Here is a 57,534-nt window from a genome sequence, read left to right as displayed (position 1 = left end):
CCCCAACCCCCCCCCCGCCGCCCCGCCCCCCCCCCGGGCCCCCCCCCCCCCACCGGGGCCCGCCCCCCCCCCCCCCCCGGGGGGGCCCCGGCCCCTGTTTCGGGCCGGTTCGGGATCAGGTCCGGGCCCGGTGGGGACGAGGAGAAAGGCGGTTGCCGGGCTCCGGGTTCGGTGGGCTTCGTCTTCGCGCCGAGGGACGCGTGCGATCAACCCAACATATGGACCGCCGCAGGCGGGTGGGACGCGGCAGGCGGGTGGCGGGCTAGGATTCCGGGTCCCGCAGCATCGTCAGGAAAGGGCCCGTCGTGGCATTGGACATCGAACCGGAGCGCCTGTCGGCGATCGTGGCCGAACAACCCGATCCGCTCGTGTTCGCCACCGTGTCCGGCGCGCACCTGTACGGCTTCCCCTCCCGGGATTCCGACGTCGACCTGCGCGGCGCGCATCTGCTGCCGCTGACCGCGTTGGTCGGCCTGCGCGAGGGCGAGCACACGCGCGGGCGCATGTGGGAAGCCGACGGCGTGGAGAACGACCTCGTCACCCACGACCTCGGAAAGTTCGTACGGCTCCTGCTGCGCCGCAACGGCTACGTCCTGGAGCAGTTGCTCTCTCCACTCGTCGTACACACCACGCCGGCGCACGCCGAGTTGGTGGCGCTCGCCCCCGGACTGGTGACCCGGCACCACGCGCACCACTACGCCGGGTTCGCGCGCACGCAGCTACGGCTGTTCGAGCGGACCGGCGAGCTCAAGCCGCTGCTGTACACATTCCGGGTCCTGCTGACCGGGATCCACCTGATGCGCTCGGGACAGGTCGTGGCCGATCTCCCCACCTTGGCCGACCTGTGCCGGGACATCGCTCCGGCCTATCTCGGCGACCTGGTGGCCGCGAAACGCGAAGCCGAGCACGGCGCACTGGACGAGTCGGTGGCCGTCGACGCGGCACGGGCGGACATCGATCGGCTGCGGGCCGCCCTCGACGACGCGCACGAGGCGTCCACACTCGCGGAACGCCCCGAGGGCCACGACGCGCTGCACGACCTCCTGGTACGGGTACGCCTGACCGGCATCCGAACCGGCCCACCCTGTCCCCATTGATCGTTCCGGAGCCGGAACCTGCCGGCAACGGGTAGTCATCCCGGACGCCGCGCCTCCCGAGGCGTCACGGGAACCGGTGGCCGTACGCCGTGCAGGACGTACGCGAGGATCTCGACACCGCGGACCACGCGCGGTCCGGGCCGGTTGAAGTACGCCGGGCCGTCCAGCACCCACACGTTGTCGTTGCGAACCGCGGGCAGATCCGACCAGCCCGGCAGGCGCGTCAGCAAGTCCCGTTCCGCCTCGATGCGTTCGGGTGGGAATCCGCATGGCACGACCAACACCACCTCCGGCTCGGCGAGACGATGCGCATGCGGGGGTCACAGGAGCACGGAAGTCCCGGACCTGGTGGACACACCCTCGGATCCGAATCGTGGACATGCGCCGACGATGGTGCCGATTTCTCGGCGTCGTTCGGTTACGGTGAATGACCATGACCTCCTACGTCACCGACCCGCGCGTCGACGACTACATCGAAGCCCTGCCCGATTGGCAGCAGGCCATCTGTCGCGAGGTCCGCGACCTGGTCCATGGTGCCGACCCGGAGGTGGCCGAGACCATCAAGCGCACCGTTCGACCGTACTTCGTCCTTCAGGGCAACATCTGCGCGCTCCTGGCGGCGAAGGACCACGTCAACGTGTTCCTGTACGACGGGGCAATCGTCCCCGACCCCGAGGGGATCATCACCGGCGGCCACGACAACAAGACCGCCCGCACCGTGGCCGTACGCCGGGGCGAGACGATCAACGCACCCGCCCTGACCGCCATGTTCGAGCAGATCATCGCCAACAATCGTGCGGGCGGTTGGCGCAAGCTCAAGCGCTGACATCGCTCGCCCCGTCGGCGATCGGCGATCCGAACCATCGAGGTCGAGGAGGCCCGGCGCCTTACGCGAGCAACTGCTCGCGATCGCGCCAAGCCCGTTCCCATTGACGGGTCAGCGCCGGGTAGACGATCAGGTAGCGGAACGGTGCGATGAGGGACATGTACACCCTGCCGTACCGCCCGTTGGCCTTGACCAGAACCGCCATCCGCAATTCGTAGTCGCCGACGTCTCCGTTCCCATCACCGTCACCGCCGCCGGTGTCCCCGCTTCGCACCCACCCCAGATGCATGATCCCGTGCACCGTCCGGTTGGCCAGTTCGCGCGCGGACTCGTTGTCGAGGTCGTACACGGGCGTGAACGGACTGCCGGCGGGGAGGGAGAGGTCCACGGTCTCCGCGAGCTCGCGCGGCACGCGGTCGCGCAGCGGCCGGACCCGCGTACCCAGACCCGTCTTCGGCTTGTCCCAACCGAGCAGGGCGCCGAGCTTCCAACGCACCGCGAACAGGAACCGGGCCGGGAGCGCCTGCTTGCCGAGCCCGCCGCCGGCGCGCATCGCGGCGAGCATGACGGGGAAGTCGTCCGGACCGGAGCCGGGAGCACGGTAGGACCATACGTCCTCCACCCGGAAGTCACGGGCGAGCTCGTGGATCCGCCACGGCTGATCGGTATGGGCTGTGCGGGGAAGTCTCACGGCGCGCCGCCGCCTTTCCTGCCTCGGGCCATTGCTGCCACCTCTGTTATACGCTTGCGTATAACGCCAGGCAAGATCGAATATGCGGTTACGCATAATCGGACGGGCGGTTGCATACGTCCGGTGCACGGGCACGAGGGGCACGACCGGCACGACGGGCACGAAGGGACACACCGTGGGCGCTGCTCGCACACCGCGCGACAGGTGGGTCGAGGAGGGCCTGCGCGCGCTGGCCGACGGCGGCCCGGACGCCGTGCGCGTCGAGGCGCTGGCGAAGCGGCTCGGCGTCACCAAGGGCGGGTTCTACGGGTACTTCGCCGACCGCGACGCGCTGCTGCGGGCGATGCTGGACGCCTGGGAACGGGAGAGTACCGATGAGGTGATCGACCAGGTCGAGCGCGAGGGCGGCGACCCGAAAACCATGATCCAGCGTGCGGGCATGCTCACCTTCTCCGACGACCGACTGCTCCCCCTCGACCTCGCCGTCCGCGACTGGGCCCGGCGCGACGAGGCGGTCGCCGAACGCCTGCGCCGGGTGGACAACCGGCGTATGGCCCTGCTGCGCGAGATGATCGGCACCTTCTGCTCCGATCCCGACGAGGTCGAGGCGCGCAGTCTGCTGGCCTTCTGCGTGGCGATCGCACACCGCTCCCTTGCCACCGATCACGAGGGCCGCACCCGCGCCGAGGTCATCGCCCACGCGGCCGACCTGATCCTCGACCGCCCACGCCCCGACTCCCGATAGGGCACTCCGCGACGCCCGTGCGGTACGGATCGCTCTACGCCGACCGCCCATGCTCCTGCCCGGTGATGCGTTCGGCGGGCCCGAACCCCACCGGGAGTCCAACTTCACATGCCCTGCGGGCGATTCGTCGCCGATGCCCGTGGCGGCGTGATCCGCACCCGGGTACGCTGCGGCGCCTGCCGCAGGTGCCGGTTCCGGTCGGCCGGACGACGTCGAGTCCGCGAGCTTCACCGCTTTCGTCTCGTTTGTGTATCGGACCGTACGGGGACTCCCGACGTGCGGTGGACTCGAACAAGCGGAACCGCCCGCCCGGAGCGGCGTGTTCTTCGGCGCGTGATGGGGGAGACAGTGACCGACACCTGGGGCTGTGAGTGTCTGGTGGAGCACGGCCGCGCACGGGTGGTGGTGCCGAAGGTCGTGGACGCGTCCGTCGCCCACCGGCTGCGCAAGGACCTCGTGGCGCGGATCAACGCCCTGCCCGACGACGTCGTCGAGGTGACGTTCGACCTCGTGGCGACCGAGGTGCTGGACGAGGCGGGTGCGGCGACGATCGGATCCGCGTACCGGCACGCCTTCCTCCTCGGCCTGCGCCCCACCTGGCGGACCGCGACACCGGAGATGCGCGCCGCGCTGCTCCACGAGGGCGGCGAACTCGTTGCCCGAGAGCACGAACTGAACGCGTCTCCCGCGTAGCGCACGCCGGCCGGCGCGCGTTCGGGCCTGCCCGTCGAGTCACGGAGCCGGTCGGCGCGCCGGAGGCGGGATCTTCCTCGGTGTCGGCAGTACCTCTGCGGGGTCGTACGGATCGGGCACGCGGGCATGCGCACCCGCACCCGATCCGCCGCACCGAACCACCCGGCGTGTCGATCCGCCGGACCCTCGGCTCCCCCGGCTCCCCCGGCTCCCTCTGCTCCCCGGACCCGAGGAGGCGTCCCCATCCGCAAGGGCTACGAGGACGGCGCCGGGAACACCTTCGAGAAGATCAGCTTGGTCAGTTCGTCGGCCGGCGCCTTGCCGTCGGGAGACTGGTTGAGGTTGACGAGGACGACAACGGTCGCGCGCGACTGCGGGTTGTAGCCCACGAAACTGTTATAACCCGGCAACTGGCCGTCGTGGCCGAGGAAACCACCGAAGTCGGCGATGGCGAGACCGTAGGTCGGCGCGCCGGGCTGATCGGAGGCCGGGACGAAGGTCAACCGCTCGCGCTGGACCTCGGGGCTCAGCAAGGCGCCCGTGGCCAGTGCCGGGGCCCAGCGGAGCAGGTCGTCGACGGTGGAGACGGCGGCGCCGGCCGCCCAGGCCCACGAGGGATCGGAGTTCGTGACGTCCTTGGGATTGCCGGCCGACCAGTCGGCCCAGGCCGCTTCCTTGCCCTCGAGTACCGGCGCGGTCAGGCTGTCGACGTTGGAAATGAACTCGTAGCCGTGCGCGTGCGGGCGGGGAAAGCGGGAGTCCGTGGCCAGACTGCTCTCGGACATGCCCAGCGGCCGGAAGATGCGTTGCCGGAACAACTCGGCCAGTGGCTGTCCGGTGAGTTCCTCGGCGATCAGTCCGAGCAGGATGGTATTGGTGTTGGAGTAGTGGAACCCACCTCCGGGTGGGAAGTACGACGGGTGCGCGAAGGCGATCGCCAGTAGTTCGTCGGGGGTCCACGGGGCCTGTGGATGTTCGTCGAGCGCCCGGTTGAACGCGGGATCCTCGCTGTAGTTGTACAGCCCGCTGGTCATCTGGAGGAGCTGACGGATGGTGATGTGCTGCCCGTCGGGTACGTCGGGCCGGTAGGCGGCGACCGGGTCGTCGAGGGACAGCCGCCCGGCCTCGACGAGTTGCAGGATGATCGTCCCGGTGAAGGTCTTGGTGACACTGCCGACCCGCATGTGGTCCGTGGACCGGATCGGCGCCCCGTCGGCCAGGTCTCCGGTGCCGAGTGTGGTGGTCCACGTACCCGACTCGGGGGTGCGGATGGAGACGATGGCGCCGGGCACGCGCATTCGCTGCATCAGGGCGATCAGCTCGGGCGTCAGCGTCTCGGCGAAGGACGGAACCCGCTCCGCGGACCCGGCGGGCGCGTCGGATCGAATCGCGGTGGCCGGCGCCGGCGCGGCGGCCGTCAGGCTCAGCAGCGCCGCCGCCAGCACGGCCGCGGCTCTGGGGCGGCGCCGGCGCGGCCGGGTTCGACGCGAACCTCGTTCGGCGGGCGGGAGCGGGCTCGACAGTCGGGTTCGCACGAGGTGGTCCGTTTCGTTGGGGAGCGGTGGACCCCACAGATACCGGCCACGTCCCACGCGTGCCCGGTGTTGCGCCACCGGTGGGCGTGTTCGCCCCACCGTCCCGCCCGACACCGGGAATCCGGAGCCGGTTCTCGCACGGCCCCGAGCACGACCGGTTCGATCGTGTACACCCTGCCGGCGGCTCCGCTCGAGAAGCCGGGCCGACCCGTTCGGCCTCCCTGTCGGCCGAACGGGCGGGCGGCCCGACGGAAACGGCGGATGCGGGCGTTACACCGCCGCCTCGTCCCACAGTTCGCTCACGTGGGCGTCCACGAGGGCGCCCACGCGTGCGAGGACATCCTCGGCGGGTTGCGGGGTGATGCGGCGGCCGTCCCGCAGGCGTAGGGCGATGTGGTCGTTCGCGGCCTCCTTGGCGCCGATGACGGCCTGGTAGGGAACGAGACGGGACTCGCGGATACGCGCACCCAGGGTGCCGCGTTCGGGCTCGGCGATCTCGACCCGCAGTCCCAACTCCAGGCAACGCCGCGCGAACGCCTGCGCGTTCGGGAGCTCGGTCGCCGCGATCGGGAGCACCACCAGTTGCACTGGCGCGAGCCACGCGGGGAAGGCGCCGCCGTGCTCTTCGATGAGGTGCGCGACGGCCCGCTCCACGCTGCCGATGATGCTGCGATGGATCATCACCGGTCGGTGCTTGGCGCCGTCCGCGCCCATGTAGTGCAGGTCGAACCGCTCGGGCTGGTGGAAGTCGATCTGGACGGTGGAAAGGGTGGACTCGCGCCCGGCCGGGTCGACCACCTGGACGTCGATCTTGGGGCCATAGAAGGCGGCCTCGCCCTCGACCGCCTCGTACGCGAGCCCCGAGCCGTCGAGCACGTCGGTCAGCAGCGCGACGGACCGCCGCCACATCTCGGGCGCGGCCACGTACTTGCCTCCCGCACCCGGCAGCGAGAGTCGATATCGCGCCGCACCGATGCCGAGCGCCCGGTACGCGCGAGCGATCATCTCCAGGGCCGCCCGCGCCTCCTCGGCGACCTGGTCCAGGGTGCAGAAGATGTGCGCGTCGTTGAGCTGAATGGCCCGGACCCGGGTCAGCCCACCGAGCACGCCGGACGGCTCGGATCGGTACATGCCGCCCAACTCGGCCATACGCAGCGGCAGTTCACGGTAGCTGCGGCCCCGGGAGCGGTAGATCACCGCGTGATGGGGACACAGGCTCGGCCGCAGCACCACCTGCTCGCCGCCCACGTCCATCGGCGGGAACATGTCGTCGCTGTAGTGCGACCAGTGACCCGAGATCTCGTACAGTTCCCGCTTGCCCAGCACCGGCGAGTACACGTGCCGGTAGCCCGCCCGCCGTTCGGCGTCGCGGATGTACTCCTCCAGGGCGTGCCGTACGGCGGCGCCGTCGGGCAGCCAGTACGGCAGTCCCGCCCCGATCAGCGGGTCGGTGTCGAACAGTTCCAGCTCACGGCCGAGTCTGCGGTGGTCGTGCATCGGGTCTCCTCGCGTACATCGGGCGAGTGACCGCAAGACGAAGCCCCGGGGCACTCGCCCCGGGGCTTTGACCAAGAAATCCGTCAGCGCGCCGGGACACTCTCCGGCGTCGTCGTCATCATGTGGGCGCGCTTCATGCCATCGACGCTAGCAAACTCGCCGTGCCGTCGCGATCGTATTTCGCCGGAGCCGCGCCGGAGCCCCTGCCCGCGGAGCGACCCTCACCGCGCCGGCGCGACGCTCACCTCGGACGAGGATCCGGAATCCGTACGGACGCCATGCCCGCCGCCGTCGCCGCCCGGATGCCCATCTCCGTGTCCTCGAAGACCAGACAGTGCTCCGGCGGCACGCCGAGGTGCTCGGCCGCCCGGAGATACCCCTCGGGGTCGGGCTTGGCCCTCGTGTAGTCGCCGGCGCACACCAGTACGTCGAACCTGTCGAGCAGACCCAGTGCGGTCAGCGACGCCGTGACGGAGTCGCGGGTGCTGCCGGAGACAACGGCCGTCGGTATACGCCCGGCGGCGTGTTCGATGTGCGCCAGGACGCCCGGTACGACGGTCACTTGCGGGAGGTATTCGCGGAAGAGGAGTTCCCGGCGATGCGCGACGGCCTCCACCGGCATGGCCAACCCCTGGTCCTCGTTGAGCGACGTGATGATGTCCGCCACCGTTCGCCCGCCCCAGGCGTAGAACAGATCCTCGGGGAACACGCAGCCCCACTCGTCCAGAGCCTGCTTCCAGGCCCGGTAGTGCAGCGGCATCGAGTCGGCGATGGTGCCGTCGCAGTCGAACAGGTAGGCGCGGAAATCGCCGGGCGGCAGGGAAAGGATCATCGCGTCACCGTATAGCCCCGCGCCCGAGCACTCGTGTCCCCGTACGGCCCCGCACCCGGGCACCGGCCCGCCGGCGGTGTGTGGACGACTTCGGCTGATCCGTGTGGCCCCGCCCGGGATGCTCGGAACACGGGTCTCGGGCACGATCGGGACATGCGCCATCACCCGCCGACCGGTGAACGAACCCCTCGACACTCCCCTGGGCCCGCGATCCCGGTGGGCTCGGACAACGAGTGGGATCCGCTGGAGGAATGTGTGGTCGGCACCGCCCGACGATCGATGTTCCCGGCCGAGGACGACGACATGTGCGCACTGGTCGAAGAGTTGGGCCGCCGGCCGCTCCGCTGTCCCTTCCGGCACGTGCAGAGCCTGGGCGGTTCGTTCCACTGTGCCACGCTCGACATCCGTCGCCGGGGCGACCGGCCCGGGTGACGGGCGCGCCCACTGCCTCGACGCACCGAGCGTCTGCCTCCGCATCCGCGTCCGCGTTCGTCGCCGCGCCGACCGCCGGCGCCGGCCGTTCGCCCGACCGCCTCGATGTCAACCCCGAGGGTCAAGGCGTGGCCGCTCCCCGGGCCCGTCGCAACGGTGTGCGCACGGCGACGGCCTTGGCGTTGAAGGCTCGGATGCGGGCGGTCTCGTGCGACGCGCGCCACACGAAACCCCATTCGATGGGCGGGGCGTCGGAGATGGGCACGTAGGTCACGTCGGGGCGGGTGTAGAAGCGGATCACCTGGCCGCCGACGGTGAACGCGCCCTCGTCGGCCGCGATCAGGGCCAGGGCCTCCTGGAACGAGGCCACCCGCGGCCCGTGTGCGATCGGCCGACCCTGTGGCGTCGCGGCCGGGACCCGGTCGTCGGCGATGGCGGCGGGTGCGTTGGCGGGCATGCGCAGCAGGGTGACGCGGGCCAGGTCCTCCAGGCAGACCTCCGGCCGGGCGGCCAGTCGATGCCGCGAGGAGACGGCCAGGTATCGAGGCTCGCTCCACAGCGCGGGCCCGGCGACCATGTCCGGCTCCGTGACGGGCCGGGTGTTGAGCACCATCTCCGTGCGATGCTCGCGCAGTTCCGTGAAGGAGTTGTCCATCTGGAGCTCGTGGACGATGACGTCGCCGGTCGGGTGCTCGGCGCGATAGGCACGGGCCGTCTCCAGAACGAGCGCACCGGCCGCGGCGCCGAGAAAGCCGACCCGCAGCGGGCCCTCGAAGCCGCGAGCGGCCATGATCGCGCGTTCCAATGCCCTTTGCACCTGCTCGTGGCCGGGGCGCAGGTCGTCGTGGAACAGGGTGCCGATCGTGGTGAGCGCCACCAACCGACTCGTTCGGTCGAACAGGGACGCCCCGACCCGGCGTTCGAGCTTGCGGATGATCTGACTGACCCGCCCCGTGGACACGCCCAATCGCTCCGCAGAACGACCGAAGTGCAGTTCCTCGGCGACCGCCAGGAATGCCTCGATCTCGTACGTCTCCACGCAGGCCCCCGCCCGATCGTTGAATCCTGCTCAACGATAGTTGATCATGGCGGCGTTGTTCCCGTCCGGCGGCTGAACGATCTTTGAGGAACACATTCACGATGCCGAACGGACACGACATGACGGTGAGTTCGAACAAGATCCTGGTACTGGGCGGGACCGGCAAGACCGGCCGCCGGATCGTGGATCTGCTCCGCGCGCGCGAGGCCGACGTACGGGTGGGCTCGCGCGGGGCCGACCCGGGGTTCGACTGGGAGGACCCGGCGACGTGGGCACCCGCGTTGCGGGACGTGGACAAGGTCTACGTGTCGTTCTTCCCGGACCTGGCGGTACCCGGGGCTCCCGCGGCGATCCGGGCCTTCACCGAGGCGGCGGCGAGCGCGGGCGTGCGGCACCTGGTGCTGTTGTCCGGGCGCGGCGAGGAGGAGGCCCAGGTGTGTGAACGCGTCGTGGCCGATTCGGGAATCGCCTGGACCGTGGTGCGCGCGAGCTGGTTCAGCCAGAACTTCAGCGAGGGTTACCTGGTCGGGCCGGTCCTGGAAGGACAGGTCGTGCTGCCCGTCGGCGACGTGGGTGAACCCTTCGTCGACGCGGACGACATCGCCGAGGTCGCCGTCGCCGCGCTCACCGAGGACGGGCACCACGGGCAGACGTACGAGGTGACCGGGCCGCGCCTGCTCACCTTCGCCGACGCCGTCGCGGAGATCGCCGCCGCCACCGGACGCCGCGTCGACTTCGCGACCGTGGGCGCGGACGAGTACGCCAAGGCACTCGAGGAGGCCGGCCTGCCCGCCGGCGACATCGACTTCCTCATCTACCTCTTCACCACCGTGCTCGACGGCCGCAACGCACGCGTCGAGGACGGCGTCCGCAGGGTCCTCGGCCGCGCACCGCGCGACTTCGCGGACTACGCACGCGCCACGGCCGCCACCGGAGCCTGGAACCGGGAAACCTCGTGACCGGCCGGCCGACCTCGGAGTCGGCGACCACACGGCGAGGCTGAACCCCCGGCCCGTTCGCCGGGTCGCCGATACTCGGTGACGCTCGGGACCCGGCGCACGACCGCCACGACAACCGCGCCCGGTGCCGACACGCAAGGACGCCGGCACCGGGCACAAAATAGGCAACCTCGACGACCGCGGACCCGGGTCGGCGGCAGGGACGGGCACGAAGCCCGGCCCGGCCGCCGGCCCGGGTCGTACGCATGCCCGTGCGCGCCCTGCCCGGCCCCGACCCCTGCGGGACATCGCCGTCCCGCCGGTCGCGACCCCGCGTCGGCGGATGTGGGTCGCCGGTCGAAGCCGGGCCCGTCGATGCGGTGCCGGAGACGGCAATTCGAGGGGGCATGGTCGGAGCGCGCGGCCGCAAAATCGGAGGTTCCGCTTCCTTGAGATTGTCAACGATATGCGGCGGGGTCATGACCCGAAAACTCATGGGCCGATCCGGTCGGGCGGCGAGGATCGATCTCGTCCACGATCTCGTCCATGTGCGGTTCGCCTCGCGTGCCGGTCGGCCGATATCCAAGGTAAAGCGCCTGATCAATGGCATCCCGGCAGTTGTCAAAGATTGGGGAACCGGAATACGATCTTCGCGTTTTCCGTCCATCGGCGGGTAATCGATCTTCCCGGGAGGGTCGCCGCGACGCACTAGCCAAGCCGCCGGCCCTGCTATAGAGTCTATCTCGGTCATCAGCCCGCGCGAACTCGCGCGAAAAGATTTGATGACGCGACTCTCCGGTCAAACCAAAGTGAATAGCTGAGTAATAGCCGTTCCGAAGCTTCTCCGCGGAGTCGGTACCCCTTCCGCCAGTCGTCACCGACTAAACGGACGGACCGGGACCGAAGCTCCGCGACCTGCCTGCCGTGCTCGAAATCGAGATTAAGCGGGCAGGGAATCTCGTGTGCCTGAAATCCGACCACCTGTCGCCGCCCGGCGTGCGCCGCGGACAACCGTTCGACTTCCGCAGCGCGTGGCGGCCAACCTCCGAGAAGCATCTGTCGTGAAGCTCCGCGTGAGCCGGTTCCCGGCGCACCGGGGCTGTTCCCCGGCCATGTCGCGAGTTACGCGCGTTGCGCTGGGGAATTTCGCCGGATGACCAGTCCTGCGCGAGTGCTGGGAGTGTCGTCGAGCCGTGGGGAAATCAGTCGAAAACCGTATTCCGGGAAAAAACGAACCCCAGTCGGCGCAGTACCGCTGTGTCGGCATCGGAGTCGGTCCTGCCAACCTGAGCCTGGCGTCGCTGCTGCACGGACGCTCGGAGACGCCGAATCTCTTTCTCGACCAGAAGGAGCAGTTCGGCTGGCACGACAATCAGCAGATACCCGGCGCGTCGTTACAGGTGTCGTTACTCAAGGATCTCGTCATCCTCTCCGACCCGACGAACGGGTTTTCCTTCCTCTCGTACCTGCACGAACAGGGGAAGATCTACCACTTCATCAACGCCCAATACGAAGCGGTTCCCCGTCGGGAATTCCGGAATTATCTGGAGTGGGCGAGCCGGCGCAACGAGAACATCGTGTTCGGCGAAAAAGTGGTCTCCGTCGAATTCGACGACGCGGAAGATTCATTCGTCGTGCACACCAGTCGCCGCACCGTGACCGCGGACAACATCTGCGTCGGCGTCGGCACCAGACCCTGGGTTCCGGAACAGGCTCGGGACAAGCTCGGCGACACCCAGTTCCACGTCTCCGACTTCATCGACGGAACGCGCGCGGGACTCGTCGGCAAGAGGGTGGCCGTGGTCGGTGGCGGCCAGTCCGGAGCGGAAGCTTTCCTGGATCTGATATCACGGACGCCGAAGGAATTGCCTCGGCGCGTGACCTGGATATCGCGGCGCGGGAACTACTTTCCCATCGACGACTCGCCGTTCACGAACGAGTACTACATGCCGAGCTACTCCGAGTACTTCTCCGGCCTCGACAAAGCGGTCCGCGAGTCGCTCAACAATCGCAACGTGCTGAGCAGCGACGGCATCTCGGAGTCGACGCTGCGCGAGATCTACCAGCGCTGCTACGAGCACCGCTTCATCGACGGGGCGCAGGATCTGCTGGCGCTGCTTCCCAATCGTGGCGTCACCGATGTGAGCGCGAACGAGTCCGGCGGGTGGACCATCAAGATGGGCCACAACGACCGACCGGGTGTGGTCGAGCACGTGGATGTGGACACCATCGTGTGGGCCACCGGATTTCGTCCGGCGTCGACGGATTTCCTCGCGCCGATCGAAAGCCGCCTGGAGCGCGAGGGCGACGAGTACCGCATCGACCGGGACTTCGCCGTGCAATGGGACGGCCCCCGCGATCGCCTGATCTTCATGCAGAACGCGGCACGTGGCCAGCGCGGACTGGCGGATCCCAATCTGAGCCTGACCGCCTGGCGCAGCCGGCGCATCCTCGACCGGCTTCTGGGCGTGGGCTCCGACGAACAACTGCCGTCGTTCGTGGAGTGGTCCGCCAAGCCGCCCGTCGACGAACTGGACGCTCTGTGAGCCCCGAACACGCCGATGTCGCCGTCGTCGGCGCGGGAATCGTCGGGTGCCTGGTCGCCCGGGAAATCACCGCACGCGCGCCGGAGGCATCCGTCGTACTCCTGGACCGGGACACCGTCGGTGCGGGCGCGAGCCGACGGTCGGCGGGACTGCACTGTCCGCGCGGCGCGACGGAGCGGGTTCGGCGCATGACGGCGTACAGCCAGGACTACTACGCCCGGCTCAAGCAGCGCGCCCCGGAGTTGCCCATCCACGCGGTACCGATGTCGGTGGTCGCCTCGCCCGCGAACGCGGCGCGAGTGCGCGAGATCTACCTCGACAGCGCCGAGTTGACCCGCATCGACACCGTGACCGACAGTCCCGCGCCGGCCGATCCCTCCGGCGCACCACCCGGGCAGGATCCGTCCGGCCCTCCCGACCTCCGCCTGCCCGAGCACGCGCGGATCTGGAACTGTCGAGGCGCCCAGTACGCCGACGTGTACGCCCTGGTCCACGACCTCGCCCGGGAGCTCCGTCCCCGGGTGACCCTGCGCGAGGGCGTCCATGTGGACGCGGTCCGCGCCCTGGCCCACGCGAGCCCGGGCCGCGACACGAGCGTGAGCGGTGTCGAACTCACCCTCGGCACCGGCGAGACGCTGACCGCGGAGCGGGTCGTCCTGGCACCGGGCCCGTGGCTCGCCGAGCCCGCGTGGCGGGAGCTGCTGGCCCCGCTGGGCGCCCGGGTCAAGAAGATCGTCGCCCTGCACATCGAGCGGGTCCCGACCCGCACCGACCGAGCCGTCGTCTTCCAGGACGAGGACGCCTTCCTGTTGCCCCTGCACGCCTCGGGGCACTGGTTGTTCAGCTACACCTGCACGACCTGGGACGTCGATCCCGACGACCTGGTCGACGGGCTGTCCGCGGACGACGTCGACCAGGCGCGCGCGAGCCTGCGCCGCTACGCCCCCGAACTGGCCGAACGCTGCGTCTCGGGCCGGGTGTTCTGTGACGCGTACAGCCCCACCGGAGAACCGCAGGTGCGGGCGCTGGGCGAGGGGCGCGTGGTCTTCGCCGGCACCGCCAACGGTTCCGGGTATCGGCTCGCCCCGGCGATCGCGGCGGAGGCCGCGGACCTGCTGGACCTGTCCTCGATTCCTCCGCACGCGTGGGAGAAGCAAAGGAGTCTGTCGTGAAGATCAGCACCTATCGCCCCGACGCCCCCCGCGCCGCCGACGGCGTCGCCGTGGCCGCCGTCGAGACGGGCTCCGCGACGCGGCTGGGGGTCGGCGCGACCTGGGTCGGCATCGCCCCCGGCACGCGTTCGCAGGCGCACCAGCACGACGAGACCGAGACCTGGGTGTTCGTCTCCGGAACCGGGGAACTGACCGTGGACGCCGAGCGCCATCCGGTATCCGCCTCCACCGTCGTGCAGTTCGAACCGTTCGAGACGCACTCGGTGGAGAACACGGGCGACACCGACCTGCTGTTCGTCAGCTTCTACTGGCGCGACGGCGAACGAGCGGTACACGCGGCCAACGACACCGGACACCGCGGGTTCGGCAAGCGTCCCGTGTTCGTCTTCTCCTCCGCGCCCACCCCCAACGGCGACCTGCACCTGGGGCACCTGTCCGGGCCGTTCTTCGGCGCCGACGTGTTCGTCCGGCACCAGCGCATGCTCGGCGCCGACGCGTGGCACATCACCGGCAGCGACGACTACCAGAACTACGTCGTGGCCGCCGCCCGCCGGGAGGGCCGCACGCCGGCACAGACCGCCGCGCACTACAGCGCCGAGATCCTGGCCACGCTGAAGCTGATGGACATCGACGTCCACCAGTACACCGCGACCAGCCGTGACGACGCCTACCCGGCCGCGCTGCGCACCTTCTTCTCCCGGCTGACCGCCTCGGGGACGGTGGCACCGAGGGAGGGTGCCGCGCTGTTCGCCGCCGACACCGGCGAATACCTGTACGAGTCGGGGGTCACCGGACGCTGCCCCGCGTGCGACGCCGACAGCGGCGGGAACATCTGCGAGACGTGCCTGGAACCCAACGTGTGCACCGACCTGGTCGAGCCGCGTTCCGCCGCGTGCGACGCGCCTCCGCGCGAGAGTCCGCTGGTGCGATACACCTTCCCGTTGCACGAGTTCGGGAAGGTGGTCACCGACCACCACCGGCTCGGCCGCGTCCCGGCGGGGGTCAAGGAACTGGCCGAACGGCTTTCCCGCCGCGAGCGGTTGCACATCCCGGTCACGCATCCGGCCGAATGGGGCATCACACCCGCCGAATCCGACGTGCCGGGTCAGGTCATCTGGTCGTGGCTGGACTACGCCTTCAGCATCCTCTACGGCATCGGGGCACTCGGCCGCGACCTGGGCCGTGACTGGGACGCGGACGACCCCGGGGCCGACTGGAAGATCGTGCACTTCCTGGGTTCGGACGGCAGCTTCTTCCACCCGATGTTCATCCCGGCGCTGTACCGCGTCGCGCATCCACGATGGCAGCCGGACATCGACTACAACATCAACGAGTTCTACCTCCTCGAGGACAGCAAGTTCTCCACCAGCCGCGGCCACGCGATCTGGGGCAAGGACGTGCTGAACCCGCGCACGGTCGACGCGATCCGCTTCTACCTGGCGCTGACCCGTCCCGAGGGCCGACGCACCAGCTTCTCCCCCGACGCGTACGAGGGCTTCGTCCGCGACACCCTGGTCGGCACGTGGCAGGCCTGGCTGAACGACCTGGGCGAGCGCGTCGCGAAGCGGTACGGCGGGGTGGCGCCCGACGCCGGCACCTGGCGGCCCGAGCACGCGGCCTTCCTGGCCCGGCTGGAGGCGCGCCGATCGGCGCTGACCGGAGCCCTCGGGCAGGACGGATTCTCGCTCAACCGCGCGGCCGAACTGTTGGACGGCATCGTCACGGACGTCACCACCTTCGCCCGCCTCCAGGCCCCGGCCGCGGACGTGGCGGACTTCAAGGACGAGGCGCGCACGGTGGTCGCCCTCGAACTGGCCGCCGCCCGCCTCCTGGCCACGTGCGGCGCGCCGGTGATGCCGAGGTTCGCGAACCGCCTGTCGACCGCGCTCGGCGCGCCCGCGCCGACCCGGTGGCCCACCGGGATCGACCTGGTGCCCGCCGGAACCGCCGTCGACCTGGCCGGCCAGGTGTTCTTCGCCGACCCGGGAACAACCGACCCGGCGCCCTCGAACCCGACTTCCTCGACCCCGGCGTCCGAACACCCGTCTTTCGACCACCCGGCCCCGCCGCTGCTCCCCTGGTTCAGCGGTCTGGTGCGCGACCTCCTGCGCCTGCCCGCGGACGAGCCGGTGCGGGACCGGTCCCTGGTCCAGCTCGGCATGGAATCGTTGCAGGCCATCGCCCTGCAGTACCAACTCACCGAGCAGGTCGACGCCGACGTGCCCATCGAGGAGTTGCTCGGTGCCCGCACCGTCGCCGAACTGAGCGCGCTGATCGCCGAGGGCCTGGATCCGGACGAGGTCGCCGCGCACACGGAGGTGCCGGCATGAGTCACATACAGGTTCTCCGCGAGATCGAGGCCAGGGGTCTGACCATCACGGCCGTTGGGGCCGACCTGCGCCTGCAAGGCCCCAGGGAGCGCATGGATCCCGACCTGCTGCGCCTGATCAAGGAGCACAAGGCAGAGATCGTCGCCCATCTGGACGCGCCGGACGGCTTCGCGATGACCGATCTGCAACGCAGCTATCTGGTCGGACGGGGCGAGCACGTCGAGATGGGCAACGTGGCCAGCCACGTCTACCACGAGATCGAGGGCGTCTGGGACATCGACCGCCTGGAGGCGGCGCTGCGCGCGGTCGTGGCGCGCCACGGCGCGTTACGCACCCGCTTCACCCCCGATGGTCGACAGGTCCGAGAGCACGACGTCGATGTGCGCGTGGCACGCGTGGACTTGCGCGGCGCGTCCGAGGCGGCGCAGCACGAACATCTGCTCGCCGAGCGCGAGTCGCGCTCGCATCGCATCCTGCCCGCCGATCGTGCGCCGCTGCTGGTGGTCGACGTCACCGTGCTGGCGGACGACCGGATGGTGCTGCACGTCGACCACGACGGCCTGGTCATGGACGCCATCAGCATGTTCCTGTTCTTCCGCGACTGGCGCCACGCCTATGACGTGATGGCGGACGCGACGGACGAGACGACCGGGAAGGCGACCGGGGAGGCGGGCGCCGAGCACGCGGATCCGCCGGAGGAGGCGTCCTTCGAGGCGTACGTGGCCGCGCTGGAGGCCGCGCGCACCCGTGCCCCGGCCAAGCGCGCGCGCAAGTACTGGCTGGACCGGCTCGAGGATCTCGCGCCCGCTCCGGACCTGCCGCTGCGCACGAGTCCCTCCTCGATCGTGGCCCCGCGCTTCTCGGCGCACTTCGCGCGGCTGACCCGGTCGCAGTGGATCGCGCTCAAGGCCCGGGCGGCGACGGCCGGACTCACCCCCTCCGCACTGCTGTTCGCGATCTACGCGGACACCCTCGCGGCGTGGGGCGCCGGTTCGCGCTTCACGATCAACACCACGGTGGCGAATCGTCCGCCGATCCACCCGCGCATGTTCGAGGCCGTTGGCAACTTCTGCGAGACGATGCTCGTCGAGATCGAGGTGGACCGGCGAATTCCCTTCGTGGAGCGAGCGCGTGCGCTGCAGGCCGGGCTGCGCCGGGGGTTGGACAACCGACACTTCACCGGCATCGAGGTGCTGCGCGAGGCGGGTCGGCGCGGCGGTGCGGCGCGCGGGCCTATGCCGTACACGTTCAACAGCGCGCTGGGTTACGCGCACGCCGACGTCGACGGCTCGGCCCTGGAGTTGTTCGGGGCGGAGGTGTACACCTCCAGCCAGACTCCGCAGGTGTGGCTGGATGTGTCCACGTTCGAGCAACACGGCGGCGTGGTGGTCCAGTTCGACAGCGTGGACGGCTTGTTCCCGGACGGTCTGGTGGCGGACCTGGTGTCCGGCTACCAGCATCTGCTGGAGGCGCTCCTGGCCGAGGAGGCGTGGTCGGCGACCACGTTCGACCTGCTGCCCGAGGCGCAGCGCGAGCGCCGCCGGGCGGCCAACACGACGACGGTGACGCTGCCTTCGCCGGGGATGCTCACGGACGCGTTCCTGGCCCACGTGGAGCGCGCGCCGAACGCGCCCGCGGTGCTGACCGGCGCGGCGTCGTACAGCTACGCGCAGGTGTACGGGCACGCCGCGCACGCCGCCGCGTGGCTGCGCGCCCGCGACGTGTGCCCGGACGAGTTGGTCGGGCTGGTGATGCGCCGCGGGCCCGAGCAGATCGTCGGCATCCTCGCCACGATGCTCGCCGGGGCCGCGTACCTGCCCGTCGACGCCGCACTCCCGCGGGCGAGGCGCGCGTACATGCTGGGCAACGGCCGGGCGCGGGTGGTTCTGACCAACGACGCGGAAGCCGCCGGCGACGACACCGGGCGCGAGGTCCTGGTGCTCGACGCGAGCCGCCCGCTGCCGCCCGGTCCGGTGCCCGATCCGCGCCCGGTGCCCGGCGCCCAGGACGACGACCACCTGGCGTACGTGCTGTACACGTCGGGGACCACCGGCGAGCCCAAGGGCGTGATGGTCAGCCGCAGGAGCGTGGCCAACGTGGTCGCCGACTGCAACGCGCGGTTCGGCGTCGGGCCGGCGGACCGGTTCTTCGGGATCAGCGCCTTCAACTTCGACCTGTCCGTCTACGACGTCTTCGGCGCCCTGTGTTCGGGCGCGGCCGTGGTGTTGCCGGACGCGGACAAGGCGGCCGATCCCGCGCACTGGTTGCGGTTGTGCGGCGAGCGGGGCGTGAGCGTGTGGAACTCGGTCCCGGCTATCGTGTCGCTGCTGCGCGACCAGGCGGCGGAGGGCACGGACGCGCTGGACACGCTGCGGCTGGTGATGATGAGCGGCGACCGCATCCCGCCGACGTTGCCCCTGGACCTGCGCAAGCTCGGGTTGGACCCGCGGATCGTCTCGCTGGGCGGGCCGACGGAGACCACGATCTGGAACGTGTCGCACCCGATCGGCGAGGACGACGACGGCTCGCGCAGCATCCCGTACGGCCGGCCGAACGCGAACAACCGGGCGTACGTGCTGGACGAGTACGGGTGCGACGTGCCCGACGGGGTCACCGGCGAGATCTGGGCCGCCGGGGTGGGCCTGGCACGCGGCTACTGGGGCGACCCGGAGTTGACCGCCGAGCGCTTCGTGATCGACCCGGAGCGGGGCGAGCGCCTGTACCGGACCGGGGACCTGGGCCGCTATCTGCCGGACGGCGAGATCGACATCCTCGGCCGCGGCGACTTCCAGATCAAGGTGAACGGCTATCGCATCGAGGCCGGCGAGGTGGAGACCCGCCTGGTCGCGTTGCCCGCCGTGGAGCGTGCGGTGGTCTCCCGACAGGGCGGCGCGCAAGGCGATCGGCTGGTCGCCCATCTCGTGCCCGCCGGCGACGAGCGTCCGGACGTGGAGGCGGTGCGCGCGGCGCTGCGCGAGCATCTGCCGCAGTACATGATCCCGGCCGGGGTGTACTGGCACACCGCGCTGCCGCTGACCCGCAACGGCAAGGTCGACCGGGTCAGGCTCGCGGAAGCCGCCGAATCCGCCGCGCCGTCCGCGTCCGCGCCCACCGCCGCCGACTCGGAACTGGAGCTCGTGGTCGCCGGGTTGTGGGCCAAGCCGCTGCGCGTCGCGGACGTGGACCTGGACGTCACCCGCCCGCTGTACGACCTGGGCGGCGACTCGCTGGTGGCCGCCCGCATCCTGGCCGGGGTGCGCAAGCGGTTCGGCTTGACGATCACGCTGGACCGGCTGCCGGAGGTGGACACGGTGCGCACGATGGCCGCGCACATCGAGCGCGGCCTGGCCGAGCGCGGTGGGGCGGGGTCGAGCGCGACATGAGCGACTCGGTGATCAACCACATCGTCTCCCGGGCCCCCACCCCCGGCCCGCACATCTCCTTCTTCCGGCTCGGCGGGATCCGGACGATGGAGCTGACCGAATTGCACGCGCGCGCCGGGCGCCTCGCCGTGTGGTTGCGCGACCTGGGCATCGATCGGGGCGACCGGGTCGGCATCCTGGCCGCGAACTGTCTCGAGTGGGCGCTGCTGGATCTCGCGGCGATCCGCCTGGGCGCGGTGACCGTGGGCTTCGATCCGACCAAGTTCGACACGGACACCGGTCTGCGCGAGCGCTACCGCCTGGGCGTGCTGTTCACCGACGGCCCGCCGCGGGCCCCCGGCAGCAGGGCCCTCGCGGAGGTCGACGCGGCGGCGAGCGCACCGGACGACGGTCGCGTCCCGGAGCCGATCGTCTACTCGCCCGACGACGTGTTGTCGCTGAAGCTCACCTCGGGCAGTACCGGCGAGCCCAAGACGCTCACCGCGTCCGTCGGCAGCATCGACGACGATCTGCGCGCGGTCCAGGAGATGTTCGGGCACGGCGGCGCGGACAATCTGCTCGTGTTCCTGCCGCTGTCGGTGCTCCAGCAGCGCTACTGGACGTATTCCGCGCTGCGTTGGGGCCACGACGTCACGATCAGCACGTACGAGGCGGCGTTCCCGGCATTGCGCCGGATCCGGCCGACGGTGGTGATGGGCGTGCCGGGATTCTTCGAGACGGCCAGGAAACACATCGAGGCCCGGATGCGTGGTGCCGGCGTCGACGGCGACGAGGCGACGGCGCGCCGCGGCGCCGCGCGGCAGTTGTTCGGCGACCGCATCCGCTATCTGTGGACCGGTTCGGCGCCGGCTTCGACCGGCACGCTGGCCTTCTTCGAGGACGCCGGATTGCCGATCTTCGAGGGGTATGGGCTCAACGAGACGTGCATCGTCACCAAGAACCACCCGGGCGCGCACCGGCGGGGCAGCGTCGGGCGCGTACTGCCGGGCAAACGGGTGTTGTTGGACGCCGAGGGGGTGATCCACGTGCAAGCCGAGCACCCGGTGTGCCGGGGCTACGAGCAGGCGCCGCTCGGGGTGTCCGAGCGGGTGTTCGCCGCGGACGGGACGGTGCGCACCAACGACATCGGTCATCTCGACGAGGACGGGTTCCTGTTCGTGCACGGTCGTGCCGACGACGTGATCGTGCTGGACAACGGCCGCAAGATCGTCGTCCGACCGCTGGAGGAGCACATGAAGTCCAGCCCGGTGATCGAGGAATGTGTGGTGTTCTGCCCGACGCAGACCCATCTGGTCGCGGTGGTCTCGCCCGCCGCGGATCCGGTGGGGCCTGCCGAGGAGCGCGCCATCGCCGAGCAACTCGCGCGCACCAACGCGGCGTTCGGCCAGGACGAGCAGATCCGCACGGTGGTGGTGGCCAGTCCTCGGTTCAGTGTCGAGAACGGGCTGCTCACCTCTCAGCTCAAGGCCAGGCGCGGGCGCATCCTCGACGCCTACCGTTCCCGGATCCACGACAACCAGGGAAGCATCCATGCAGTGCGAGATTGAGACGGTGGCCAGGCGGAACCTGGCCCAGGTGCTGGAATCCGGCGTCGCGCCCCAGGACATCGACCTGGACCAGGACATGGTCGGCACGTACGGGTTGACCTCGCTGAACAAGGTCCTGTTCCTGATGTCCGCCTGCGACGATGCCGGGGTGGACCTGGCCTGCTTCACCGAACCCGACGTGGCGGCCATGAGCACGCTGCGCGATGTGACCGAGGCGCTGTCGCGCCACGCCGGAAAGGTGGCTTGAGATGACCTGGGTGCAGACCGCGTCGACGACGCTGGAGAACGAGCACGTCCTGCTGCGGCCGATCGTCCCCGAGGATCGCGAGGCGGTGCGCAAACAGGCGATGGACCCCGAGATCTGGCGCTATTTCGTGCTCGTGATCGCCACCGACGCCGAGTTCGACGCGTTCTTCGACGCGGCCCTGGCCGATCAGGCCGCCGGTCGCCGCGTCGTCTACAACGTGATCGACAAGTCCGTGGATCGCACGGCGGGCAGCATGAGCTTCTGCAGCATCGCCGAGCCGGACGGGCGGCTGGAGATCGGCTGGTCGTGGCTGGGCGCCGAGTTCCGGGGCAAGGGCATCAACCGCTGGGCGAAGTTCCTCATGCTGGAGCACGCCTTCGAACAACTGAACGCCGAGCGCGTGGAGTTCAAGACCGACGTGCTCAACCTCCAGGCGCGCGCCGGACTGCGCAACATCGGAGCCACCGAGGAGGGCGTGCTGCGCAGCTTCAATCCGATGCCCGGCGGCAGGCGCCGGGACGCGATCTACTACAGCGTGCTGCGCGCCGAATGGCCGTCGGTTCGCGCGCAGTTGCTCGCCGGGCCCAAGGTGACGCGACCGACGGGGAAGGCGTGACCGCGGCCGGCCCGCGGGTGCCGGTGGTGCGGGCTCGGGGCGACGCCTTCGAGTGCGGCCGACGGCACGGCGTCGAGCGCGCCGAGAGCCTGCGCGCCTTCCTCGACGACGGGCTGGCCCGGCTGAACCGGATCATGCCGGCCCCGGTGTCGTGGGCGACGCTGAAGCCGACGCTGGATGCGTACCGGGTCGAGATAGAGACCCAGACGCCTTTGCTGGCACAGGAGTTGCACGGGCTGGCCGAGGGAGCGGGGCTCGGTGCCGACGAGGCGCTGCTGTTGCAGGTCCGGCGCGAGATCATGGGATACCAGCGCATACCGACCATGGGTGACTGTACGACGTACGCCGTCGGCGGCGCGGCCGGCCCGGTGCTGGCGCAGACCGTCGACCTCAATGGCGACCTGGACGACCAGATCTGCGTCCTGGACATCACGCGGACCGGCTCGCCCCGCCGGGTCCTGGTGCTCGGCTTCGGTGGGCTCCTGGGCTACCTCGGGGTCAACAGCGACGGTCTCGCGGTCGGGCTCAACCTCGTGCTCGGCGGCCGGTGGCGACCGGGCCTGCCGCCCTACCTGGCCATCCGCCACCTGCTGGACAGCGCCCGCGACGTGGACGACGCGGTACGGATCCTGCGTACCCTCAAGCTGGCGAGCTCGCGCAACCTGGTGTTGTGCGACGCCCGCAAGTCGGCGTGGGTGGAGATCCTCGGCGACGAGCTGCGGGTGAGCGAGTCCTCGACGAGCACGCACACCAACCACTTCCTGCACCCGGACTTCGTCGCGCACGACGAACTCAACGTCTTCGCCCGTAACTTCTCCCGGCAGCGGCTGGACGCCTGCCGTGCCCGTCTGACCGAGCTGGCGCCCCGAGCGGGCGTCGAGGAGCACTTCGCGCTGCTGTCGCGGGCGCCGATCCGGGTCGAGGGCAACGGCGACGTCCGCCGCGAGCGCACGGTGGCGGCCGTGGTGCTGCGGCCGGACCTGGGCGAACTGCACGTGCGGCCGGGCGATCCGGCGCTCCATCGCACCCACTCGTTCTCGCTGCGCGCCGCCGTGGCCCGGGGCGCCGCACCGGCGGAGGTGATCTCGTGAGTGTGTCCGTGGCCGGCGGCGGCTGGTTCGTCACGCGCGACGGCGCCGCCGCGCACACCCCGCGCGTGTACTGCTTCGCCCACGCGGGCGGCGACGCGCGTTCGTTCCTGTCCTGGCAGGAGGAGCTGGGCGACGAGGCGGAACTGGTCGCGGTGTGCCCGCCCGGCCGCGCGCACCGGGCACGCGAGGCCCGACCGACGCTGGCGGAGTTCGCGCACGGCGCGGCCTCGGCGATCCGGGCCCGGGCCCGGGAGTCGGGCGCCGACGGCACGCGGCCCGTCTACCTGTTCGGACACAGTCTGGGCAGCCTCGTCGCGTTCGAGACCGCGCGTCGGCTGCGCGATCTGTCCACGCTGCGACGGTTGTTCGTCTCCGGCGTGTCGGCCCCCTCGCTGGCGCCCTCGCAGCGCGTTCGCCATCTCGCGGCCCTGGAGGGCCGGGAGTTCGCCGAGGCGCTCCAGTTCTTCGAGGGTCTGCCCCCGGAGGTGATGGCCCAGGAGGAGGTGCTGGACCTGCTGCTGCCCGGCGTGATCGCGGACTTCCGGATGGCCGCCGGTTACGAGTACACCTCGGCCGCCCCGCTGGCGGTGGGCGTCACGCTCATCGCCGGCCGCGACGACCCCTACCTGTCCCCCGACAAGCTGGCGCTGTGGGACCGCGAGTGTGTGAGCCCGCCCGAGTGCCACTGGGTCGACGGCGGCCACTTCCACTTCCGCGACAAGGGCCCCTCGGCGGTGATCGACCTGCTGCTGACCGCCGTTCGGGCCGATCAGCACATCGAAGTGATCTGACCCCGCAAGGGCACGCTGAACGCATCCAAAGCGCATCGGAAGGAACGGCAATGCTGCTCGACCCGGCAGACCGGTACCGAAGGGGCCTCGCCTTCAAGGAGGCGCACGAGAGCGAGCGGGCGTTCGTGGTGGCGAACGCGTGGGACGCGGGCAGCGCCCGCCTGCTGACGCAGCTCGGCTTCACCGCGCTGGCGACCACCAGCGCGGGCCTGGCCTTCGCGCTGGGCCACTCCGACGGCGTGAACCTGTTGGATCGCGAGCAGGCGCTGGACAACGCCCGCGCGATCGTGGCCGCGACGCCGCTGCCGGTCGGCGCCGACCTGGAGAGCTGCTACGGCACGTCCGGCGAGGAGATCGCCCACACGATCCGGCTGGCCGCCGACGCGGGCCTGGTGGGCGCCTCCATCGAGGACGCCACCGGGGACCCGGACGACCCGATCCTGCCGATCGAGGCGGCCGTGGAGCGGGTGGCCGCGGCCGTCGAGGCGGCCCGGGCGCTGCCGTTCCCGTTCACCCTGACCGCGCGGGCGGAGAACTTCCTGTACGGCCGGGGTGATCTCAAGGACACCGTCGTGCGGCTCCAGGCCTACGAGGCGGCGGGCGCCGACGTGTTGTACGCGCCGTGTCTGCCGGACGTCGAGGCGATCCGCACCGTGTGCTCGGTGCTCGATCGGCCGGTCAACGTGCTCGCGGGGGTCGGTCCGGCGTTGTCGGTCGAGGAGTTGCGCGAGTGCGGCGCTCGGCGGATCAGCCTGGGCTCGGCGTTCGCCCGGGCCGCGCTGGGCGGCTTCCTGCGCGCGGCGCGCGAGGTGCGCGAGCACGGGACGTTCGCCTTCGTCGGGCAGGCCGTGCCCTACGCCGAGGTGAACGCGCTGATGTCCGAGCCGGCCGCCGAACCGGAGGAGGACTCGTGACCGGACCGTCCGCCCACCTGCACGGGCCGCGGTACGTCCTGGGCGAGTTCGAGGTCCCGCACACGAGCATCGCCAACCTGGCCGCGCGCGCCGCCGAGTTCAAGATGGCGCCGACGCCCGGCCTGTGGGGCTGGGGCACCGTGCGACGAACCGAGCGAAGCCTGGAGGCGATCGCGGCGCAGAGCGCCGCAGCGACCCTGCGGGCCACGGCGAGCGGCGCCGACGCGGTCGTGCTGTGCTCGACCCGGGTACCCGGCCCCTCGGAGGGTCACGGCGCGTTCATGGAGTCCTTCCTGGCCGAGTCGGGCCTGGGCGACGTCCCCTTCTACGGGCAGAACATGAATCGCTGCGTGAACCTGCTGGCCGCGATCGACACCGCGACCGCGTTCGTCCGCGCCGGTCGCCACCGGCGGGTGCTGGTGGTCACCACCGACAGCGCCGCGCACGAGGACGACCGGATGGCGAGTTACGCGCTGTTCAGCGACGGGGCGGCGAGTTGCCTGGTGGCGGCCGAGGGCGAGGTCGAGGGCGGCTACGAGATCCTCGCCTGCGCGAGCGCCCAGGACCCGGGCAGGCTGGCGCACGCCAACGAGATCAGCGCGGACCTGGCCCGCACGGTGAACGAGCGCCTGCTCACCCCCCTCGGGATGAAGCCGGGCGACATCGCGGGGCTGATGCACGCGAACATCTTCAAGCCGGTGATCGTGATGAAGGAGCGGCAGGCCGGTTTCACCCCGGCCCAGCTCCATCTGGACAACATCACCCGGGTGGGCCACTGCTTCGCCGCCGATCCGTTGATCAACCTGGTCGACCGGGCCGAGGCGGGGCACGTCGAACCGGGCCGGCACTACCTGTTGGCCGCCGGCGTTCCCGGTCAACGGATCGGAGTGCTGCTGCGCAGGGCCGCCGGATGACCGTGGACGACACCCCCAGGAGGAGGCCCAGGATGACCACCGCACCGCGTACGCCGGGCCGCGACCGTGGCTTCGTGCCCTTCGTCCTTCCCGACACCATCGACGCGCTGCCGCACCGGCCCTTCGCGTTCAGCCGCGCCGGCTGGGAGGAAGCCCGGGCTGCCACGCTCGCGGAGCCGAACGAGTTGTTCCGGCTTCTGCTGCGCGACCAGGAGTCGGAGTCGACGCTCCTGGTCGCCCGGCGCGTGATCGACGCCTTCCTGCCCGCGGCCGAGGACCGGGCCCCGGACGCGGCGGCCGGCACCTTCGCCGACGCCGATGCGATCGCCGCCGAAGTACAGGCCGTCCGCGCCGAGTTGGCCGCGGTCCTGGCGGCCCTGACCCGATCGGGTCCGCAGGCGCGCGCGAGGGCCCTGCGGGGGCGGGCGCCGCTGGCCCTGTCGGCCGGCTGCCGGCTGGACACGCTTTCCCAGCCCGCGACCCAGCCCTCCGTCGTCGTCAACCGGCTCTTCGCCCACCACCTGACCCTGCGCGGCGGCGGCAATCCCGAGCGCGGCCAGGCCCGGTTGCGCCGGCGCGCGCTGGAGAGCGCGGGTGTACTCCTGCCGGAGATCGCCGCCGCCGACTTCCTGGACAAGGCCCGGGCCCGCCCGCTCACCGCCCTGCACGGCAGCTTCCACCTGGCCCTGTCCCGGCTGCCCGCCAATTTCCTGCCCGAGGTCTCGGGCGTGCACTACGCCTTCCACGCGCTCGGCGTGGACGACCTGCTCACCGACACCGCGCCGCTGTTGTCCGAGCCGGATCTGCGCGAAGTGCTGGCCGAACATCTGGCACTGGCCGGTCCGGCCACGCGGCGCCGGCTGTACGCGGCCGTGCGGCTGACCCTGGACCTGGAGCGGGAACACGTCGCGATGCTCGCCGAGCTCGGCGCCTGGCACGACAACCTCACCCTGGAGTCGAAGGTCGCCGACATCATCGCGCGCCACGCCCCGCTCGCCGGCCGCCAGCACGGCGACGTGCGGATCGGCGGCAAGGCGCTGACGGACGTCTTCGGCGCCGCCCGGATCGACCTCGCCGGCTTCCTGGCCGACCTACGCGAGTCCGGCCACCTGCGCGGGCCCGGCAACGGCGACTGCCGGCTCCTGGACGCGATGCGCTTCGGCGGGCCGATGTTCGGGATCTTCGACGAACACGAGGCGGCGACCTTCCGGGCCTGGGCGGCGAGCGTCCAGGCCGGCGAGCGTCCCGTCATCGAGATCTCACCCGAGACCGCCGGGGACGAGGCGGCCGAGCGCCGGCGGGCCGCGATCGCCCGCAGCGCGCCCGCCGACGTCGTGATCGCCGAGGCCGAACCACGCGAACACCGCGAGTTGTTCCACCGCCTGGTCAACATCGAGAACTTCCCCAACACCCTGCCGATCGCCGCCGAGCGGGCCGAGCGCTGTTTCCGGGACGCGGAGATCCTGTTCGTGCACGGCGCCGGCGGCCGGTACACCGACGCGAGCTGGTTCGACTACAGCCCACAGGCGCTGTACGAGCGGGCCGAGCGGGTCTATTGGGAGAAGCTGGTCGACCCGTACGAGCCGCTGCGCGAGATCCCGGACCGCGACGAGGTGCTCTTTCGGCAGTCCACCTACTACCTCACCTACCTCATCGACGGCGCGTGGCTGCACCGCCTCGGCAATCTCGGGCACGACGAGCGCGAGACCGACGCCATGTTGTTCGCCATCTACGCCGACGAGATGGGCAACGGCGACCTGCGCAAGAACCACATCACGCTGACCCACCGGGTGTTGGCCAGCGCGGGCATCCGGCTTCCGCACATTCGCGACGAGGCCTTCATCGAGCAGGATGAACTCCCGGACGATCTTTACGGGTTCGCGATCCAGCAGTTGTGCATGTGCCTGTTCCCGGACCGTTTCCACAACGAGATCCTGGGCTACAACCTGGCGATCGAGATGTTCGGCTCCGGCGAGATGCGGCTGCACGAGTTGCAGAAGTTGCGCCATCACGGCATCGACGACTGCTACGAGCAGGCACATCTGACCATCGACAACTTCTCCGCCGGGCACGCCAAGCAGGCCGCCGACATCATCGTCGGCTATCTCGACCGGGTGCGGCGCACCGTGGGAGAGGCGGCGGTGGCCGAACAGTGGCGTCGCGTGTGGCGCGGGTACGCCTCCTTCGCGTACTTCCTCGAACAGCCGATGCTCAAGCGCATATCCGCCGGCGACCCGCCCGCCGGCCCGGACACCCCGTCCCCCGGCGAGACCGACGACCTGGCCGACCTGGTCATCTGAGTCGGCCCCGACCCCGCGAGATCACGAACCGGCAACCGGAGGGCACCACATGGCCGAACCCCACCCGCGCACGACCGACGTCGGGATCACGATGCGACACGAGGCGCGCGAGAGCGAGCGGCGGGCACCGATCGTGCCGGCCGACGCCGCGCGGTTGGTCGCGCACGGCATCACGCTCACGGTCGAGCACTCGCCGCAGCGCGCCTTTCCGATCTCGGACTATCTCGACGCCGGCTGCGTGGCCGCCGAGGCCGGTTCCTGGCTCGACGCCCCGGCCACGGAGTTCATCGTCGGGCTCAAGGAACTGCCCGCCGAGCCGGCTGCGTTGGCGCACCGGCACGTGTATTTCGGCCATGCGTACAAGGGCCAGCGCGACGCCGCGGCGCTGCTGCGGCGCTTCGCGGCGGGTGGCGGCGCGCTGCTGGACATGGAGTACCTCACGGACGCGGACGGTCGACGGCTGGCCGCGTTCGGCTATTGGGCCGGTTACATGGGCGCCGCGCTCGCGGTGCTCCGGCATCGGGGACGGCTGGACCTGCCGCTGCGACCGCTGACGAAAAAGGCCCTGGATCGGGTGTTGCGCGAGACGTCCGGCGGCACGCGGCCGAGCGTGCTGGTCGTCGGGGCACTGGGTCGGTGCGGGCGCGGCGCGCGGGACGCGCTGGCGGTCGCGGGGATCGAGCCGACCTGCTGGGACGTCGCCGAGACCCGATCGCTGGACCGCGCGGCCCTGATGGATCACGACATTCTCGTCAACGCCGTGCTGGTGACCGCGCCGACCCCGCCGTTCGTGACCGTCGAATCCCTGCGGGCCGGGCCCCGGCGACTGTCCCTGATCGCGGACGTCACGTGCGACGTCACCTCGCGCGACAACGTGTTGCCCATCTACGACGACACCACCGATTGGCGCGAGCCGGTCCGCCCGTTGCGCGACGTCGGCGACCCGCTGGGCGTGATCGCCATCGACAACCTGCCGTCGCTGCTGCCTCGCGAGGCCGGCGTCGCCTTCTCCGCCGAACTGACGCCCCATCTGCTGACCCTGGGAGAACCCGGCCAACCCTGGCAGCGCTGCCTGCGGGTCTTCCGCGACGCATGCGAAGCGAACGGCCTGGAAACGGAGAACGTCCATGTCTGACGCGATTCCCGCCGACGGAACCGTGCACTGGATCGGCACCGGCCTGTCCACCGGCAGCGGCTTGCGCGTGGTGGCCGACCGGGCCCGGCGGCTGCTGGTGTGGGGCCGCACCGACGCCAAGGCCGAGCGCTGCCTGGCCCGGCTGGGCCTGACCGACCGCGCAGGCGCCCGCGCGTACGATCTGGGCCGGCTCGCACAGGAGTTGCGCACCGGCGACATCGTGGTGTCGATGTTGCCCGCGAGCGAGCACCCCGCGCTGCTGCGGCTGTGCGTCGAGCACAACGCCCATTTCGCCTGCAGCAGTTACGTCTCCGAGGGCATCCTGGCCGAGGCGCCGGCCACGGCGAAGGCCGGCCTGGTCGTGCTGACCGAGGCCGGCCTCGACCCGGGTATCGACCACCTGTTCGCCGACCTGCTGGTGGCCAGGGGCCGTGAGGTCGTCGGCGACGGCCCGGCCACCGTCGAGTTCACCTCGTACTGCGGCGGAGTCCCGGCCGAGCCCAACGAGTTCCGCTACCGCTTCAGTTGGGCGCCGCGCGGAGTGTTGAGCGCGCTGCGCGCACCGGCCCGCTACCTCGACGAGGGTGTCGAGCGGGTCGTCGACCTCCCGTGGACGGCGACCCGCGCGCACGTGCTCGACGGCGAGACGTTCGAGGCCTACCCCAACCGTGACAGCGTCCCCTACCTCGCCCAGTACGCCTTCCCACCCGCCTGGCAGGCGCGCGTGTTCGTCCGCGGCACGCTGCGCCTGGAGGGCTGGCTGCGGGCCTGGGAGGACGTGTTCGCCACGGTGCGCACCGGCGACGGAGACCGCATCGCCGCCCTCGCCGACGAACTCGCCGCCCGCCATCCGACCACCGACGCCGACCGCGACCGGGTCGTGCTCGCCGTCGCGCTCGACATCCGCGGCGCGAACGGCGCGTCCTGGCACGGCGAATACGTCCTGGACACGGTCGGCGACGCCGAGGAGAGCGCGATGGCGCGGTGTGTGTCCCTGCCGCTGGCGTACGGCGTCACCGAGATCCTCGACGGACAGGCGCCCGCCGGCCTGCGCCAGGCCGCCCAGGGCGCCGAGGACGCCCGGCGGTGGCTGGCCTTCCTGAGCGCGAACGGCGTCGACTGGCGCTTCGACGAACAACGCCGGACGGGCTGAGCACCGGCCGGCCCCACGATCCACCGATCCACCGATCCACCGATCCAGGAGGACACGGAACCATGACCCAGGCACGACTCGAGTCGCGGGATTCCGCCGACCGGCCCAAGGCATTCATCCTGACCGGCTCGTTCCCCGTGATCCGCCGCAATCCGCTGTATCTGACCGAACTCTCCGGGCGCGGCCTCGAGATCCTGGTCATCACCGCGGAGTCCTACCGCGAGCAGGCGACGGCGGCGATGGCCGACACCTCCAACCCCGCCTCGCAGATCACCGAAATCGCTTACGTCACCGGCGACTTCACGGTGCAGGGCGCGTTCGTCGCGGGCGCGATCGCCCGGACCGCGGCCTGGCGCGAGGCGTACACCATCGTCGGCGCCTACGCGGTGGGCGACTACCTCGCCGAGCCGACCGGCCTGCTCGCCGACGGACTGGGGGTGCGCTCGCCGGGCTTACGCGCCAGCCGCGCCTGCCGCAGCAAGTATCTCCAACGCTGGTACGCCGCCGACCTGGGACCGGCGTCGCTGACCATTCCCGCCGGCGAGCGCGCGAGCGTCGATCTCGGCGCGGTGCGCTTCCCGGCCGTGGTCAAACCCGCTTCGCGCGCCTCCAGTTCCGGTGTCGAGACGGTCGACGACGTGGCCGCGCTGCGCGAGCGGCTGGCCTCCTACCCCGACCACGAGGTCGTCCTGGTCGAGGAGAAGGTGCTGGGCCCGGAGTTCTCCGTGGAGAGCCTCGTCCAGGACGGCGCGGTGGTCTTCGCGTCGGTGACGGACAAGGTCACCACCGACAGCCACACGCACACCTTCGTGGAGATGGCGCACAGCGTGCCCGGCGTGCGCGAGGACCTGCGCGAGGCGCTCGTGACGGCCAATCGGCGGCTGGTGGAGGCGCTCGCGTTCGAGAACGGGATCGCGCACTCCGAGTGGCGGGTCGGCGACGACGGTCTCCCGCGCCTGATGGAGGTGGCCGCGCGCACCCCCGGCGACGGGCTGCTGACGCTGTATCAACTGGCCACCGGCCGTCCCCTGGAGCCGGAGATCCTGCGCGTCGCGCTCGGCGAACCGGCCGGCTACCCGCGGCCGCACCGCTACACCCGGCAGGTCTACCTGGAGCACCGGCCCGGCACGCTGGAGGACGTCGTCCTGGACTGGCCGGATGTACGGCCCGAGTGGATCGGCGACAGCGGTGTGTGGCCGGACATCAAACCCGGGGGGCCGGGCGAGGAACCGACGCTGCGTGCGGTGCTGGTCCTGCAGAAGCGCGGTGCCTCGCTGGTGCCGCTCGCCAATTCCGACGACCGGTCCGTCACCTTCTTCATCGACGCCCCCACGCCCGACGGACTCGACGCCCTGGAGCAGCGCGTCCGCGCCGCCATCCGCATCGTCATCGGCTGACGGGCATGACCGACGTCGTCCACGAGGAGGGCCACGACAGCGACAAGGCCGCCGTGGTGGCCACCTTCCGGCAGGCCTCGCTCCCGGCGAAGACGCTGCTCGCGGGGGCGTTCGTCAACCGCCTCGGCGCCTTCCTGAACATCTTCCTGGTGTTGTTCCTGACCTCGCAGGGCTACTCGGACGGTCAGGCGGCGTTCGCGCTGGGTGTGTATGGCGGCGGCGCCATCGTGGGCGTGCTGCTGGGCGGGGCGCTGTCGATCAGGCTCGGCGCGCGCAACGCGAGCGTGCTGAGCATGGTCGGCGCGAGCGTGCCCCTGGCGGCCATCCTCTACCTGCCCTCGTTCGGCCTGATCCTGGTCGCGGTGGCCCTGGTCAGCCTGGCCGGGCAGCTCTACCGCCCGGCGTCGGCCACCCTGCTCTCCGACCTCACCCCGGCGAACCGCCAGGTGATGATCTTCGCGATGTACCGCTTCGGGCTGAACCTGGGCGCCACCGTCGCGCCGCTGTTCGGATTCGCGCTGTACAACCTGGCGGGCCGCAGCTACGCACTGGTCTTCTGGGTCGAGGCGACGATCGCGCTCATCTACGCGACCATCGCGTGGCTGACGTTGCCGCCCCGATCAGCCGAACCGGGCGCGGCGGGCGCGCCCGCCGCCGCGGGCGCCGACGGGGAGGAAAGCGCGCGGGAGGCCGATCGGATCGGGCGGGGCGGGTATCGCGCCATGCTGCGCGATCGTCGCTACATGCTCTACCTGACCGCGATCTTCTTCTTCGGGGTCGTCTACGTGCAGTACCTGTCCACGCTGCCGCTCGACGTCAAGGACAGCGGCGTGGCGATCTTCTGGTACACGCTGGCGGTGTCACTGAACGGCTTCATCGTCATCTCGTTCGAATTGCTGGTCACCAAGTACGCGCAGGCATGGTCGCAACGCCTGACCATGGCGTGGGCCCTGGTCCTGGTGGGCGTGGGCGTGGCCGTGTACGGACTGCCGCTGGGCCCGGCCGTGATCCTGCTCGGCACGCTGATCTGGTCGGTCGGCGAGATCCTCGGCGGTCCGGCCACCACCGCCTATCCGGTGGTCGCCGGACCCGCGCATCTCAAGAGCCACTACATCGGCGGCTTCCACTTCGCCTGGAGCCTGGGCGCGGCGGTCGGACCGGTCGTGGGCGGGTGGTTGTTCATTCGCTTCGGGCATCAGGTGTGGCCGGTGCTGACGGTGGGTTCGGTGTTGTCGATCGTGCTGGTGTTGGTGTCGGTGCGGGACGAACCGGCGGCGGAACCGGTGGGTTCCGATGCCGCCGACGCGTCGAGCAGCACGGCCGGCGCGTCGGGCGGGTGACGGGGAGGATGTGGCGGGGTGACCGGGGGCGGGCGTTGGTCGCGGCCGGGATCACCGTGTTGTTGTGGGCGTCGGCGTTCGTCGTCATCCGTGACGCGGCGCCGCACTTCTCCGCCGGCGCCCTGGCGCTGGGCAGGCTGGTCCTGGGGGCGGTGGTACTGGGCCTGTTCCTGCTGGTGCGCGGCGAAGGAGTGCCGGCCCGTGCGGCGTGGCCGGGCATCCTCGGCTCGGGTGTGCTGTGGTTCGGCGTGTACTTCGTCGCGCTCAATCGCGGTGAGCAGGAGGTCGACGCGGGCACCGCGGCGCTGGTGGTCAACGTCGGCCCGATCCTGATCGCCCTGTTCGGCGGTTGGCTCCTGAAGGAGGGGTTCCCGCGGCAGTTGATGGTGGGCGTGGCACTGGCCTTCGCGGGCGCCGCGTTGGTCGGGTTCGCCGGCCTGGACGCCGGCCGCGCCCCGTTGGTGGGCGTACTGCTGTGCCTGGTCGCGGCCGTGGGCAGCGCCGCCGGCGTGATGGCGCAAAAGCCCGCGCTCGGGCATGCCTCGGCGCTCCAGGTCACCACGTTCGGCTGCGCCGTCGGCGCGGTGGCGTGCCTGCCGTTCGCCGACGGCCTGGCGCACGATCTGGCGTCCGCGCCCCCGCGCGCCGTGCTCGGCATGGTCTATCTGGGCCTGTTCCCGACCGCGCTTGCCTTCTACACGTGGGCGTACGCGCTCTCGCGCACCACCGCCGGAAGGATGGGTGCGACGACGTATCTGGTGCCGGTCGTCGTCGTGCTGATGTCCTGGGCCCTCCTCGACGAAGTGCCCGAGCCGGTGGCACTGGTGGGCGGCGCGCTGTGCCTGACGGGGGTGCTGGTCTCCCGGCGCGGACCCACGCCCGAGGCGTCGACGGCGGTGCGCGAGGGAATCAGAGGATCGAGGGCGGAACGTGTCGCTATCGTTGCGTACCGTCCGTGCCCGTCCGGGTGCGCCGAGGGAAGGCTCATGGTGTTCACAAGCGTTCTGATGGTCGAGCAGCCGCTGTCCGCGGCGGACGTCGAGCTCGTCACCACCCTCCACGACGACACGATGTCCTTCGTCGTGCTGATGCAGCCGCGCGGCAACGAGGACCGACTGCTGCGCTCGATCGACGACGTCGCGCTCGGAGAGCTGAAGCAGGCGGTCCACGAGGCGGACGAGCCGGAAGGCGAGGGAGCCGAGGGGCCCGCCGCCCTGGCACTGGAGCACTCGCTCCGAAGCCTGCGGGAGGCCGGCAGTGAGGCCGTGGGCCAACTCATCGAGGGCCACCCCTTGGACCTGCTGCGAACCGTGGTCGAACAGACGCACGCCGACGAGGTGATCGTGCTGACCGCCCCGCACCTGGTCGAGGAGTTCTTCCACCGGGACTGGGCCAGCCGGGCCCGCCACAAGGTGGGCGTTCCGGTGCTGAAGCTGTACGCCCACGACGACCAGGAGGAGTGACCCGGCACATCCGCGACGGCGGCGAGCCGAACGGACCCGCCGGTCGCCGCCGCCTGCCCCGGCACCACCGCCGCCCTCGCCGGCGCCGACGGTGAGATTGTTCAGGATCCCTGCCGGGGCGCCGATGGTCTCGGTGTGAATTTTTCGTTCCCGATTCCCGAATTCAAGGGCCTCCGGCCGCATCCGGCCGCTCCACCTCGGCCCGTGCCACCGGCACGCCGACGACGTTGGACGGGGGTCGTCGTGGCGGTCGCCGTGACGTCCGCCCTGGTGACCGGCTCGGCGAGTCCGAGCCCGAAGCGGCCGGTCGCCTCGCTCGCGTCGACGAACACCAAGCAGGCGGCGGGCATCACGCTCGACGGTGACCACCTGACCCTCGCGCAGATGAAGGCCGTGCTGCACGGGAACGCGGGTGCGGTACGCCTGGCCCCGGCCGCCGCCACGCGCATGCGCACCGCCCGCACGGGAGCGTTGGCGGCGCTCGCCCGCGGGCAGCGCGTGTACGGCTGGAACCAGGCGCTGGGCCCGCTCAAGGACCATCCCCTCACCGACGAGCAACAACGCGACTTCCAACGCCGGGTCCTGCGCTCGCACGCCGCCGGTACCGGCGAGGAACTCTCCCCCGGCGTGGCCAGGTTGGCCCTGGTGTTGCGGGCGAACGCGATGGCCCGGGCGAAAATGGGCGTGCGGCCCGAGATGGTCGAGCGCATGCTCGCGTTGGTCAACGCGGGCGTGACCCCGGTGATGCCCTCGATCGGCTCGCTGGGGACCGGAGACCTCCAGCCGATGGCCGCCGCGGGACTCGTGCTCACCGGCGACGCGGGCACCGCCCGGTACCGCGAGGGGCCCGCGCGCGGAGCCCGCGAGGTGCTCCAACAGGCGGGGCTGCCGGTCGAGTTCCCATTGGAAGCCGGTGAGACGCTGCCGCTGATCAGCGGCAGCGGTGTGCTGACGGCGCGTTACACGGCGTCGGTGGATCGCTCGGAACGGTTCCTGGACCAATTCCGGGGCGCGTTCGCGCTGTTCCTGGAGGCGACCCGGGCCGAGGCGAGTTCCCTGGACGAGCGCACCCACGCCGAGCGGCGCATCCCCGCCGAGGAGCACGAGGCGGCCCGGCTGCGCGAGTTGACCGACGACAGCGCGTGGATGACCGAGCAGGGCCGGGAGCGGTTCGGCGAGACGTCGCCGCGCGTGCAGGACGCGGTGTCCGTACGCGCCGCCCCGCACATCGTCGCGACCGCCCGGCAGACCCTGGACGAGGCGCAGACCATCATCACCCGCGAGGCCAACGCCTCGACCTCCAACCCGCTGTTGTTCGAACGTCCGGACGACACGTGGGAGTTCGTGATGGGCGGGAACTGGGACGGCGCACAGATCGGACACGCGATCGACACCCTCAACGCGCAGATCACCGACGTGTCCGTACTCTCGCACGAGTTGTCCGGACGGCTGATCGCCTCCAAGTGGAGCTACGGGCTCCCCGACAACCTCGCCGGCCCGCCGGTCGGACTCAACTCCGGCATGGTGCAGGTCCAGACCGTCGGCGCGGCGCTGATCCCGGAGATGCAGGCACGCGCGATGCCCGCCGGGGTGCTGTCCCGACCGGAGAAGTTCGGGCAGGAGGATCACAACACGATGGCCATGGCCTCGGCGCGCAACCTCGACGACAACCTGCACCGCGCCGAGATCGTGTTGGCCGTGCAGTTCCTCCTCGCCGCGCAGGGCATCGACCTGGCCCGTCCCACCATGGGCGACCTGCCCCTGGCCAAGGCCACCGACGAACTGCACCACCGCTTCCGCGAACGGGTACCCACCCTCGGTGAGGACCGCTGGATGACGCCCGACGTCGACACCGCCGTCGACATGGTCGCCCGTGGGACCCTGCGCCCCGACGGGGTCTGAGCCCCGCGCGACCCCGCCGGATCGGCGGCGTCGACGCGGGTCGACGCCGCCGACCGGGCCGGCCGTCCCGGAGCCGTCGGGCTCCGGGACCGGGGCGCGGCGTCTCCCGGGCGGCGGGGCGCATGATCGGCACCCTTCGGACCCGCGTCCGGGCCCGGGTCACTACGCTGCCGTCATGTCCTCGCACGAGCCGGTCCTGCCGCCGTGGATCGAAGGGGAGGTGTGCGGGTACTGCCCGTCGCTGCGCTTCGCTCCCGGCGAGTTCGACGTGGCCGACCGGCCGGACCCGGCGTGGCCGTGGCGCCCGGGCGAGGGACGCCGCATCGACGCCGAGTCGGGTGTGGGGGTGTGCGTGCATCCGCACAAGGTCCGCTTGCCGGTGGGCCGCTGGGGCAGCGAACGCCGAGCCCCGGACCTGTCCGCCTGGCACGCTCCCGAACCGGACGCCGCGCCCCCTCGGGACCCGGAACCCGCGCGGCCCGCCGAGCCGGTCGCGTTGTCCCCCGGCCTGCGACGCCTCCTTCGCGGCACACGTCCCACCGCGCGCAAGCCGCAGCGCGACGAGCGGCACCCTCCGGTGGTACGGCCCGCCAACTCTGTACCCGGCCTCGTGCTGCCCGAGGTTCCGACCGACGCCGACCGCCTCGTCCCATGGCTGCGCGAGGTGCTGGGCCGCGCGGAACCCGACCGGTTCGCCGACGTCCTCGACGCGGCCGAACACGCCGCCGCCGCAATCCACCCACCCGAAACGATCGTCGCCGCGCTGCGCGACGCGATGTCCTAGGCCCCTGTCCGGCGGATCTTGGTGGATCGGGCCGCGTCGTGAGCGCAGCGAGGAGCCCGAAGGGCGGATGCCGTGCATCGGCGTGCCGGAGAAGCAGCCGCATAGTGGTTTCCATTCGGCTGTTTCTCCGGTGCGGCGAGGCGCGGTGCCAGGCGGCGCGGACCCACCAGGATTCGCCGGACAGGGCCTGGCCGCGGTTCATCGCGCGGAGCGCGGCCGGGGCCTCGGACCCGAGTCGACTGCCGTCGGGACTCGCACGTCGAGCACACGCCGGTGGGCGGGACCCCGAAGGAATCCCGCCCACCGGTGGGCCTCGACCGCGCGCGGGCGCGGGCTACGGCCGGTTCTCGACCGTGACCGTCTCGTTGTCCGAGTGCACCAGGAGTCGGTGCTTCCGGTCCGGTTGGTCGGCCATCCACGCCACCTGGTTCGGTACGTCGACGACCACCCGGGCCGGGTGTTCGCCGTGCGCGCGGGCCACGTGCTCACGCATCGCGACCTCCTCCGCGTGCAGTCGGGCCGGGGCCCCGGCAGGCAGGCCGTAGACGTAGGCCAGCCCGCCGGTCGGCCAGTCGGCCTGCTCCAGTACCGCCCGGTCCAGCCGGCTGGCGCCCCCGACGACCTGGGACATGCTCATCGCCGGGGCGTAGCGGCGCTCCAGGAGGAAGGCCCGCCGATCCGCGCCGGATTGCAGTTCCAGCACACTCGGCGGCGAGACCATGCTGACGTTGCGGAACGCGGCGCACAGCCGATCCCCCGCCAACACCTGGAAGTCGACGAAGAGCAGATCGCCCTCGGCTCCGGCCGGACGGGCCTCCACGCGCAGTTGCCCCTCCGTGGGGAACGGGGCGAACAGGTCCATCCGGACCAGGCCGTGTGGATAGGGCACCACGTTCGGCCCGACCTGGGGATAGGGCAACCAGAACACCCGATCGGCGATGATGTGCGTCGCCGCGTCGAGCAGCCCGGGATGCGTGAACGTCCCGGGGACGGAACCGCGTCGCGCGTCCAGGATGCCCACCGCGCCACCGCTGCCGTAGCCGACCTCGGTGAGGTACTGGAACGCCGGGCCGTGCGGCAGCCGATTGGTCAGATACGGCAGTTCCGCGCGCTGGGCATCGGTGAGCGGCGGCAGCGGAGCCGGCGTTTCGGGCCGGTCGAAGGTGATCGTCGCCTCGGCCACGAGTTCGAACCGGGACAGCGCCTCGTTCCGGGCCGGCCGCCACATCAGCAGGCTGACGTGTACGTCCCGGTCCCGACCCGCGATCGGCTCGACCCTGGTGGCCAGACGGGTGGGGCTCACCACCGGGATCCAGCGCTGGAGGCGCAGTTCCCGCAGGCCGGTCGCCTGGAGACCGGTGTGCGTGCTCGCCGCCTGGAAGAGGTGGTCCACCGTGCACATCATCGGCAGCACCGGCAACGTCCAGGTGGGGCAGTGGTCCAGCACCCACGGATCGTCGTCGGGGCTGACCACGAACTCGCGCTCGGCCGGGCCGCGTTGCGGCGTCGGCATCGGCGCGGCGGCCTCGGCGATCGCGGCGACTTCGGCGGCCGGTTCGGCCGGCCGCACCGGGGCGATCGCGGCGACCGGAGGCACCGGCTCCGCCGATCCCACCGGATGCGGTACGGGTGCGCCCGCCTGCGGCACATGCGGTACGGGTACCACCGCCTCCGACGGATGCGGATCCCGGAACGCGCTAGCGACCTCGAGCAGCGCTCGGGCCGCCCGCTGCTGCATCTCCAGGAACAGCAGGTGGTTCTCGTGCCGAGCGTTCAGGAACTGCAGATGGGATCTGCCCACGAGCCGCTGGTGGGCGCTGAGCGCGGCCGGTACCAGGCTTTCCTCGACCGACACGTGGCTCGGCGTCGGCGGAGGCGGCGGGGCCGCGGCCATGGCCGGGGCCATTGCCGTAGCCGGGACCGGGACCGGGACCGCGGCCGAAGTCCGGGCCGGCGCCTGTGCACCGGCACCGATCTCGACCGCCGGCACCGCGCGGGCCGCCGGAAGCGCCACGAGCTCGCGCGCCGGGCGCGCCTCCTGGAGCCGGAGCACGGTCCTGAGGTCGAAGAACGCGATGCTGGACAGACGCCGGGCGGGCGTCTCCCCTTCGGCCCTCCGGCCCAGTGTCGCGAAACCGGTCTCGGCCGGCGCCGTGTCCCCCGCGTTCAGGACCAGTTCGGCCGGCGGCGCCCCGAGCGCGGCGACGCTCACCTTCGCCCGGGTCAACTCCGGCCGTGGCACTGCCACGCCACCCAGGGTGGGCACGCTGCGGTGGTACAGGGCCACGGTCGCACAGGCCACACTCAGGAGGCCGGCGGCGCAGTGCGGGCGACCGAACAGGCCGGACGGATCCAACCGGTCCGATCGGTCCGACTGCGCGGGCGCCGATTCGAGGTCGCCGACCACCAGATCGACGGCGTCCGACGCCGCCGCTCCCTCGGCCGAGTCCCGGTCCCGGTCCCGGTCCCGGTCCTGCGGTTCGATCACGGCGAGGACGGGGTCGCCGTCCCGGCGCGCGTGATCGAGTCGCTTCAGGGCCAGCACCACGGCCGCGTTTCCCTCGGCTCCGGGGAGTCCGAGGTCACGGACGACCGCGCGGTGGACCACCGTGGAGGCGAGGTCGACCGCGCCCACGAGTGCCGCGTCGCTCGCCCCACTGCCGATCGCGTCGACCGCCATGTCGAGCGCCCGGATCCCGGATGCCTCCTCGGCGCAGACCGCGACGCTGTGGTCGGTCAGCCGAAGCTGCGCGCTGATCCGGTTGGCGGCGATGTTGCCCAGGCCCCCGAGCGACCACGGCGGGCAGTTCAACGGGTCGGCGACGCGGTCCTCGGAGGACGCCTCGGCCGCCGCCGACCGGCGGGCCTCCAGGGTGGTGCGGTTGTGCCAGACCGAGAACTCGGCGTGCACGGTCGCCGCGCCCACGCCGACGAGCACCATGGTGCGCTCCTCGGGCAGTTCCAGCGCGCGGGCGGCGTCACGGGCGGCCTCCAGCACCAACAGGTGTTCGCCGGAGGTCTGGAGCATGTCGTTGGGCGGCATGCGCAGGCCGTCCACGCGCAGTTCGACCGTACGCGGCGGTCGCAGCCTGGGCTCGCCCGCCAGCAGGGCGTCGACGAAGTCGCCCGTGGTGTCGCCGTCACCGACGCGGGCGCCGAGGCCGACGACCGCCACCTGGTGCCGGCGGCGCGCGGCGGGGCCGGGCACGGCCACGCCGGGGAAGGAGACCGACGCCCGGTCGGCGGTGTTCCAGGCGTCCACGACCAGGTGGGCGTTGACACCGCCGAAGCCGAATCCGCTCACCGCGGCGCGCCGAAGACCCCGCCACTCCTCCGGCCGGGCCAACGGGCGCAACGGTGTGCCACGCATGGCGTCGATGGCCTCGTCGGCACCGACGGTGGGCGGCAGCGTGCCGTGTTCCATCGCGCCCAGCACCTTGAGCAGCGCGGCGCCCGACGCGGCGGTGAGTGGATGGCCGAGGTTGCCCTTGACCGAACCGACCGGCAGGTCCGTGCGTTCGGCGAAGATCCGGGCCGCGCAGCCCGCCTCCACGGTGTCGCCGACCGCGGTGCCGGTGGCGTGGCACTCCAGCAGGGACACCGTCTTGGGATCGATGCCCGCGGCCTGGTAGGCCAGGCTCATCGCGCGTTGTTGCCGGCCGCCGTCCGGGACGAGCATGCCGCCCCGGCCGCCGTCGTTGGTCGCCCCGATGCCGCGGATCACGCCCAGGACGGGCACGTCCGCGGCCAGGGCGTCCTCCAACCGCATGAGGGCGACCATGGCGGTCCCCTCCGCGGGGACCAGACCGTCGGCGTCCCGGTGGAAGGGCCGGGAGCGTCCGCTGGGGCTCAGTGCCCCCAGCCGACCCATGCCGTGGCTGATGATCTCGGGCGCGCCGCCGTTGAGCGCCCCGGCGACCATCAGGTCCGCCTGCCGGAAGGAGAGCTTCCGGCAGGCGAGTTCGATCGCGTACAGCACCGACGCGCAGGCCGCTTCCAGGACCACCGCGCCCGCGCGCAGCTCGAACGCCCGGGCCACCAGTTGCGCCGGAAGCCCGAAGCAGAATCGGCTCGCCGGGATCGGCGCGTGCCGGTCGTGCCGGGGCCACCCGGCCCGGACCTCGGCCGGCTGCGAGCGCAGCCAGACGTCCTCGGCGTAGGCGGTCATCGACGTGGTCGGGCACGAGATGTTGCCCAGGACCAGGCCGGCGCGTGGCTGCAGGCCGAGTCGGCCGACCTCGGCGAGTGCCTGCCGGGTCGCGTGCATGACCCAGCGGACGGTCGGATCCAGGCCCATGACCTGTTCGGCGTCGATGGCCAGGCCGTTCGGGTCGAAGCGTTCCTCGAACCCGGTGACATGGCCGAACACGGTGCTCGCGGGGTCGGCCCCGCTCCAATCGGGTCCGGCCTTCGAGCGCCCGATGGAGAACGGGGTCAGTCGTACCGCGCCGGAGACCACGGTGTCCCACAGTTCGGCGGGATCGTTGGCTCCGGGCAGAACGCAGCCGCGTCCCACGATGGCGATGGCGGGAAAGTTCATGCCCCTCACGCGTCCGTCGAGATCAACGCCGCGGTTCGCTGCGGGCTGGACAGGTCCGGGCGGTAGACCATCTCCACGCCGGCGAGCACGCCCAGGACCCGCTCCGCGCCCTCGTGCTCGGTGGTGAGCCAGATGTCGCAGATCGCGTTGTCGGTGCCCTGCATGACGCTGTGGACGGTGCACTTGACCGGGGTGTCCACGGCGCCCGTCGACAACACGCGTACCTCACGAACGCCCATCGGCAGGGACTGCACGCTGGCCGAGGACAACACCCACAGGCAGGCCGCCTGGAGCGCGCCGTCCAGGACGAGCGGGTCGGTCTGCCAGGCGTCGTGCGCCCAGCCGAGCTGCCGCAGCCCGACGAGATCGCAGGTCGCCCCGGCGGAACTCAGCCCGTTGATCGTGGTGATGGCGTGGAAGAGCGGTCCGTGGAAGAGCATGGCCCCGTCGTAGACGGCGCTGCCCGGGTGTACCTCGAAGCTCTCGTCGACGGGCTCCGCGGCCGGGGCGGTCAACGTCGCGACCTCGCCCGGACCCGCGAGGGCCGCGTAGTGCAGGGCGCCGTCGGCACTCTTGAGTTCCAGGCGCAGCGGGGCGTCCGGCTGGGTGGCGTCGGGGCGCGCGTGCACCCGCAGCCGAGTCTCCTCCACACCGAACTTGTCCAGTGCGACGGCGCGCAGCACGCGCAGGTCACGGACCAGTACGGAATCCTGGTCGGGCAGGGCCGTACGCGCGGCGCGGGCGAACCATTCCAGCACCAGGGCCACCGGCACCACGGGGCGTCCCGCGATGCTGTGGTCGACCAGGTAGGGGTGGGTGTCGGCGCCGACCAGAATCTCGGTGACGCCGCCGTGGTCGGTCCCGACGGCGGGACCGGCCGCGCCGGCGGCGATCGAGACGCAGGCCGGACCGGACTGCTCGAGTTCGGTCATGAACGCCTGGACGCCCGCGCTCTCTTCCAGGAGCGGGACGCCGAGCCGACGGAAGTGCTCGGCGTGCGCGGGGGAAACCATGCCGGCGGCCCAGGGGCCCCAGGCCACGGCTCGCACGGTGCACTCCGGGCGGTGGGCCGCCTCGGTCGCGGTGATCTGCTCCATGGCCTGGTTGGCCGCCGCGTAGTCGCTCTGCCCGGCGGTACCCAGTCGCGCGCTGACCGAGGAGAAGGCGCACACCAGGCGCACCGGGTCGTTGTCGGTCAGCTCCAGGAGGGTGCGGAATCCGCGCACCTTGGTGTCGTAGACGGAGGTGAACTGGGCCTGGGTCTTGTCCGAGATGTTGCTGTCGGCGATGACACCGGCGGCGTGGATGATGCCCGTGATCGGGCCCCAGTCCCGGCGTACCTCGGCCAGTGCCTCGAAGACCCGCTCGCGGTCGGTCGCGTCGGCGGTGACGTAGCGGGTCTCCGCTCCGGCGACGGCCAGCAGGTCCAGGGTGGTGCGGATCTCGCGGGAGGCGAGCACCCGGCCGGAGGCGACGGCGAGTTCGGCCAGGGTCGGGGTGGCGCCGGTGTTCTCGTCGCGACGGTTGCTCAGCACCTTGCGGATGGCGGTCTCGTCCGCGGCGCCGCGCAGTTCGTCGTCCTCGTCGACGGGGCGGGTCCGGCCCAGGAGCAGGAACTTGGGCCGGTGGGCGCCGGCCAGGGCGATCAGGCAGGACGCGGTGATGCCGCGGGCTCCGCCGGTGACCACGATCACCGGGTCCGGTCCGAGGTCGAGCGGGCGCGGTGTGCCGAGGGTCTCGGTGGTGCCGCGGAGCAGCGCGCGCGAGCCGTCGGCGGTCAGCGCGACGTCGGTGGTGTCGTCGCCGTGCAGGAGCTCGGTGGCGATGGCCTGGGCGAGGTCCTGGGGCGCGCGGGCGGCCCGCTCGATGTCGATCGTCTTGATCGAGGCGTGCGCCCATTCGTTCGCGGCGGTCCGGGCCAGCGCGGCGATGCCGGCGCAGCCCTCGCGACCGCGGATGCCGGAGGTGCCGAACGCGCCGCCGGTGTCCTGGACGACGACCAGGACGCCGCCTCGGCGCTCCATGGCCTCGGCGATGGTGTGCAGGGTCGTGAAGACCTCGCGGGTGGGTGCGTCCGGGTCCTGCTCCGGGTCGATCTCGCGCAGGCCGGCGAGGACGATCACGGCGGTGGAGTCCTCGGTCACCCGGTCGGTGACGGAGACCTTGATGCCCTCGCGGCGCAGCGTCTCCGCCAGGCATTCGGCGACGCCGGTGCCGTCGTCGGTGATCAACAGCGGTTGTTCGCGCAGGCCCTTGAGGGGGCCGCCGTTCGCGGCCTCGGTGGGTACCAGGGTGGTGCCGGTGCGCAGGACCGTGAGCTGGGGCGCGGCGTGCTTGGCCTGTGCGGGGATCTGCTCCTGCGCGCGGGCGGCCGGCGCGGCGGGCGCGACCGGGGCCGGGGTCTGCGGGGTCGCGACGTCGGGCGCCCGGAGGGAGGTGATCTTGTCGGCGATGGCGGCGATCGTACGCAGCCGGGCCAGGTCCGCCGGGTCGACGTTCGCCTCGTCCGGGAAGTGGTCCCGCAACCGGGTCAGGATCTGCACCCGCTTGATCGAGTCGACACCCAGGTCGACCTCGAGGTCCATGTCCGGCGTGAGCATCTCCACCGGATAACCCGTCAGTTCCGCCACGATCGCCAGCGCCACGTCCGCGCCGCTCTCCTGGGCCGGAGCCGAGGCCGATTCCGGAAGCGGGGCCAGGGCCGGGGCCGGGACGGAGGCGAGCGCCCGGGTCTGCGGGGTCGCGCCGTTCGGTGCCCGGAGCGAGGTGATCTTGTCGGCGATGGCGGCGATCGTACGCAGCCGGGCCAGGTCCGCCGGGTCGACGTTCGCCTCGTCCGGGAAGTGGTCCCGCAACCGGGTCAGGATCTGCACCCGCTTGATCGAGTCGACACCCAGGTCGACCTCGAGGTCCATGTCCGGCGTGAGCATCTCCACCGGATAACCCGTCAGTTCCGCCACGATCGCCAGCGCCACGTCCGCGCCGCTCTCCTGGGCGGGGGCCGCGGGCGCCGCGACCGGAGCCGGGGCCGGGGCGGAGGTGAGGGCGGGGGCGGGGGCGGCGGTCGGCGCCGGGATCTGCCGGAGCGCGGGCGCCGCGTGCACGGCGGCCGGTTGCGCCGGGGGCCGGGGCTGGGCCGGGGCGACCTGGGCCGCCGGCACGGGCGGCCGAGCCTGGGTGACCGGGGTCGGCGGGTACTGCGTCACCGCGGCGGGCGCGGGGCTGATCTCCCGGGGGGTGTGCGGCCGGGCCTCCAACGCCTGCGGGGCCGGTGCGAGCGGGGCGGGCGCGGGCATGAGCGCGGGCGCCGGAGCGGGCGCCGGAGCCGCCACGGCACGGGGCTCGGCACCGGGCTGCCAGGCCATCAGGCCGTCCAGCGAGGTCCTGGCCAGGTCGAGGTAGGAGGCGTGACTGGCCGAAGTGGTGCTCTGGTACGCGCTGTGCGCGTCGCTCGCCTGCCGTTGTACCTCGAGGAAGGCGTGCAGCCAGGCACCGGACGAGGTCACCGGCGACCAGGTGGACCCGGACGAGGTGACGTCGTGCGTCGTCGCCTCCGCGACCGGTGCCTCGTAGGTCCGCACCGGCACGGCGGGCGTCTGCTGCGCGGGCACGGGAACGGGCGCGGGCACCGGTGCGGCCGGCGCCACCGGGGCGGGCGCGGCGTACTGCGCCACCGGAGCCGTCGGGGCGTATTGCGCCACCGGAGCGGGCGCGGGGTACTGCGTCACCGGCTCGGGCGCGGCGTACGGTGCCACGGCCGCGGGCGGAAGCGCGGCCTGGACGAGGGCGGGCGGTGGTGCCTGGGTGACGGCCGCGGGCGTCGGCGGCGGCGCTTGGTGCACCGCGGCGACCGGCGCGGTCGGGGTCGTCGGCGGGCCGGCCTGCCTGAACCCGGCGGCCGACTCGCGTACGGCGGGCGCGGCAGGGGTCTTCTCGCGGTGACCCACATCGGGGTTGGGACCGGAGATGGGGATGGTCATACCCGTCCTTGTTGACGATGGCGAAGGAGTGCTCGAGGTGAACGCAGCCCACAGCGGGGCGAAGTCCAGGGGGCGTCCGGCGACGGCCAGCGCGCCCAGGACGCGGTGCAGTGCGGTGAGTCCGGATCCCCGGGTCTGGTCCGCGCTCAGCGCGACGTGCGGACGGTCCGCGAGGATCCGACCGACCAGGCCGGTGAGTACGGTTCCCGGCCCGGCCTCGACGAACGTGCGGACGCCGTCATCGTGCATGGCCAGGATCATTTCGGCGAAGCGCACGGAGGAGGTGACGTGATCGCGCAGCACGGTGCGGATCTCGGGCGCCGTGTCCGGATACGGCTTGGCGTCGGCGTTGCCGTAGACCGGCAGTCGAGGCGCCGTGAAATCGTGTTGTTCCAGGGTGGGCCGCCACCCGGAGGTCGCGGACTGCAGCAGCGGACTGTGGAAGGCGCACGAGACCGCGAGCCGCTGGGTGGGCAGTTGCTGCTCCAGGGCGCGTTGCTCCACCTTGGCGATCGCGGACTCGGCGCCCGAGATCACGTGCTGCGTCGGGGAGTTGTAATTGGCGACCCAGGCCCTGCGGATGCCGCGCACCAGGTCGTCCGCTTCCTTGCTGGAGGCGGTGACCGCGAGCATCGCGCCGGAGACCTTGCTCGCGTCGCGCAGGAGTTCGCCGCGGGCGCGGGCCAGGGACATCAGCGTGGCGTCGTCGTAGACACCGGCCGCGTGCAGGGCCGAGAGTTCGCCGAAGCTGTGGCCCGCCACGCAGTCCGGCACGAAGCCGACCGCGCCCAGGATCTCCTGGATCATCAACGCGTGTGCGGCGAGCGCGGGTTGCGCGCACTCGGTGGCCTTGAGCCGCTCGGCGTGCTCGCGCTCGGCCGCCTGGTCCGCCACCGGCGGCGGGAAGACGCTGCGGTGCAGGGGGCGTCCGTCGATCGCGAAGTCGGCCACCGCGTCCCACGCGGCGAGCGCGCGCGGTTGATGCAGCACGACGTCGATCCCCATGTCGGGGTACTGGCTGCCCTGTCCCGGGAACAGCAGCGCGATCTTGTCGGTCGAGGCGGCGCCGCACGCGTAGCGCATGCCGGCGGGCGTGTGGAACCCGCTCTGCGGTTCCGCCGAGATCCGGCGTCGGGCGTCGGATGCCTGGGCCCGAAGCTCGTCCTCGTCGCGCGCGACCAGGCATAGCCGGTGTTTCGCCGCGGCCTCGAAGGCGAGTTGGGTACGACGTGCCAGGTCGTGCAACGGCGCGGTGTCCGCGGTCAGCGCGTCCAGCGCCGCGACCAGCGCGGGACCGGACTCGGCGCCCAAAAGGACCAGTTCGCTCGGAGCGGTGCGGGTGTACGCGTCGACCGCCGGGGCGGACTCTTCGGTGCGATGCTCCTCGAGCGTGACGTGAAAGTTGGTCCCGCCGAACCCGAAGCTGGAGACCGAGGCCCGGCGCGGGTGTTCGCTGCCCCGGATCCAGGGTCGGGTCCGGGTGCTCAGGTAGAAGGGACCCTTTTCCAGTTCCAGGGCCGGGTCGGCCCGGTCCGCCTTGAGCGTGGGCGGCAGGATCTTGTGGTGCAGCGCGAGGGCGGCCTTGGCCAGTCCGACCGCGCCCGCGGCCGTACGGGTGTGGCCGATCTGCGACTTGACCGATCCGAGTGCGCAGCGCGCGATGTCGGCCGGGTCACCGGTGCCGAACACCTCTTGCAGGGCCGTGACTTCGGCGGTGTCGCCGGCCTTGGTGCCGGTGCCGTGCGCCTCGATCAGTTCCACCGTCGCGGGGCTGTAGCCCGCACTGGCGTAGGCCCGGTGCAACGCGCGGACCTGACCGGCGACGGCGGGGGCGTAGATCGAGGATCCGCGTCCGTCGGAGGAGGTTCCGACGCCGCGGATCACCGCGTAGACGCGGTCGCCGTCGCGCTCGGCGTCCGCCAGCCGCTTGAGCATGACCATGGCCACGGCCTCGCCCAGGAGGGTGCCGTCGGCCTCGGCGGAGAAGGGCCGGCACTCGCCCGACGGGGACAGCGCCGGGGTCTTGCTGAAGCAGGTGAACCCGAACGCGTCACACAGCGGGTCCACGCCACCGGTGATCATCATGTCGGCGCGGCCGAGCGTGAGTTCGTCGATGGCGGCGCTCATCGCCGAGAGCGAGCTGGCGCAGGCCGCGTCGGTGGTGTAATTGCTGCCGTGCAGGTCGAAGTGGCGGGCGACGCGTCCGGCGATGACGTTGGTGAGCATGCCCGGGAAGGAGCTTTCCTTCCATACGGGATACGAGGCCGAGATCGCGTCGCACAACTCGTCGGCCTTGTGCTCGTCGACGCCACCGGCCAGCATGACCCGGCGCCAGGTGGGCCGTTGGGACCGGAACGACATGCGGAAGGCCAGTTCGGTGGGACTGGCGCCGAGGATGATGCCGGTGCGTTCGCGCAGCGTCTCGGACGGCCCCTGCTCACCGCAGGCGTCGCGCAGAACGCGTTCGGCCGCGATCAGGCTGAGCAGTTGCGCGGTGTCGGTGGCGTCGATGGTCGACGGCGGAGTGCCGAAGGCCAGCGGGTCGAACGCCACCGGCGACATGAACGCCCCGCGCTTGCCGTACGTCTTGTCGGGGGCGGTGGGGTCGCTCGAGTAGTGATCGCTCACGAGCCAGTGGGTTTCCGGCACGTCTCGGATGAGGTCGCGGGCGTGAACCAGGTCGCGCCAGAACCCGGCGACGTCCGCGGAGCCGGGCACCAGGGTGCTCAGACCGATGACGGCGATGGGCGGCTGCGAGGGGCGGGAACTCTCGGGCACGGGGCTCCTTGCAGTGGACGGATCAGAGCAGTTCATGGGCGGGGAAGGTGAACGCCTGGGCCGGCAGGTCGACGCCGTGGCTGCGCAGCTGGTGCGCGCGGGTCAGGACCGTCGCGCCCTCCATCAGGTTGCGGGCGATCTGCACCACGGACAGGTTCGCGGGGTCGGCGAGGAAGCCGTCCTTGCGCCAGTCGTTGAACGCGCCGACCGCGGGGCCGCACCAGATCTGGTAGTCCACGCTGCGGTCGGCGGTTCCGGTGGTCGCCCAGGTGCTGGACATACCCAGGTACCAGCGGAACACCAGCGCCATGCGGTGCTTGGCGTCCACGGCCGCCCGGTCGGCCTGCGCGGGCTCCCTGGCGCGCCAGAACTCCTCGGTCTGCGCCCAGACGTCGGCCAGCGGCTGCCGGAACATCTCCCGCTCCAGGCGGGCGATCTGGGCCGGGGGAATCTCCTCCAGTGATTCGTGATCGCGGTAGAGCTGCGCCAGTTTCGCGGCCCGGGCCGCGAACATCGTGCCTCGACTGAGGACTTGGACCTTCGCCCCGAGCTCGAACATGTCGGCCGACGGCGCCATGGCCACGTCCATGGTGTCCGCGGCCTGGAGCATCGCCCGGGCCCGGTCGGAGGTGTCGGCCTCCAGACTGAGCTGGTTGACCGATCCGGTCACCACGTACGCGGCGCCCATGGCGAACGCGGCGGCGACGGCGTGTGGGGTGCCCAGGCCGCCGGCCGCGCCGATCCTGGTGCGCGGCGCGATGCCGTGCCGGTGGGCGACCGCGTCGCGTAGGGCGAGGATCTGCGGGAGGGCGGTGGACAGCGGCCTGCCGTCGGTGTGCCCGCCGCTGTCGGATTCCACGGTGAGGTCGTCGACCATCGGCACGTGGGCCGCGAGGGCGGCCTCGTCCGCGGTCAGGAGCCCCTCGGCGACCAGCTCTTGCAGCAGGGCCGGCGGCGCGGGGGCGAGGAACTGTTCGGCGACCTCGGGACGCGAGACCTTGGCCATCATCATCCGGGGCCGCTCCACCCGGCCGTCGGCCCGCGCGCGCAGGCCCGCGGCGCAACAGTGCACGAGGGCTCGGGTGACCTCGCTGAAGGCGGACACCGAAACGCACCGCACGCCGTGTCGGATGGCGAGGGCGGCCACCTCGTTCTCCCAGGCGGGCGAGTGCGGGTTGTGGATGATGTTCACGCCCCACGAGGCGTGTTCGGGCAGGTCCCGCCGCAGTTCCTCGATGGCCCGCCGGACCGCGTCGATCGGCAGGCCGGCTGCGCCGAAGATCCCCAACAGGTCCGCTCGGGCCATGGCCTTGACCATGGCGACGCCCGCGATCCCCTGGGCCATCTCACCGGCCACATAGGGGAATCGCACGCCGTGATCGGCGGTGAAGGATCTGTCGCCCAGCCATTCGGGGTACAACGGAGGGAGTGTGCCGACGACTTCGCAGCCTTCGACCGGCGCGTCACCGGGCACGGCTACGGTCGCGGAGTCGGACCGGCGCCGAACGATCGTGGCCGCGCTCCGCGGTTGGCGGAGCACGGCCAGGAGACCGTCGGCGGTGGGGTCCGGCAATTCACGACGGGGTGATGCCTGCAGTCCGATGGTCATGAACGGTTTCTCCTGTGGCCTTTCGGAAAGTTGGCCGGATTTCGGGGTCGTCGACCGTCATAGAATCCCGTGCGTTCCGGCCAGGAGGTAGGCCATGTCGACGGGCGTCCGGGAACAGGGCGCGCCCAGGACACGGCGCGCGTTGCGGTCGTCGAAGACGCGCGTGTGGCGAAAGTACGCGGAGAATCCGGCGTAGCTGTGAAAGCGCTGTTCGGCCGGGGAGAGCCGCTCGGGCAGCGCGGTTTTCAGCACGATACGGATCGGCGCGAACTTCTCGAAGAGCTCGATGAGCGTCGTGGCCGCCACGTACTCCGGATGCACGATGTGATGGGTCTCGACGGTCGTCGAACGGTATTCCGCGGCGATGCCGACCATGGCGTTCGCGGCGTCCTCCACCGGGAGGCAGTTGAGCTGGGCGTCGACCCGTCCCACCATGTGGATGACCGGCCGCAGACCTCGCGGAATCGAAAGACCGGCGATGCCCCTTTCGATGGTCGACGCGCGCAGCAGTGCGCTGATGGTCTGAAAGGGGTGGGCCGGCAGACCCGGCACCGGCGGGCGGTCGGTGAGGAGAATGCTGGGGCGCATGATCAGCGCCGGGATTCCCTTCTCACCGGACCAGCGGTGCACGAGGGCTTCGGCGTCGCACTTGGACCGCTCGTATTCGTTCTCGAAGCCGTACGTGTCGACGAGGTCGGCCTCGTACACCGTTCCGGATCGTCGCGCACCGGCCACGAAAGCGGTGCTGACATGACAAAACGGCGCGCCGTAGGGACTCCTGGACGCGATGTCGAGGAAATTTTGCGTCCCGTTCACATTGACGGGCCGGATCGCACGGGCGCCCGTGTTGAGGTCGATGTTGCCGGCGCTGTGAAGGAACATGTCGGTCCGCCGGACGAGCTTTTCCACCGTGTCGTCCGGGAGGCCGAACAACGGTTGCGCGATGTCGATCTCGATTTCGTCGGCGCGCCGACGAAACTTGTCGATGAAAGCCGACGGCTCCGCCAGTCGACCGAAAGCCTGGGAGGCTCGGTCGATCGCACTTACATCGCCGCGACGCGACAGCAGGGTGACGGAACAATTCCGGTTCACAAGTTCACGAATGAGTCGCAGACCGAGGAAACCGGTGCCACCAGTCAATGTAACCCGCAAGATCGTGTGCCTCTTCTCGATGGGACCCGATGACCGGTATTGCGGGTCGATTCTATGCACGGACACGGGACCGGAAAGCTCCGCTAACAGGCGATCGAGTCGGATTCATCATGATGGACCAATTGTCTGCGGACGCGTCGTCGGGTCGGCGAATGACCCAAACGGACGAAACCGGCACATATTCGTACGCGTATTCGCTCGAATCTCGGTGCGACTGTCGGATTATCTTCGTCCGAATTCCGGGATCGGCGTGGTCGATGTCCGCAATCGCGACCTGCCGGTCCGCGGCGGGGTAACCTCGCTTCCGGCGCGAGCAGTGATTCCCCGGACATCCCCGTGTGTGCGGCGGACCGCCGGCAACGAAATACCCCTCGTCGATGGCCGCCGGCCCCGGGCGCCGGCCGTTCGGGGCCCGCCGCGTCTCCACCTGATCTCGGTTCACGGGCGACGCCACCCACCGCGCAGGCAACGTCGCCATGGGAGGACATGCAATGCTCGACACAATCCCGGTCCCGCCCCCCGAGCACGAGGTGTCGCACGAGCGCCCGCCCGGCGGCGCGCTGAACCGCCTCGCGGGGTGGTGTGTTCGGCATCGTCGCTGGCTCCTGGTGGGCGCGATGATCGTCCTGGTGTTGGCCGCCACGGTGGTCGCCGGGGCCAGGGACCGCTGGTCCAACGGCGGGTTCACCGCGACGGGCACCCAGGCGGCCGAGGCCGAGCGCGTCGCCGCCCGCTACGGGGCGAAGGCCGCCGACCTGGTGCTCTACGTCCGCGCCGACACACCCGTCGACGACGCCGCGGTCGCCGAGACGGGCCGCCAGCTCACCGCCACGGTCGCGGGACGGCCCGGCGTGCGCGAGGCCCAGTCCTACTGGAGCACCGGCTCGACCCTGTTGCGCTCCCGGGACGGACACGGCGCCCTGATCCGCGTCGACCTCACCGGCAGCGAACGCGACCACGTGGCCACCTCGCGCTCCCTGGTCCCGGCCGCCCGCAAGGCCGCCGGCGACGGTCTGCGGGTCAGCGCCACCGGGCCCGCCTGGCTGAACGCGCAGGCCACCGACGAGTCCGAACGCGACCTCAAACGCGGGGAATTGCTCGCGGCGCCGCTGACCATGATCATCCTGCTGCTGGCCTTCGGGTCGCTCACCGCGGCGGCGATCCCGCTCGCCGTCGGCGCGGTCTCGGTGGCCGGCGCCCTGGCCGTGCTGGCCACGTTGACCCTGGTGATGCCGATCACCGTGTTCGCGATCAACATCTGCGCCGCCCTGGGCTTCGCGCTGTCCGTCGACTACGCCCTGTTCATCGTCACCCGATATCGCGAAGAGCTCTCCCGGGGCGCCGATTCACGCCGGGCCATCACCCGCAGCATGGCCACCGCCGGACGTGCCGTGCTGTTCTCCGCGGCGACGGTGGCCCTGTGCCTGTCCGCGCTGTTCGTCTTCCCGCTGGAACTGCTGCGCTCGTTGGCGTGGGCGTCGATCCTGGTCGTGATCATCTCGGCGCTGACCTCGCTGCTCGTACTGCCCGCACTGCTGGCCGTGTTGGGGCCGCGCCTGGACCGGCTGGACCCGTTCCGCCGGTTCCGGCGCGGGTCCGGGCGCGTGGGCGGCGGCAGTCCGCTCTGGCGTCGGATCGCGACCGTCGCCACCGCCCGCCCGATCCTGTGCGGCGGCGCCGCCGCGGTACTGCTCCTGGTCCTGGCCCTGCCCTTCCTGCACGCGCGGTTCACCACCGTCGACGAGACGATCCTGCCGACCCGCTCCGAACCCCACGCCACGGCCAACCTGTTGCGCACGGACTTCGCCGACCCGCCCGAGCGCATCATCCCGGTGGTGCTGCCCCGGGCGAACGCGGCGACCGACGGCCCGGCGATCGACGCCTACGCCCGGCGGTTGTCCGCGTTGCCCCATGTCGCGCACGTACTCGCCGACACCGGCGACTACCGTGCCGGCCTGCCCGTCCCGGGACCACAGTCGCCCCCGGCGAGCAACGGACCACAGTCGCCGTCGCCTTCGGCGCCGGTGATCGACGTACCGGAGTCGCCCTCGCCGTCGACACCGGCGGCCGACGTACCGGCCCCTGACGACCAAACGCGGGTCGTGGTACGCCCGGTCGAGCCGCCGGCGCCGGCTCCCCCCGTCGTCATCGGCAGTGTGCTGCGGGTGGTCAGTACCGCCGACAGTCAGGCGCCGGAGACGGTCGCGCTCGTGCACACGCTGCGGACCCTGCCGGCGCCGCAACCCCACCTGGTCGCGGGCAAGGCCGCGGAGTTGACCGACACCAAGCACACCCTGCGGGAGGCCCTCCCCTACGGCGCGGGCATCATGCTGATCGGCACCCTGGTCATGCTCTTCCTGTTCACCCGCAGCGTCCTGGTGCCGATCAAGGCGGTCCTGATGGGGCTGTTGAGCATCACCGCGAGCCTGGGCGCCATCGTCTACGTCTTCCAGGACGGTCATCTGCGGTGGCTGGTTGGTGACTTCAGCACCAACGGATCGCTGGAGACCACCATGCCGTTGCTGACCCTGGCCGTCGCCTTCGGGATCTCCGTGGACTACGAGGTATTCCTCCTCGCCCGGATCAAGGAGGAGTTCGTGCGCACCGGGGACAACACCCGTTCGATCGTCTTCGGGATCGAGCACACGGGCCGCCTGTTCACCGCCGCGGCCCTGATCGTCGCCGCCACCATGGTCGCGCTGACCATGTCCAACGTCACGCTGCTCAAGACCGTCGGCGTCGGCCTCGCGGTCGCCGTCGTCGTGGACGCCACCGTCGTGCGCGGCATCCTGGTCCCCGCACTGATGCGCCTGACCGGCCGAGCCAACTGGTGGGCGCCCACGCTCCCCCGGCGTCGCCCCCGCGAGATCGGCGCCAAGCTGCCCGACGCACGCGCCGAGGCCTGCCCGGAGCTGGTCGGCCAGACCGCGGACTCGGCAAGCGAAGGCCCTGACCAACAGACACCCTGACCCGGTCGCGGGATCGACACCACCGTGCCATGGCATGGCAAAGACTCGACCATGAAGCGGAGTTCAATTCCCATCCGTGCTCGACCCGGGCCCCGGTGGTGACCGCGATCCGAATCTGTTCTGCAAGTCGACTCATTCGAAAGGCCGTTCCGGTCATTTGTCGATAGCGTCGACTCCATTACCCCGTTCGGCGGATCGTGTTTCCGGCCCAACTCCCGCGGGGGCATAGAGTTTCCGCGATCAGCCGGCTTTCGCCGAGCGCACCCGATCCCGCCGCCTTTTCGCGCGAGACGAATCGAGAATCGCCTGTGGAATCCATCTGCCGTCCGCTCAGCACTTCACCACGCCCCGACCTCGTCACCTTCACACCCCGGCCGCAGGCCCCGGTAAGGCTGTTCGCCATCCCCTACGCGGGTGCGGACGCGATGATGTTCGCGCCGTGGGTCGAATACCTGCCGGACTCGGTCGAACTGACCGCGGTACGACTTCCGGGACGCGGCGCACGGGCGGGCGAGGTCTCGCTCACCGATCCGGCGCAACTGTGCGCGATGGTCGCGGAACTCGTCCTGGATACCGACGACGGCCGTCCCTACGTCTTCTTCGGCCACAGCATCGGCGCGATGATCGCCTTCGACACCGTGCGTGAGCTGCGCCGATGCGGCCACGCCATGCCGTCGCTGCTGGCCCTGTCCGCCGTACCCCCGCCCCAGGGCGGTGCGTTCGCGCGGGCGTGCCGACCGATCCTGGTGTCGGACCAACCCTGGCGCCAATTGGGTCTGACCGACCTGCTTCCCCCCGAGGTGTTTCGGGACCAGGGCGCGATGACTGCTTTCGGTCCGCCGATGATGGCCGATCTCCTGCTGGCCCTCCAGCACCAATACGTGCACGAGGCGCCGCTGGATTGTGCGATGAGTGTATTCGGCGCTCGGGGCGACACGCTGGTCGCCGTGGAATCCCTGTCGAATTGGCAGGAGCAGACCACGTTGCCCATGCGGTTGCGCACCTATCCCGGTGGACACCTGTACGTGCACGAGGCATTGCCGAGTCTGCTCACCGACCTCTCCGCCGACCTGCGCACCACCGTCGGCGCCTTCTCCTGATTCCGGGAACGCCGACCGTCATCCGAATGTCTTCCAGTTTTGGAGTGAGCCCGTGATTCGGGACTACGCAGGACGCGTGTGCACGGTGACGGGAGCCGCTTCGGGGATCGGCCGGGCTCTCGCGCTCGCCCTCGCCCGACAGGGCGCGCTGTTGGCCCTCTCCGACGTCGACGCGGACGGCTTGGACGAGACCGCGGAACAGGCCCGGCACCTGGGCGCGAAGGAGGTGTACGCCGACGTGGTCGACGTGGCTCGGCGTGCGATGGTACAGGGCTGGGCGGACACCACGGCGGAGCGCTTCGGCCAGGTCAACCTGGTGGTCAACAACGCCGGTGTGGCGTTGACCGCGAGCGTCGACGAGATGGAGTGGGCCGACTTCGAGTGGATCATGGGCGTCAACTTCTGGGGCGTGGTCCACGGTACGAAGTCGTTCCTCCCGCACCTTCGCCGTGCCGCCCCGGAGCGCGGCGCCCACGTGGTCAACGTGTCCTCCTCGTTCGGGTTGTTCGGCATGCCGAGGCGTAGCGCCTACTCGGCGACCAAGTACGCCGTCCGGGGGTTCTCCGAATCGCTGCGCAACGAACTCCGCCGCGAGGGCGCCGAGATCGGGGTGACCACCGCCTACCCGGGCGGGATCAAGACCGCCATCGTGCGCAACTCGCGTGCGGCGGAGGGAACCGACCGGGCCGAGGTCGCGGCGATCCACGACTCGTTGTCCAAGACCTCGGCGCAGGAGGCCGCACGGGTGATCCTGACCAGCGTCCGCAAGGGCCGCTCCCGCGTGTGCATCGGCCTCGACGCGAAGGTGATGGACCTCGGCACCCGGTTGCTGGGTTCCGCGTTCGAACCGGTCGTGCACGCCTCGATCGAACGCGCTACGGCGAAGGTCGCACGTCAGGCGCCGAAGGACACCGCGGGCACACTGTCGTAGCGAACACCACGTCGCCGTGACGAACGCCGCAACAACATCGGCCTGCTCGATCCGATCGGATCGAGCAGGCCGATGTCATCCGCGGTAGCGGGGTGGCGGTGGTTACCGCAGGCCGCCCCAACCGCCGCCGCCACCTTCGCCACCGCCGCCACCGCCGCCCCACGGGCCCCAGCCGCCGCCACCGCCGCCGCCGTGGGCGTCGCCGTGGCCGTAGCCCCAACCACCGAAGATGCCGCCACCGCCGCCACCGCCGCCGGAGTCGCCGTCACCGGAGCCGTGACCGCCCGGCTGCGGGGCCGACGCCGGCCGGTCGGCGACGCCGTCCAGGGCGAACGCCGGTGCGGCGGACGCGGCACCCGCCAGGAGCACGGCCGCGACGGCCGTGACGGAAGCGCGAGTGAGCCTGCGCATGAAAACCCCTTGCCTTGGAAAGCACCACCTCGGCCGAGGTGGTCGGATTCATCCTGAACGCAGATCCGGGGGCCGAGGTGCACAGCCGACACCCGAAACGCCGCCGGATTCACGGCTTTTCGGGCATCGCCGCTGCTCACCACCCCTGCGCCGGATTTTCGGAACCACTCGTACGGACGCAGGCCGCGCTGCTGCATTCAGGGGTCAGAGGCGGGTCGACTCCGGCGCGGGCGCCTCGCGCAGGGACCCCCGCTGTTCGCCCTGGGCCGCTTCCGCACGGCGCTCGTCGGTCGGGTGCAGGCGGGACTCGATCGCCTCGATGATCCGCGGGCGCAACTCCGCGGCTCGGATGACCGCGTCGACGGAACCGACCTCGACCGCACGCCGAATGTCATGCACCCGGTCGAACTCCGCGGCCACCTCGCCGAGTTTTTGCGCCCGCACCGACGAGCGCAGTTCGTCGAGTTCCGCGATCAACCCGGCGCGCTCGGCACCACAGGCCGCCGCGACGAGGGCCTCCAGGTCGCGCACACGCGAATCGGCCGCCGTACGGCGGTTGACCTCGCCGGAGAACACCACCGCCGCCGCGGGCGCACCACCGAGGACCGAGGCGAAGGACCCCTCCAGGGCCAGGACGGTCATGTTCGGGTTGAGTGCCTTGGAGAAGACCACGAACGCGCCGCCGTGGTAGCGCGAGATCACGCAGAACACGAT

40 protein-coding genes and 1 pseudogene are annotated in these 57,534 nt (G+C 71.3%); 29 read left to right on the top strand and 12 right to left on the bottom strand.

The genetic code is table 11. The annotated features are described in order from the left end of the window. Positions 1-305: 305 nt before the first annotated feature. A complete protein-coding gene (locus ACIRL2_RS36585; protein ID WP_395864812.1) occupies positions 306-1,097 on the top strand; it encodes a DNA polymerase beta superfamily protein in 792 nt (263 codons plus the stop codon). 35 nt (positions 1,098-1,132) lie between these two features. On the opposite strand, the gene ACIRL2_RS36580 is transcribed toward ACIRL2_RS36585, so the two are convergent. Next, positions 1,133-1,327, bottom strand: a complete 195-nt coding sequence (locus tag ACIRL2_RS36580; protein ID WP_402238112.1) for a hypothetical protein — start codon at positions 1,325-1,327, stop codon at positions 1,133-1,135. A 203-nt stretch (positions 1,328-1,530) separates the two neighbouring features. On the opposite strand from ACIRL2_RS36580, the gene ACIRL2_RS36575 reads away from it, so the two are divergent. After that, positions 1,531-1,923 carry a DUF1801 domain-containing protein gene (locus tag ACIRL2_RS36575; RefSeq protein ID WP_395864816.1) on the top strand — a complete coding sequence of 131 codons (393 nt, stop codon included), beginning with the start codon at positions 1,531-1,533 and terminating at the stop codon, positions 1,921-1,923. Positions 1,924-1,984: 61 nt separating this feature from the next. Here ACIRL2_RS36575 and ACIRL2_RS36570 read toward each other — a convergent pair whose 3' ends face one another. After that, positions 1,985-2,614 (bottom strand): DUF2867 domain-containing protein, encoded by a 630-nt coding sequence (locus tag ACIRL2_RS36570; RefSeq protein ID WP_402238109.1) that lies wholly within the window; start codon positions 2,612-2,614, stop codon positions 1,985-1,987. Between the two features lie 175 nt (positions 2,615-2,789). Here ACIRL2_RS36570 and ACIRL2_RS36565 point away from each other — a divergent pair, with 175 nt between their 5' ends. Continuing rightward, positions 2,790-3,359: a TetR/AcrR family transcriptional regulator gene (locus ACIRL2_RS36565; RefSeq protein ID WP_395864820.1), complete on the top strand. Its 570-nt coding sequence runs from the start codon at positions 2,790-2,792 to the stop codon at positions 3,357-3,359. A 348-nt stretch (positions 3,360-3,707) separates the two neighbouring features. Continuing rightward, positions 3,708-4,052, top strand: coding sequence for an STAS domain-containing protein (locus ACIRL2_RS36560; RefSeq protein ID WP_402238106.1), 345 nt, complete (start codon positions 3,708-3,710; stop codon positions 4,050-4,052). Positions 4,053-4,306: 254 nt separating this feature from the next. Here the strand turns inward: ACIRL2_RS36560 and ACIRL2_RS36555 are convergent, their stop codons facing one another. The 3 genes from ACIRL2_RS36555 to ACIRL2_RS36545 all read right to left on the bottom strand — a co-directional run bounded on the left by ACIRL2_RS36555 (position 4,307) and on the right by ACIRL2_RS36545 (position 7,916). Continuing rightward, the gene (locus ACIRL2_RS36555) at positions 4,307-5,497 is read right to left on the bottom strand and encodes a serine hydrolase domain-containing protein (protein ID WP_395864824.1); all 1,191 of its coding nucleotides are present in this window, start codon (positions 5,495-5,497) and stop codon (positions 4,307-4,309) included. Between the two features lie 360 nt (positions 5,498-5,857). Beyond that, positions 5,858-7,120 carry a threonine--tRNA ligase gene (gene thrS / locus ACIRL2_RS36550; RefSeq protein ID WP_402238103.1) on the bottom strand — a complete coding sequence of 421 codons (1,263 nt, stop codon included), beginning with the start codon at positions 7,118-7,120 and terminating at the stop codon, positions 5,858-5,860. A gap of 205 nt (positions 7,121-7,325) precedes the next feature. Beyond that, on the bottom strand, positions 7,326-7,916 hold the full coding sequence (locus ACIRL2_RS36545) for an HAD family hydrolase (protein ID WP_395864828.1): 591 nt from the start codon (positions 7,914-7,916) through the stop codon (positions 7,326-7,328). Between the two features lie 153 nt (positions 7,917-8,069). On the opposite strand from ACIRL2_RS36545, the gene ACIRL2_RS36540 reads away from it, so the two are divergent. Continuing rightward, the gene (locus ACIRL2_RS36540) at positions 8,070-8,348 is read left to right on the top strand and encodes a hypothetical protein (RefSeq protein WP_395864830.1); all 279 of its coding nucleotides are present in this window, start codon (positions 8,070-8,072) and stop codon (positions 8,346-8,348) included. Positions 8,349-8,469: 121 nt separating this feature from the next. On the opposite strand, the gene ACIRL2_RS36535 is transcribed toward ACIRL2_RS36540, so the two are convergent. After that, a complete protein-coding gene (locus ACIRL2_RS36535; protein WP_402238101.1) occupies positions 8,470-9,387 on the bottom strand; it encodes a LysR family transcriptional regulator in 918 nt (305 codons plus the stop codon). A 101-nt stretch (positions 9,388-9,488) separates the two neighbouring features. Between ACIRL2_RS36535 and ACIRL2_RS36530 the strand changes: the two genes are divergently transcribed. From ACIRL2_RS36530 to ACIRL2_RS36430, 21 genes and pseudogenes are all read left to right on the top strand, one after another. Beyond that, entirely contained in the window at positions 9,489-10,346 is an 858-nt protein-coding gene (locus ACIRL2_RS36530) for an NAD(P)H-binding protein (protein ID WP_402238098.1), read from the top strand. 903 nt (positions 10,347-11,249) lie between these two features. Continuing rightward, positions 11,250-11,390 (top strand): hypothetical protein, encoded by a 141-nt coding sequence (locus ACIRL2_RS36525; RefSeq protein ID WP_395864836.1) that lies wholly within the window; start codon positions 11,250-11,252, stop codon positions 11,388-11,390. 128 nt (positions 11,391-11,518) lie between these two features. Further along, positions 11,519-12,871 (top strand): lysine N(6)-hydroxylase/L-ornithine N(5)-oxygenase family protein, encoded by a 1,353-nt coding sequence (locus tag ACIRL2_RS36520; RefSeq protein ID WP_395864838.1) that lies wholly within the window; start codon positions 11,519-11,521, stop codon positions 12,869-12,871. Continuing rightward, on the top strand, positions 12,868-14,043 hold the full coding sequence (locus ACIRL2_RS36515) for an NAD(P)/FAD-dependent oxidoreductase (RefSeq protein WP_395864840.1): 1,176 nt from the start codon (positions 12,868-12,870) through the stop codon (positions 14,041-14,043). Before ACIRL2_RS36520 ends, ACIRL2_RS36515 begins: the two co-directional genes overlap by 4 nt. Next, on the top strand, positions 14,040-16,373 hold the full coding sequence (locus ACIRL2_RS36510; protein WP_402238094.1) for a class I tRNA ligase family protein: 2,334 nt from the start codon (positions 14,040-14,042) through the stop codon (positions 16,371-16,373). Before ACIRL2_RS36515 ends, ACIRL2_RS36510 begins: the two co-directional genes overlap by 4 nt. Beyond that, entirely contained in the window at positions 16,370-19,756 is a 3,387-nt protein-coding gene (locus ACIRL2_RS36505) for an amino acid adenylation domain-containing protein (RefSeq protein WP_402238092.1), read from the top strand. Before ACIRL2_RS36510 ends, ACIRL2_RS36505 begins: the two co-directional genes overlap by 4 nt. After that, a complete protein-coding gene (locus ACIRL2_RS36500; RefSeq protein WP_402238089.1) occupies positions 19,753-21,303 on the top strand; it encodes an AMP-binding protein in 1,551 nt (516 codons plus the stop codon). The genes ACIRL2_RS36505 and ACIRL2_RS36500 overlap by 4 nt, the downstream gene beginning before the upstream one ends. Continuing rightward, a complete protein-coding gene (locus ACIRL2_RS36495; protein ID WP_331771933.1) occupies positions 21,287-21,550 on the top strand; it encodes an acyl carrier protein in 264 nt (87 codons plus the stop codon). Before ACIRL2_RS36500 ends, ACIRL2_RS36495 begins: the two co-directional genes overlap by 17 nt. 1 nt (position 21,551) lies before the next feature. Beyond that, positions 21,552-22,166 (top strand): GNAT family N-acetyltransferase, encoded by a 615-nt coding sequence (locus tag ACIRL2_RS36490; RefSeq protein WP_395864848.1) that lies wholly within the window; start codon positions 21,552-21,554, stop codon positions 22,164-22,166. Continuing rightward, a complete protein-coding gene (locus tag ACIRL2_RS36485; protein ID WP_402238086.1) occupies positions 22,163-23,257 on the top strand; it encodes a C45 family autoproteolytic acyltransferase/hydolase in 1,095 nt (364 codons plus the stop codon). Before ACIRL2_RS36490 ends, ACIRL2_RS36485 begins: the two co-directional genes overlap by 4 nt. Next, positions 23,254-24,048, top strand: coding sequence for a thioesterase II family protein (locus tag ACIRL2_RS36480; RefSeq protein WP_402238083.1), 795 nt, complete (start codon positions 23,254-23,256; stop codon positions 24,046-24,048). The genes ACIRL2_RS36485 and ACIRL2_RS36480 overlap by 4 nt, the downstream gene beginning before the upstream one ends. Positions 24,049-24,098: 50 nt before the next feature. Then, the gene (locus ACIRL2_RS36475; RefSeq protein ID WP_402238081.1) at positions 24,099-24,962 is read left to right on the top strand and encodes an isocitrate lyase/phosphoenolpyruvate mutase family protein; all 864 of its coding nucleotides are present in this window, start codon (positions 24,099-24,101) and stop codon (positions 24,960-24,962) included. Continuing rightward, entirely contained in the window at positions 24,959-25,876 is a 918-nt protein-coding gene (locus ACIRL2_RS36470; protein WP_395864855.1) for a 3-oxoacyl-ACP synthase, read from the top strand. The genes ACIRL2_RS36475 and ACIRL2_RS36470 overlap by 4 nt, the downstream gene beginning before the upstream one ends. A 32-nt stretch (positions 25,877-25,908) precedes the next feature. Continuing rightward, on the top strand, positions 25,909-28,176 hold the full coding sequence (locus ACIRL2_RS36465; RefSeq protein WP_402238078.1) for an iron-containing redox enzyme family protein: 2,268 nt from the start codon (positions 25,909-25,911) through the stop codon (positions 28,174-28,176). Between the two features lie 49 nt (positions 28,177-28,225). After that, positions 28,226-29,311, top strand: a complete 1,086-nt coding sequence (locus tag ACIRL2_RS36460; RefSeq protein WP_395864859.1) for a saccharopine dehydrogenase — start codon at positions 28,226-28,228, stop codon at positions 29,309-29,311. After that, positions 29,304-30,464, top strand: a complete 1,161-nt coding sequence (locus tag ACIRL2_RS36455; RefSeq protein WP_402238075.1) for a saccharopine dehydrogenase family protein — start codon at positions 29,304-29,306, stop codon at positions 30,462-30,464. Before ACIRL2_RS36460 ends, ACIRL2_RS36455 begins: the two co-directional genes overlap by 8 nt. 62 nt (positions 30,465-30,526) lie before the next feature. Continuing rightward, positions 30,527-31,861 carry an acetyl-CoA carboxylase biotin carboxylase subunit family protein gene (locus ACIRL2_RS36450; protein WP_395864863.1) on the top strand — a complete coding sequence of 445 codons (1,335 nt, stop codon included), beginning with the start codon at positions 30,527-30,529 and terminating at the stop codon, positions 31,859-31,861. Positions 31,862-31,866: 5 nt separating this feature from the next. After that, positions 31,867-33,201, top strand: a complete 1,335-nt coding sequence (locus ACIRL2_RS36445; protein WP_402238072.1) for an MFS transporter — start codon at positions 31,867-31,869, stop codon at positions 33,199-33,201. Positions 33,202-33,209: 8 nt separating this feature from the next. After that, positions 33,210-34,088: pseudogene (locus ACIRL2_RS36440) on the top strand (DMT family transporter); the annotation flags it as partial. A gap of 819 nt (positions 34,089-34,907) precedes the next feature. Further along, the gene (hutH, locus tag ACIRL2_RS36435) at positions 34,908-36,566 is read left to right on the top strand and encodes a histidine ammonia-lyase (protein WP_402238069.1); all 1,659 of its coding nucleotides are present in this window, start codon (positions 34,908-34,910) and stop codon (positions 36,564-36,566) included. A gap of 175 nt (positions 36,567-36,741) precedes the next feature. Further along, entirely contained in the window at positions 36,742-37,350 is a 609-nt protein-coding gene (locus ACIRL2_RS36430; protein WP_395864869.1) for a hypothetical protein, read from the top strand. A 334-nt stretch (positions 37,351-37,684) separates the two neighbouring features. Here ACIRL2_RS36430 and ACIRL2_RS36425 read toward each other — a convergent pair whose 3' ends face one another. Genes ACIRL2_RS36425 through ACIRL2_RS36410 form a run of 4 tightly spaced genes read right to left on the bottom strand, consistent with a single transcriptional unit; the run spans position 37,685 to position 51,409 of the window. Further along, positions 37,685-41,890, bottom strand: coding sequence for a beta-ketoacyl synthase N-terminal-like domain-containing protein (locus ACIRL2_RS36425; RefSeq protein WP_402238066.1), 4,206 nt, complete (start codon positions 41,888-41,890; stop codon positions 37,685-37,687). 5 nt (positions 41,891-41,895) lie between these two features. Further along, a complete protein-coding gene (locus ACIRL2_RS36420) occupies positions 41,896-48,648 on the bottom strand; it encodes an SDR family NAD(P)-dependent oxidoreductase (protein WP_402238063.1) in 6,753 nt (2,250 codons plus the stop codon). Between the two features lie 22 nt (positions 48,649-48,670). Continuing rightward, complete coding sequence (locus ACIRL2_RS36415) at positions 48,671-50,257, bottom strand: PfaD family polyunsaturated fatty acid/polyketide biosynthesis protein (RefSeq protein ID WP_395864875.1); 1,587 nt, start codon at positions 50,255-50,257, stop codon at positions 48,671-48,673. A gap of 57 nt (positions 50,258-50,314) precedes the next feature. Next, complete coding sequence (locus ACIRL2_RS36410; protein WP_395864876.1) at positions 50,315-51,409, bottom strand: SDR family oxidoreductase; 1,095 nt, start codon at positions 51,407-51,409, stop codon at positions 50,315-50,317. 491 nt (positions 51,410-51,900) lie between these two features. Between ACIRL2_RS36410 and ACIRL2_RS36405 the strand changes: the two genes are divergently transcribed. From ACIRL2_RS36405 to ACIRL2_RS36395, 3 genes are all read left to right on the top strand, one after another. Continuing rightward, on the top strand, positions 51,901-54,378 hold the full coding sequence (locus ACIRL2_RS36405; RefSeq protein WP_402238060.1) for an efflux RND transporter permease subunit: 2,478 nt from the start codon (positions 51,901-51,903) through the stop codon (positions 54,376-54,378). 308 nt (positions 54,379-54,686) lie between these two features. After that, positions 54,687-55,478, top strand: coding sequence for a thioesterase II family protein (locus ACIRL2_RS36400; protein WP_395864880.1), 792 nt, complete (start codon positions 54,687-54,689; stop codon positions 55,476-55,478). A gap of 52 nt (positions 55,479-55,530) precedes the next feature. Beyond that, entirely contained in the window at positions 55,531-56,409 is an 879-nt protein-coding gene (locus ACIRL2_RS36395) for an SDR family NAD(P)-dependent oxidoreductase (RefSeq protein WP_402238057.1), read from the top strand. 102 nt (positions 56,410-56,511) lie between these two features. On the opposite strand, the gene ACIRL2_RS36390 is transcribed toward ACIRL2_RS36395, so the two are convergent. Then, positions 56,512-56,820, bottom strand: a complete 309-nt coding sequence (locus ACIRL2_RS36390) for a hypothetical protein (protein ID WP_395864884.1) — start codon at positions 56,818-56,820, stop codon at positions 56,512-56,514. A 204-nt stretch (positions 56,821-57,024) separates the two neighbouring features. Further along, on the bottom strand, positions 57,025-57,534 hold a 510-nt coding region (locus ACIRL2_RS36385), incomplete at its 5' end, for a carboxyl transferase domain-containing protein (RefSeq protein WP_402238054.1).

The organism is Embleya sp. NPDC127516 (assembly GCF_044765325.1).
GTDB lineage: Bacteria > Actinomycetota > Actinomycetes > Streptomycetales > Streptomycetaceae > Embleya.
Note: the sequence above shows the minus strand (reverse complement) of the source record. Positions and strands in the feature narration are given on the sequence as shown.

Coding starts and splice junctions, on each gene's coding strand:
- ACIRL2_RS36500 (WP_402238089.1), top strand. CDS start 19,753: ATGAGCGACTCGGTGATCAACCACATCGTCTCCCGGGCCCCCACCCCC.
- ACIRL2_RS36575 (WP_395864816.1), top strand. CDS start 1,531: ATGACCTCCTACGTCACCGACCCGCGCGTCGACGACTACATCGAAGCC.
- ACIRL2_RS36390 (WP_395864884.1), bottom strand. CDS start 56,820: ATGCGCAGGCTCACTCGCGCTTCCGTCACGGCCGTCGCGGCCGTGCTC.
- ACIRL2_RS36430 (WP_395864869.1), top strand. CDS start 36,742: ATGTCCTCGCACGAGCCGGTCCTGCCGCCGTGGATCGAAGGGGAGGTG.
- ACIRL2_RS36545 (WP_395864828.1), bottom strand. CDS start 7,916: ATGATCCTTTCCCTGCCGCCCGGCGATTTCCGCGCCTACCTGTTCGAC.
- ACIRL2_RS36475 (WP_402238081.1), top strand. CDS start 24,099: ATGCTGCTCGACCCGGCAGACCGGTACCGAAGGGGCCTCGCCTTCAAG.
- ACIRL2_RS36505 (WP_402238092.1), top strand. CDS start 16,370: ATGAGTCACATACAGGTTCTCCGCGAGATCGAGGCCAGGGGTCTGACC.
- ACIRL2_RS36405 (WP_402238060.1), top strand. CDS start 51,901: ATGCTCGACACAATCCCGGTCCCGCCCCCCGAGCACGAGGTGTCGCAC.
- ACIRL2_RS36445 (WP_402238072.1), top strand. CDS start 31,867: ATGACCGACGTCGTCCACGAGGAGGGCCACGACAGCGACAAGGCCGCC.
- ACIRL2_RS36530 (WP_402238098.1), top strand. CDS start 9,489: ATGCCGAACGGACACGACATGACGGTGAGTTCGAACAAGATCCTGGTA.
- ACIRL2_RS36425 (WP_402238066.1), bottom strand. CDS start 41,890: ATGAACTTTCCCGCCATCGCCATCGTGGGACGCGGCTGCGTTCTGCCC.
- ACIRL2_RS36490 (WP_395864848.1), top strand. CDS start 21,552: ATGACCTGGGTGCAGACCGCGTCGACGACGCTGGAGAACGAGCACGTC.
- ACIRL2_RS36465 (WP_402238078.1), top strand. CDS start 25,909: ATGACCACCGCACCGCGTACGCCGGGCCGCGACCGTGGCTTCGTGCCC.
- ACIRL2_RS36455 (WP_402238075.1), top strand. CDS start 29,304: ATGTCTGACGCGATTCCCGCCGACGGAACCGTGCACTGGATCGGCACC.
- ACIRL2_RS36495 (WP_331771933.1), top strand. CDS start 21,287: ATGCAGTGCGAGATTGAGACGGTGGCCAGGCGGAACCTGGCCCAGGTG.
- ACIRL2_RS36540 (WP_395864830.1), top strand. CDS start 8,070: ATGCGCCATCACCCGCCGACCGGTGAACGAACCCCTCGACACTCCCCT.
- ACIRL2_RS36415 (WP_395864875.1), bottom strand. CDS start 50,257: ATGACCATCGGACTGCAGGCATCACCCCGTCGTGAATTGCCGGACCCC.
- ACIRL2_RS36460 (WP_395864859.1), top strand. CDS start 28,226: ATGGCCGAACCCCACCCGCGCACGACCGACGTCGGGATCACGATGCGA.
- ACIRL2_RS36450 (WP_395864863.1), top strand. CDS start 30,527: ATGACCCAGGCACGACTCGAGTCGCGGGATTCCGCCGACCGGCCCAAG.